This window comes from Saccharothrix sp. NRRL B-16348 (assembly GCF_001280085.1).
Lineage (GTDB): Bacteria > Actinomycetota > Actinomycetes > Mycobacteriales > Pseudonocardiaceae > Actinosynnema.
Genome location: NZ_LGED01000244.1, coordinates 56,643 through 113,329 on the forward strand (window position 1 = coordinate 56,643; position 56,687 = coordinate 113,329).

Annotated in this window: 55 protein-coding genes and 2 pseudogenes (1 of these 57 only partly in view); 23 read left to right on the forward strand and 34 right to left on the reverse strand. The window is 71.5% G+C overall.

The genetic code is table 11. From position 1 onward, the window contains the following. Positions 1–1,407, forward strand: partial view of an IucA/IucC family protein gene (locus ADK67_RS39305; RefSeq protein ID WP_063797880.1) — the 3' portion only. The gene continues 351 nt to the left of window position 1, outside the view; 1,407 of the gene's 1,758 nt are visible here — the last part of the coding sequence; the start codon falls outside the window, past its left edge; it ends in the stop codon at positions 1,405–1,407. A 50-nt stretch (positions 1,408–1,457) separates the two neighbouring features. Here the strand turns inward: ADK67_RS39305 and ADK67_RS39310 are convergent, their stop codons facing one another. From ADK67_RS39310 to ADK67_RS39335, 6 genes are all read right to left on the reverse strand, one after another. Next, positions 1,458–2,183 (reverse strand): SAM-dependent methyltransferase, encoded by a 726-nt coding sequence (locus ADK67_RS39310; protein WP_053721667.1) that lies wholly within the window; start codon positions 2,181–2,183, stop codon positions 1,458–1,460. Continuing rightward, positions 2,180–3,112, reverse strand: coding sequence for a DUF6346 domain-containing protein (locus tag ADK67_RS39315; protein ID WP_157621377.1), 933 nt, complete (start codon positions 3,110–3,112; stop codon positions 2,180–2,182). Before ADK67_RS39315 ends, ADK67_RS39310 begins: the two co-directional genes overlap by 4 nt. After that, positions 3,109–4,227: a WXG100 family type VII secretion target gene (locus tag ADK67_RS39320; protein ID WP_053721669.1), complete on the reverse strand. Its 1,119-nt coding sequence runs from the start codon at positions 4,225–4,227 to the stop codon at positions 3,109–3,111. Before ADK67_RS39320 ends, ADK67_RS39315 begins: the two co-directional genes overlap by 4 nt. After that, positions 4,224–4,526 carry a hypothetical protein gene (locus ADK67_RS39325; RefSeq protein WP_053721670.1) on the reverse strand — a complete coding sequence of 101 codons (303 nt, stop codon included), beginning with the start codon at positions 4,524–4,526 and terminating at the stop codon, positions 4,224–4,226. Before ADK67_RS39325 ends, ADK67_RS39320 begins: the two co-directional genes overlap by 4 nt. Beyond that, a complete protein-coding gene (locus ADK67_RS39330) occupies positions 4,523–5,041 on the reverse strand; it encodes a YbaB/EbfC family nucleoid-associated protein (RefSeq protein WP_053721671.1) in 519 nt (172 codons plus the stop codon). The genes ADK67_RS39325 and ADK67_RS39330 overlap by 4 nt, the downstream gene beginning before the upstream one ends. A 133-nt stretch (positions 5,042–5,174) precedes the next feature. Then, positions 5,175–6,509: a replication-associated recombination protein A gene (locus ADK67_RS39335; RefSeq protein ID WP_442974230.1), complete on the reverse strand. Its 1,335-nt coding sequence runs from the start codon at positions 6,507–6,509 to the stop codon at positions 5,175–5,177. 102 nt (positions 6,510–6,611) lie between these two features. Between ADK67_RS39335 and ADK67_RS39340 the strand changes: the two genes are divergently transcribed. Genes ADK67_RS39340 through ADK67_RS39355 form a run of 4 tightly spaced genes read left to right on the forward strand, consistent with a single transcriptional unit; the run spans position 6,612 to position 8,909 of the window. Continuing rightward, positions 6,612–7,373: a transglycosylase SLT domain-containing protein gene (locus ADK67_RS39340; protein ID WP_053721750.1), complete on the forward strand. Its 762-nt coding sequence runs from the start codon at positions 6,612–6,614 to the stop codon at positions 7,371–7,373. Then, positions 7,373–8,392, forward strand: a complete 1,020-nt coding sequence (locus tag ADK67_RS39345) for a CHAP domain-containing protein (protein WP_053721673.1) — start codon at positions 7,373–7,375, stop codon at positions 8,390–8,392. The genes ADK67_RS39340 and ADK67_RS39345 overlap by 1 nt, the downstream gene beginning before the upstream one ends. Continuing rightward, positions 8,389–8,667 (forward strand): hypothetical protein, encoded by a 279-nt coding sequence (locus tag ADK67_RS54885; protein WP_053721674.1) that lies wholly within the window; start codon positions 8,389–8,391, stop codon positions 8,665–8,667. The genes ADK67_RS39345 and ADK67_RS54885 overlap by 4 nt, the downstream gene beginning before the upstream one ends. Beyond that, entirely contained in the window at positions 8,655–8,909 is a 255-nt protein-coding gene (locus ADK67_RS39355) for a hypothetical protein (RefSeq protein WP_053721675.1), read from the forward strand. The genes ADK67_RS54885 and ADK67_RS39355 overlap by 13 nt, the downstream gene beginning before the upstream one ends. A gap of 198 nt (positions 8,910–9,107) precedes the next feature. Here the strand turns inward: ADK67_RS39355 and ADK67_RS39360 are convergent, their stop codons facing one another. Continuing rightward, positions 9,108–9,863 carry an ESX secretion-associated protein EspG gene (locus ADK67_RS39360; protein ID WP_053721676.1) on the reverse strand — a complete coding sequence of 252 codons (756 nt, stop codon included), beginning with the start codon at positions 9,861–9,863 and terminating at the stop codon, positions 9,108–9,110. A gap of 73 nt (positions 9,864–9,936) precedes the next feature. Between ADK67_RS39360 and ADK67_RS39365 the strand changes: the two genes are divergently transcribed. After that, positions 9,937–10,686 carry a helix-turn-helix transcriptional regulator gene (locus ADK67_RS39365; protein WP_231648576.1) on the forward strand — a complete coding sequence of 250 codons (750 nt, stop codon included), beginning with the start codon at positions 9,937–9,939 and terminating at the stop codon, positions 10,684–10,686. On the opposite strand, the gene ADK67_RS39370 is transcribed toward ADK67_RS39365, so the two are convergent. The 5 genes from ADK67_RS39370 to ADK67_RS39390 are packed head-to-tail and all read right to left on the reverse strand — an operon-like array spanning position 10,613 to position 13,724. Next, positions 10,613–11,149, reverse strand: coding sequence for a hypothetical protein (locus ADK67_RS39370; RefSeq protein WP_231648577.1), 537 nt, complete (start codon positions 11,147–11,149; stop codon positions 10,613–10,615). The genes ADK67_RS39365 and ADK67_RS39370 overlap by 74 nt on opposite strands. 29 nt (positions 11,150–11,178) lie before the next feature. Further along, positions 11,179–11,817: a hypothetical protein gene (locus ADK67_RS39375; protein ID WP_053721679.1), complete on the reverse strand. Its 639-nt coding sequence runs from the start codon at positions 11,815–11,817 to the stop codon at positions 11,179–11,181. Beyond that, a complete protein-coding gene (locus ADK67_RS39380; RefSeq protein WP_053721680.1) occupies positions 11,810–12,076 on the reverse strand; it encodes a WXG100 family type VII secretion target in 267 nt (88 codons plus the stop codon). The genes ADK67_RS39375 and ADK67_RS39380 overlap by 8 nt, the downstream gene beginning before the upstream one ends. Beyond that, positions 12,073–13,266, reverse strand: a complete 1,194-nt coding sequence (locus tag ADK67_RS54890; RefSeq protein WP_053721681.1) for a PPE domain-containing protein — start codon at positions 13,264–13,266, stop codon at positions 12,073–12,075. Before ADK67_RS54890 ends, ADK67_RS39380 begins: the two co-directional genes overlap by 4 nt. After that, entirely contained in the window at positions 13,263–13,724 is a 462-nt protein-coding gene (locus tag ADK67_RS39390; RefSeq protein ID WP_053721682.1) for a hypothetical protein, read from the reverse strand. The genes ADK67_RS54890 and ADK67_RS39390 overlap by 4 nt, the downstream gene beginning before the upstream one ends. A gap of 386 nt (positions 13,725–14,110) precedes the next feature. Between ADK67_RS39390 and ADK67_RS39395 the strand changes: the two genes are divergently transcribed. The 4 genes from ADK67_RS39395 (at position 14,111) to ADK67_RS39410 (ending at position 17,809) form a co-directional block, all read left to right on the forward strand. Continuing rightward, positions 14,111–14,686, forward strand: a complete 576-nt coding sequence (locus ADK67_RS39395) for a uridine kinase family protein (RefSeq protein ID WP_231648578.1) — start codon at positions 14,111–14,113, stop codon at positions 14,684–14,686. 28 nt (positions 14,687–14,714) lie between these two features. Beyond that, the gene (locus ADK67_RS39400; protein ID WP_053721684.1) at positions 14,715–15,134 is read left to right on the forward strand and encodes an SRPBCC family protein; all 420 of its coding nucleotides are present in this window, start codon (positions 14,715–14,717) and stop codon (positions 15,132–15,134) included. A 113-nt stretch (positions 15,135–15,247) separates the two neighbouring features. Continuing rightward, positions 15,248–16,540: an MFS transporter gene (locus ADK67_RS39405; RefSeq protein ID WP_063797881.1), complete on the forward strand. Its 1,293-nt coding sequence runs from the start codon at positions 15,248–15,250 to the stop codon at positions 16,538–16,540. 90 nt (positions 16,541–16,630) lie between these two features. After that, positions 16,631–17,809 (forward strand): lytic polysaccharide monooxygenase auxiliary activity family 9 protein, encoded by a 1,179-nt coding sequence (locus ADK67_RS39410; protein ID WP_082404483.1) that lies wholly within the window; start codon positions 16,631–16,633, stop codon positions 17,807–17,809. A gap of 27 nt (positions 17,810–17,836) precedes the next feature. On the opposite strand, the gene ADK67_RS53010 is transcribed toward ADK67_RS39410, so the two are convergent. The 4 genes and pseudogenes from ADK67_RS53010 to ADK67_RS39425 all read right to left on the reverse strand — a co-directional run bounded on the left by ADK67_RS53010 (position 17,837) and on the right by ADK67_RS39425 (position 20,240). Beyond that, positions 17,837–18,619, reverse strand: a complete 783-nt coding sequence (locus tag ADK67_RS53010; RefSeq protein ID WP_053721752.1) for an energy-coupling factor ABC transporter ATP-binding protein — start codon at positions 18,617–18,619, stop codon at positions 17,837–17,839. A gap of 15 nt (positions 18,620–18,634) precedes the next feature. Next, a pseudogene (gene cbiQ / locus ADK67_RS53015) lies at positions 18,635–19,273 on the reverse strand (cobalt ECF transporter T component CbiQ); the annotation flags it as partial. Beyond that, positions 19,270–19,572, reverse strand: a complete 303-nt coding sequence (locus ADK67_RS39420) for a PDGLE domain-containing protein (protein ID WP_053721685.1) — start codon at positions 19,570–19,572, stop codon at positions 19,270–19,272. The gene ADK67_RS39420 and the pseudogene cbiQ, both read right to left, overlap by 4 nt. Next, complete coding sequence (locus ADK67_RS39425) at positions 19,569–20,240, reverse strand: energy-coupling factor ABC transporter permease (protein WP_053721686.1); 672 nt, start codon at positions 20,238–20,240, stop codon at positions 19,569–19,571. The genes ADK67_RS39420 and ADK67_RS39425 overlap by 4 nt, the downstream gene beginning before the upstream one ends. Positions 20,241–20,454: 214 nt before the next feature. On the opposite strand from ADK67_RS39425, the gene ADK67_RS39430 reads away from it, so the two are divergent. The 3 genes from ADK67_RS39430 to ADK67_RS39440 all read left to right on the forward strand — a co-directional run bounded on the left by ADK67_RS39430 (position 20,455) and on the right by ADK67_RS39440 (position 26,297). Further along, a complete protein-coding gene (locus ADK67_RS39430; protein ID WP_053721687.1) occupies positions 20,455–20,724 on the forward strand; it encodes a hypothetical protein in 270 nt (89 codons plus the stop codon). 67 nt (positions 20,725–20,791) lie between these two features. Beyond that, positions 20,792–23,275 carry a DEAD/DEAH box helicase gene (locus tag ADK67_RS39435; protein WP_053721688.1) on the forward strand — a complete coding sequence of 828 codons (2,484 nt, stop codon included), beginning with the start codon at positions 20,792–20,794 and terminating at the stop codon, positions 23,273–23,275. 73 nt (positions 23,276–23,348) lie between these two features. Then, entirely contained in the window at positions 23,349–26,297 is a 2,949-nt protein-coding gene (locus ADK67_RS39440; protein WP_053721689.1) for an AfsR/SARP family transcriptional regulator, read from the forward strand. A 15-nt stretch (positions 26,298–26,312) separates the two neighbouring features. On the opposite strand, the gene ADK67_RS39445 is transcribed toward ADK67_RS39440, so the two are convergent. From ADK67_RS39445 to ADK67_RS39470, 6 genes are all read right to left on the reverse strand, one after another. Further along, complete coding sequence (locus tag ADK67_RS39445; RefSeq protein ID WP_053721753.1) at positions 26,313–26,924, reverse strand: hypothetical protein; 612 nt, start codon at positions 26,922–26,924, stop codon at positions 26,313–26,315. A 30-nt stretch (positions 26,925–26,954) separates the two neighbouring features. Continuing rightward, on the reverse strand, positions 26,955–27,521 hold the full coding sequence (locus ADK67_RS53020) for a very short patch repair endonuclease (protein WP_331459374.1): 567 nt from the start codon (positions 27,519–27,521) through the stop codon (positions 26,955–26,957). Between the two features lie 203 nt (positions 27,522–27,724). Beyond that, positions 27,725–29,005 carry a DNA cytosine methyltransferase gene (locus ADK67_RS39455; RefSeq protein ID WP_269436137.1) on the reverse strand — a complete coding sequence of 427 codons (1,281 nt, stop codon included), beginning with the start codon at positions 29,003–29,005 and terminating at the stop codon, positions 27,725–27,727. A gap of 145 nt (positions 29,006–29,150) precedes the next feature. Next, entirely contained in the window at positions 29,151–32,015 is a 2,865-nt protein-coding gene (locus ADK67_RS39460; RefSeq protein WP_053721690.1) for a Z1 domain-containing protein, read from the reverse strand. After that, positions 32,015–32,962 (reverse strand): PD-(D/E)XK motif protein, encoded by a 948-nt coding sequence (locus ADK67_RS39465; RefSeq protein WP_157621379.1) that lies wholly within the window; start codon positions 32,960–32,962, stop codon positions 32,015–32,017. The genes ADK67_RS39460 and ADK67_RS39465 overlap by 1 nt, the downstream gene beginning before the upstream one ends. A 38-nt stretch (positions 32,963–33,000) precedes the next feature. Further along, on the reverse strand, positions 33,001–34,503 hold the full coding sequence (locus ADK67_RS39470) for an ATP-binding protein (RefSeq protein ID WP_053721692.1): 1,503 nt from the start codon (positions 34,501–34,503) through the stop codon (positions 33,001–33,003). A 480-nt stretch (positions 34,504–34,983) separates the two neighbouring features. On the opposite strand from ADK67_RS39470, the gene ADK67_RS39475 reads away from it, so the two are divergent. Genes ADK67_RS39475 through ADK67_RS39495 form a run of 5 tightly spaced genes read left to right on the forward strand, consistent with a single transcriptional unit; the run spans position 34,984 to position 39,438 of the window. After that, positions 34,984–35,292, forward strand: a complete 309-nt coding sequence (locus ADK67_RS39475) for a hypothetical protein (RefSeq protein ID WP_053721693.1) — start codon at positions 34,984–34,986, stop codon at positions 35,290–35,292. Between the two features lie 36 nt (positions 35,293–35,328). After that, positions 35,329–36,168, forward strand: coding sequence for a LytR/AlgR family response regulator transcription factor (locus tag ADK67_RS39480; protein ID WP_197289826.1), 840 nt, complete (start codon positions 35,329–35,331; stop codon positions 36,166–36,168). Beyond that, positions 36,165–36,551, forward strand: a complete 387-nt coding sequence (locus tag ADK67_RS39485; protein WP_053721694.1) for a DUF485 domain-containing protein — start codon at positions 36,165–36,167, stop codon at positions 36,549–36,551. The genes ADK67_RS39480 and ADK67_RS39485 overlap by 4 nt, the downstream gene beginning before the upstream one ends. Continuing rightward, positions 36,548–38,269, forward strand: a complete 1,722-nt coding sequence (locus tag ADK67_RS39490) for a sodium/solute symporter (RefSeq protein WP_053721695.1) — start codon at positions 36,548–36,550, stop codon at positions 38,267–38,269. Before ADK67_RS39485 ends, ADK67_RS39490 begins: the two co-directional genes overlap by 4 nt. Then, positions 38,266–39,438: a GAF domain-containing sensor histidine kinase gene (locus ADK67_RS39495; protein WP_197289827.1), complete on the forward strand. Its 1,173-nt coding sequence runs from the start codon at positions 38,266–38,268 to the stop codon at positions 39,436–39,438. Before ADK67_RS39490 ends, ADK67_RS39495 begins: the two co-directional genes overlap by 4 nt. A gap of 42 nt (positions 39,439–39,480) precedes the next feature. On the opposite strand, the gene ADK67_RS39500 is transcribed toward ADK67_RS39495, so the two are convergent. Next, complete coding sequence (locus ADK67_RS39500) at positions 39,481–40,323, reverse strand: SDR family oxidoreductase (RefSeq protein WP_053721758.1); 843 nt, start codon at positions 40,321–40,323, stop codon at positions 39,481–39,483. An 87-nt stretch (positions 40,324–40,410) separates the two neighbouring features. Between ADK67_RS39500 and ADK67_RS39505 the strand changes: the two genes are divergently transcribed. Beyond that, complete coding sequence (locus ADK67_RS39505; RefSeq protein ID WP_053721696.1) at positions 40,411–40,806, forward strand: winged helix-turn-helix transcriptional regulator; 396 nt, start codon at positions 40,411–40,413, stop codon at positions 40,804–40,806. Here ADK67_RS39505 and ADK67_RS39510 read toward each other — a convergent pair. The 3 genes and pseudogenes from ADK67_RS39510 to ADK67_RS54205 form a co-directional block, all read right to left on the reverse strand. After that, a complete protein-coding gene (locus tag ADK67_RS39510) occupies positions 40,803–41,588 on the reverse strand; it encodes an alpha/beta fold hydrolase (protein ID WP_197289829.1) in 786 nt (261 codons plus the stop codon). The genes ADK67_RS39505 and ADK67_RS39510 overlap by 4 nt on opposite strands. Positions 41,589–41,651: 63 nt before the next feature. Then, on the reverse strand, positions 41,652–41,903 hold the full coding sequence (locus tag ADK67_RS39515) for a hypothetical protein (protein ID WP_053721697.1): 252 nt from the start codon (positions 41,901–41,903) through the stop codon (positions 41,652–41,654). 104 nt (positions 41,904–42,007) lie between these two features. Beyond that, positions 42,008–42,346 (reverse strand): annotated as a pseudogene (locus ADK67_RS54205) (transposase); the annotation flags it as partial. A gap of 417 nt (positions 42,347–42,763) precedes the next feature. Between ADK67_RS54205 and ADK67_RS39525 the strand changes: the two are divergent. The 3 genes from ADK67_RS39525 to ADK67_RS39535 are packed head-to-tail and all read left to right on the forward strand — an operon-like array spanning position 42,764 to position 45,766. Further along, the gene (locus ADK67_RS39525) at positions 42,764–43,609 is read left to right on the forward strand and encodes a metallophosphoesterase family protein (protein WP_053721698.1); all 846 of its coding nucleotides are present in this window, start codon (positions 42,764–42,766) and stop codon (positions 43,607–43,609) included. Continuing rightward, complete coding sequence (locus tag ADK67_RS39530; RefSeq protein WP_053721699.1) at positions 43,606–44,265, forward strand: 4'-phosphopantetheinyl transferase family protein; 660 nt, start codon at positions 43,606–43,608, stop codon at positions 44,263–44,265. The genes ADK67_RS39525 and ADK67_RS39530 overlap by 4 nt, the downstream gene beginning before the upstream one ends. Before the next feature lie 22 nt (positions 44,266–44,287). Beyond that, the gene (locus ADK67_RS39535) at positions 44,288–45,766 is read left to right on the forward strand and encodes a glutamate--cysteine ligase (RefSeq protein ID WP_053721700.1); all 1,479 of its coding nucleotides are present in this window, start codon (positions 44,288–44,290) and stop codon (positions 45,764–45,766) included. 184 nt (positions 45,767–45,950) lie between these two features. Here ADK67_RS39535 and ADK67_RS39540 read toward each other — a convergent pair whose 3' ends face one another. From ADK67_RS39540 to ADK67_RS39570, 7 genes are all read right to left on the reverse strand, one after another. Next, positions 45,951–46,295: a hypothetical protein gene (locus tag ADK67_RS39540; protein ID WP_053721701.1), complete on the reverse strand. Its 345-nt coding sequence runs from the start codon at positions 46,293–46,295 to the stop codon at positions 45,951–45,953. A gap of 141 nt (positions 46,296–46,436) precedes the next feature. After that, the gene (locus tag ADK67_RS39545) at positions 46,437–47,702 is read right to left on the reverse strand and encodes a tetratricopeptide repeat protein (protein WP_053721702.1); all 1,266 of its coding nucleotides are present in this window, start codon (positions 47,700–47,702) and stop codon (positions 46,437–46,439) included. Positions 47,703–47,796: 94 nt separating this feature from the next. After that, positions 47,797–51,099 carry a DUF4082 domain-containing protein gene (locus tag ADK67_RS39550; RefSeq protein ID WP_053721703.1) on the reverse strand — a complete coding sequence of 1,101 codons (3,303 nt, stop codon included), beginning with the start codon at positions 51,097–51,099 and terminating at the stop codon, positions 47,797–47,799. Positions 51,100–51,293: 194 nt separating this feature from the next. Next, on the reverse strand, positions 51,294–52,730 hold the full coding sequence (locus ADK67_RS55170; protein ID WP_082404489.1) for a cellulase family glycosylhydrolase: 1,437 nt from the start codon (positions 52,728–52,730) through the stop codon (positions 51,294–51,296). Positions 52,731–52,857: 127 nt separating this feature from the next. Further along, complete coding sequence (locus tag ADK67_RS39560; RefSeq protein WP_053721704.1) at positions 52,858–53,238, reverse strand: hypothetical protein; 381 nt, start codon at positions 53,236–53,238, stop codon at positions 52,858–52,860. Positions 53,239–53,276: 38 nt separating this feature from the next. After that, complete coding sequence (locus ADK67_RS39565; RefSeq protein WP_053721705.1) at positions 53,277–53,684, reverse strand: hypothetical protein; 408 nt, start codon at positions 53,682–53,684, stop codon at positions 53,277–53,279. A gap of 4 nt (positions 53,685–53,688) precedes the next feature. After that, complete coding sequence (locus ADK67_RS39570; RefSeq protein ID WP_063797882.1) at positions 53,689–54,237, reverse strand: TetR/AcrR family transcriptional regulator; 549 nt, start codon at positions 54,235–54,237, stop codon at positions 53,689–53,691. A gap of 45 nt (positions 54,238–54,282) precedes the next feature. On the opposite strand from ADK67_RS39570, the gene ADK67_RS39575 reads away from it, so the two are divergent. After that, entirely contained in the window at positions 54,283–55,890 is a 1,608-nt protein-coding gene (locus tag ADK67_RS39575; protein WP_053721707.1) for an AMP-dependent synthetase/ligase, read from the forward strand. Here ADK67_RS39575 and ADK67_RS39580 read toward each other — a convergent pair. Further along, the gene (locus tag ADK67_RS39580; protein ID WP_063797883.1) at positions 55,857–56,645 is read right to left on the reverse strand and encodes a DUF998 domain-containing protein; all 789 of its coding nucleotides are present in this window, start codon (positions 56,643–56,645) and stop codon (positions 55,857–55,859) included. The genes ADK67_RS39575 and ADK67_RS39580 overlap by 34 nt on opposite strands. Positions 56,646–56,687 lie beyond the last annotated feature (42 nt).

Here is a 56,687-nt window from a genome sequence, read left to right on the forward strand (position 1 = left end):
CTCGCGTCGACCGCGCGACCCGCGGCGGAACTGGCGCCGTTGCCGCAGGCCGAGCTGGACGGGCACCTGACCGGGCACCCGTGGCTGATCGCGAACAAGGGCCGGGTCGGGTTCTCGGCGGACGACGTGGCGCGGCACAGCCCGGAGGCGCGCACGCCCGTGCGGCTGCCGTGGCTGGCCGTGCACCGGGGGCTGGCGGAGTTCCGCGGCACGTCGTCGCTGTCCGAGGAGGCGGTGCGGGCGCGGGAGCTGGACCCGATGACGGTCGAGCGGTTCACCGAGTCGTTGCAGGAGGCGGGGGTCGACCCGGAGGCCTACGTGTGGCTGCCCGTGCACCCGTGGCAGCTCGACCACGTGGTGCGGACGTTGTGGGCGCCGGAACTGGCCACCGGCCGCATCGTGGAACTGGGCGAGTCGCCCGACTGGTACCTGCCGACCCAGGCCATCCGGACCATGTCCAACGTGGACTCGCCGGCCCGGTACCAGGTCAAGCTGCCGCTGCGGGTGCTGAACACGTCCGTGTACCGGGGCATCCCGCCGCACTGCACGCTCGCCGCGCCGGTCGTCACGCAGTGGCTGTCGGGTCTGTGGGCGGCCGACAAGCTCATCGGCGAGTGGGGCACCGAACTGCTGGGCGAGGTCGCTTCGGTGACCGTCCGGCACCCGCAGCTGTCGCGCGCGGGCGCCGTGCCGTACCAGTGGCTGGAGACGATGGGGTGCATCTGGCGTGCGCCGGTGGCGTTGCGGCTCGGTGAGCGCTCGTGGTCGTTGGCGGCCTTGCTGCACGTGGACCGCGCCGGTCGGCCGCTGGTGCTGGAGTACATCGGGGCCACCGACCCGGCGGCGTGGTTCGCCGCCCTGCTCCGCGCCCTGCTCCGGCCGCTGCTGCACGTGCTCTACACGTACGGCATCACGTTCAACCCGCACGGCGAGAACGTCGTCGTGATCACGGACGCCGACGGTGTGCCGGTCCGGGTGGCGCTGCTGGACCTGGTGGACGACGTGAACGTGTCGGTGGACCGGGTGCCGGCGCGTGGGCTGGAACCGGACGCGCACGACCCCGTGCTGCCGCGCAAGCCGTGGCCGATCCTGCGCCAGTACGTCGTGGACGCCCTGCTGGTCGGCGTCTTCCGCCCGCTGTCGGCCCTGATGCCGTTGCCGGAGGAGCGTTTCTGGGGCATGGTCCGGGGCGAGGTCGACGCCTACCGGGACCACTTCCCCACCCTCGCCGACCGGATGGACGAAGGCTCCCTGACCGCCCCGGAGTTCCTCCGCTACCCGCTCAACGGCTACCGGATCACCCTGGGCTACCAGGACCTGACCGCGCGGCCCCCGGTCCCGCAGACGGGCACCCTGCCCAATCCCCTGCACTCGGTGACACCGATCCCCCCGGCGGACGGCTGGTGAAGATCGGCCGCCTCGTCCGGTATCCCCGGCCGGGCGAGGCGGCCGGGGTCCTAGAGGCGGGCCAGGGTCAGGTAGGCCAGGCCGAACTCGCCCCGGTAGCCCTTGAGCCAGCCGTCGCGGTGGTCGTCCACGATCGCGCGGACCTCGTCGGCCTTCGGGTCGTCCGGGTTCGCCAGCAGCCAGCGTTCCCGGGCCGCGCACCAGCGGGACTCGAAGCTGTCCCACTCGTCCTGGTTGGCGGTGGTGACCGACAGCAGGCGGTAACCGCAGGCCATCGCCAGGTCGACCAGCTCGGCGAGGGTGCCGAAGTCCTCCTCGCCGAAGATCTCCAGCGACTTCGGGCCGGGCGCCCGCTCCCAGAAGCCGTCGCCCAGCAGGAGCGTGCCGCCGGGGCGGATGCGGGCGCGCATGGCGTCCAGGGTCTCCTTGGTGCCGCCCCAGGCGTGCGACGCGCCGATCGAGATCGCCACGTCCGCGGGCTTTGCCTCCCAGCTGGTGACGTCCGCCAGTTCCAGCGTGACGCGGGACGCCAGCCCCCTGGCCTCGACGTTCGCCCGGCCGCGGGTGATGGCGTAGTCGTCGCTGTCGACGCCGAGGCCGCGGGCGTTCGGCTCGTGCTCCACCGCCCTGAGCAGCAACTCCGCCCACCCGCAGCCGTAGTCGACGACACGTTCCCCGGGCCGCAGGTGCAGGCTGCCGATCAGGTCGTAGGCCTTGGCGTCCGAGAGCGGGGAGTTGAAGTCGAGCAGGGCGTGACCGTTGAGCGGGGCGTTCATCCGGCCATGATCGCGCCTCCGCCTTCACGGGCATAACTGATTTCGCCGTTGTCGCGCAGCGCGGCGTCGATGCTCTCGACCTGCTCGTCCCCGAACCGGCCGATGGTGACCACCTCGCCGACGTGCGGGTGAATCGCCAGGACGCCGCGCTTCGACAAGCCGACGTGGCGGATCTCATGCCAGGCGAGGCTCCTGCCCTTGCCGAACTTCAGCCCGTGCGGCGTCACGGTGACGTGCGGCGCGAAGATCCCCCGGCGCAACGAGTTGCCGACGATCAGCAGGATCACGGCATAGGAGGCCACCGCCGAGTTGGTCTCGAAGCTGTAACCTTGAAATGCCCACTCGGTGCTTTGGGACGCCACGACGATGGCGAGGAGCAACGCGAAGCCCCGGATCTTCCAGTTCACCCACTGCTTGCGCTTGCCCCAGATGAGCACTTCGCCGCTGTCGCTCTCGGGTGTCGGCTTCACCTTGTTCAGCGCGTTCCTGGCCAGGAAACCGGTCAGCACCAACCACAGCAGGCCGAACGGCAGCGCAAGCCAGCCCCAGTTCTTCAAGGGCTGATCGGCGCCCCGCTCGTAGGAAACCCGCCCGCGGCGCTCGTCGTTGTCCCTGATCGGGACCTGCTTGCCGATGTCCTCGGGACTCAGGAAGTCCACCGGGCGGAACGCGGGATTGCCGAAATCGCCCTGGAATCCCACGTGGATCTCCGCCATGCACCGGTACCAGTAGCCGAACCCGTTGGTGCTGACGGGCCCATGCCGGTTGCATTCCACGGCGACGGCGTACATGCTGCGAACCTGCCGGTCAGGACCGTACTGACCAGCGAATTGGTGGATGATGGTCGCGCAGAGCAGGAAACCGAGCACCGGCATGACGATCAGTGCGAAGAATCCCGGCAGCGCCTCTTTGAGAGCGGCTCTCCTCATCGGCCCTGTTCTTCCCTCCGCTGGGCGGCGGCACGCCGTTCCGCTTCGTCCCGCCGGGCGTCCACCCGCTTTTCCGCTTCGTCCGACTTCTCCTCCGCCGCCAACTTCTGCCAGGTGAGCCAGCCACCGTCGTCACCGACCTTGGCGCCTTCCTTGACGACCTCGAAGCCGAGTTTGAGCGGGAAGTCCCTGGGCAGCCCGGTCAGCCCGTCCACGATCGCCTGCTTCGCCTCGCCGAACGCGTCGCGCGCGATCGTCCCGACGGGGATACCGGTGGCGCCCCGGTTGACGAAGTCGTCAACGCGCTTCAGGTCCGCCGCCTGACTTGCCTTGAGCGCGTCGATGAAGGTGTCGCCACGGCGGGCCAGCGCCTGCTGCGCCCTTCCCAGCAGGCCTTCCAGCCAGTTGAACAGGCCGCCGGCCTTGTTGAACACCCTGGTGAGCTTCTGGCACATCTCGATCGCCTTGGTGGCGAACCTGACCGCCATCGGCACGCATTCGGCGATCGCTCCCGCGACACCGGCCCCGAACGCCGCCACGGCGGGGACCCAGCGCAGGCAGATGCTGATCAGCTTGCCGACCGCCTCCGTGATCAGGTCCCGCACGATGTCGCGCACGACCTTCAGGACGGTCTTGCAGGTCATGATCAGCACGGACATGCCGCGGGCCGACTCCGCGACCGCCCCGTAGGTGGCCGCACGGTCGGCGCTGAACGCGCGGTAGGCGTCCGAGTCGCGACCCTCCCACGCGGCGGTGTCGTTCTTCACCGCGTTGCCGAGGTCCGTGGCCGTTTCGGTGAGGTGGTCCGAGACCGACGCCCAGGTCTTGGCCATGCCGTCGAGCGTCTGCTGGTCACCGACCAGCCAGTCCAGCGGCTCGCGCAGGAAGTCGACGTGTTCGATGAGCCAGCCGAAGCCCGCGCTGAGAAGTCCGGCGATCGGGTCCATCAGGAACTGGGCCACACCACCCAGCGCACCGACGGTGTTGGCCAGTCCCTCGGCCCAGTCACCCTTGGAGAAGGTCTTGACCGCCTCGGTCGCGTCGTGGAAGAGGCCGGCGCCTTCGGTGGGCGCGGTCTCTTCGCCTTTGCGGACGAGGGGGTTCGGCGCGTTCATCCGTTGTGCATCCCGTCGAAGATCTCGGACTGGGTCTCGTCGTGGTCGCGCACGTGCTCGCGCCACCCGTCGAATCGGGTCACGTGGTCCGCGGCGGCGTCGACGGCTTCGCGCAGGGTGGTCATGGCGCTGTGCTGGGCCGCTCCGCAGATGGCCGCGAGAGGGGTGCCGAGCAGGCCGAACGCCTCCGGGTGCGAGGTGGCCTGACCCGCGTCCGCGGCGATGCCGACTCGTTTGGCCACGTCACGCAGCCTCGTGGCGTGGGACTCCATCTCCGCGAGGTCGATGTCGTAGGTCATCGCAGGAACCCGCCCTGGCTGAAGTCGTCGTCATCCGGTCGCTGGTGCCGCGGGCGCGGTTGGCGCGGTGGCAAAGGCGGAGGTGGCGGAGGTGGCGGTGGGGTGTCGTCCTCGACCGGGCCGAACCGGAGTTCGGCGCCGTAGCCACCGGCCGGCGGCGGGGGTGGCGGTTGGGCGCTGCGCAGCCGGTCCACCATGAAGTCCATCGCCTGCGAGTCGCCGCCGAGCAAGGGCGTCATCGCCTCCTGCACGGTCGCCGCCACGCGGCTCTGCGCGGCCTGCACGACGCGCAGCACCTCCTGCGCGACGGCCTGGCCGTCCTTGCGCTGCAACGCGGCGCCGAGGTGCAGGTCGACGAGGTTGCCCGCGTCGTTGACGGTCACCGTGATCTGCCCGTCGGCGCTCCGCTCGGTCACCCGCAGGCCGGCCATGGTCTCGCGGATGGCCTCGCTCTTGCGCTGCGCCTCGGCGAGCTTGCCCTCGTACTGCCTGAGCAAGTGCTCCGGATCGGTCATGTTCGCCCCCTTCATCCCTTCCCCCAGGTCATGGCGGAAGGTAGTGGGGCGACAGCGGTGCGTGCCCGGCGTTCGGCACGGTTGGCTCATTGATCACAACGGGGTATCCGGGCAAACCGGACACCCCCGAGGGTCACTCCTCGCCGCGGACGACCTTGCGCAGCTTCGGGAGGCGTTCGGCGATCACGCGTTCGACGCCCCGGCCGGTCGGCTGGTAGTAGTCGCGGCCCACCAGGTCGTCCGGCGCGTACTGCTGGGTCAGCACGCCCTCCGGCACGTCGTGCGGGTACCGGTAGCCCTGGGCGTTGCCGAGCTTCGCCGCGCCCGCGTAGTGGCCGTCGCGCAGGTGCGCGGGCACCGAGCCGATCGCGCCCTTGCGCACGTCCGCCATGGCCTCGCCGATCGCGGTCGTCACGGCGTTCGACTTGGGGGCGGTGGCGAGGTGGATGGTGGCCTGGGCCAGGTTCAGCGCGCACTCGGGCAGCCCGATCAGCTGCACGGCCTGCGCCGCCGCCACGCACGTCTGCAACGCGGTCGGGTCCGCCATGCCCACGTCCTCGCTGGCGTGGATGACGAGCCGCCGCGCGATGAACCTCGGGTCCTCGCCCGCCTCGATCATCCGGGCCAGGTAGTGCAGCGCGGCGTCCACGTCCGAACCGCGGATCGACTTGATGAACGCGCTGGTCACGTCGTAGTGCTGGTCGCCCTGCCGGTCGTAGCGCACGGCCGCCTTGTCGACCGTCGCCTCCAACGTCGGCAGGTCGAGCGAGCCACCCGGGCCGACCGCGTCGGCCGCGGCCTCGAGTGCCGTGAGCGCGCGCCGGGCGTCACCGCCGGCCAGCCGGACCAGGTGGTCCTCGGCGTCCTGCGCGACGGTGATCGTGCCGCCGAGGCCGCGTTCGTCCTCGACCGCGCGCTTGACCAGCACGCGCACCGCGTCGTCGGTCAACGGCCGCAGCTGCAGCACCAGCGACCGGGACAGCAGCGGCGACACGACGGAGAAGAACGGGTTCTCCGTGGTCGCCGCGACCAGCAGCACGATCCGGTCCTCGACCGCGCCGAGCAGCGCGTCCTGCTGGGTCTTGGAGAACCGGTGCACCTCGTCGATGAACAGCACGGTCGACTCGCCGGAGCGGACGAGGCGGCGGCGTGCCTCCTCGATGACCGCGCGCACCTCCTTCACGCCCGCCGACAGCGCGGACAGCGCGGCGAACCGCCGACCCGTCGCCTGGGAGACGAGCGTGGCCAGCGTCGTCTTGCCGGTGCCCGGCGGGCCGTAGAGCATGACCGAGGCGGGCGACGAGCCCTCCACCAGCCTGCGCAGGGGCGCGCCCGGTCCGAGCAGGTGGTCCTGCCCGACCACCTCGTCCAGGGTGCGCGGGCGCATCCGCACGGCCAGCGGCGCGTTGGCGGCGATGCGCGCCGCCTTCTCCTCCGGGTCGACGCCGAACAAGCCGTCGTCGAACAGCCCTTCGTTCACGTGTTCGACTGTAGCTCCCCTGTGCACAGCCGCTGTCCGAGCGTGCAACGGCGGTTCCGCCGCAGGTCGGGGACGGTGCAGGGTGACGGCATGAGCAAGCTGAGTCCGGAGCAGATCGCCCGGCACGCGCACGACGCGGGGTTCCGCGGGCAGGACCTGACGATCGCCGTGGCGGTCGCGCTGGCCGAGTCCGGCGGCGACCCGCGGGCGCACAACGCCACCCCGCCGGACAACTCCTACGGGCTGTGGCAGATCAACATGCTGGGGTCGATGGGGCCCGCGCGGCGGCGCGAGTTCGGGCTGGAGTCGAACCGGGAGCTGTTCGACCCGGCGGAGAACGCCCGTGCGGCGAACAAGATCTCCGGGGACGGGCAGTCGTGGACGCCGTGGACCACGTACACGAGCGGTGCGTACAAGCGTCACCTGGACGAGGCGCGGCGTGGCGTCGAGGGGATGAAGCGGGGCGGCTCGCAGGGTGGGTCCGGCGGCGGCTCACGCGGTGGCGGCTCACGCGGTGGCGGCGGGTTCTCGGTGGACCTGGGCGTGCTGCGCGACTACGCGCGGCGGACCCGGAACTCGGCCGACGACCTCACCGCGCTCGGTCGGCGGCACGTGCGCGAGGTGCGGGAGATCGCCGACGACAGCTTCGGGCGCATCGGCAAGCAGTCCGGGTTCGCCGACGCGTTGGACAACTTCGGCGCGGCCCTGCGCAAGCAGGTCAAGGCGGTCGCGCACAACACCGACGCGCTGGCCACGTCCGCCGGCCGGTCCGCGCGCGCGTACCAGGAGCAGGAGGACGACATCGCCGGCTCGCTGCGCGGCAAGGTCGTCAGCGGCGGAGGGGAAGGGTAGTGGACACCCGGGAGATGGCCCGGCACTTCGCCGAGAGCATGATCGGCCACCGGAACTCGTTGGCGGGCAAGGCCGAGGACGCGGTGAAGGTCCAGTACGCGCTGCACCAGACCGCGGCCGGCCTCACCGACCGGCACGAGGACCAGCGCAAGGCCGCCCGGACCGTGCTGGAGCACTGGAAGGGCGACAACTCCGAGGGGTTCGAGAAGCGCTCGAACCGGCTCGGCAGGCAGCTGCGGGTCACCGCCGACGCCGCCCGTGACGCGGAGAAGATCGTCGCGGGCGTCACGAGCGCGTTGACGACCGGGCACACGCGGGCGCGGCAGGCCGTGGACGAGTACCTCGACCGGGCGGCACGGCTGCTGGACGCGGGCAAGGCCGTCGGCACGCAGGCCGCGCTGCTCAAGGCCGTGGCGGAGGCGGCAGACCTGGAGCCCCGGTACACCAAGGAGACCACCGCGGCCGTCCGGCACGTGCGGGGCGAGCTGGAGGACGCCGCGCGCAAGCTGCGCGCGTTGGAGAAGGACGTCGAGCACGACGGCGTCGCGGACGGCCGGGCCGAACGCACCCGCGGCGGCACGAAGCCGTCCGGCGCCCGTGCCCGCGGCCGTTCGCGGACGATCATCTCGGCCGCACGGCGTGAGCTGGGCACCCGCGAGAACCCGCCGGGCAGCAACCGCAACCCGTACGGGCCGACGGCGGCGTGGTGCTCGTCGTTCGCCACAGCGATGTGGCGCAAGGCGGGCGTGGACATCCCGCTCCTGCCGTTCACCGGCGACGTGTTCCGGTGGGGGCAGCGAAACGGGAAGGCTTACACGTCGTTGAGCGCGGTGAAGCCGGGTGACGTGCTGCTGTTCGGGAGCGGGCCGAGCAGCCCGGCGACCAGCACGCACATCGGGATCGTGGAGAAGGTCTCCGGCGGGACCGTGACGCTGATCGAGGGCAACTCGGGCGACAGCGTGCGGCGGAACACGCACCGGCTGAGCTCTGGGACGTTCTACGGAGGGGTGCACCCGTGATCACGGGGAACGCGCACGACCCGGACACGGGGATTTCGGTGGAGGTCGGTCCCGGCGGCGGGTTGCGGGACCTGGTGCTGGACTCGCGGTCGTTGCGGCTGGGGCAGTCGGGGTTGGCCCGGGCGATCCTGGCGTTGGTCGACACGGCGACGGCGCGGGCGAACGCGCGGGCGCGGCACGTGGTCGGTGACGAGGTGTCGGCGTTGGGGCTGGACGTGCGGGCGAAGCTGGTGGAGTCGGTCGAGGACACGACTCCCGAGACGTGGCGGGTGTGATGGGGCTCGGTGAGCGGTTGGACGCCGTGCGGCGGGAGGCTTCGGCGTCGGGCGTGACGGTGGTGGTCGACCTGCACGGGAAGCTGGTGGACCTGTCGTTCACGCGGGAGGCGTTGACCCTGCGTCCCGCCGCGTTGGCCGGCCTGATCCGCGAGTTGACCGACGAAGCCGCCGCCGCGGCCGTGGCCGAGGGCATGTCGATCGTCGCCGACGTCGTGCCGCCGGACCTGCTCACGTCCTGAGCGTTGAATTCAGGGCACCTGAACGTAGGACTCTCGCGACGCGAACGTAGGACTCTCGCGTCCTGAACGTTCGACACGCGCGTCCTGAACGTAGGACACGCGCGTTCTGAACGTTCGACACGCGCGTTCTGGACGTAGGACACGCGCGAGAGTCCTACGTTCAGGGGGCGAGAGTCCTACGTTCGGGGGTGCCGAGTTCTACGTTCGGGACAGCAGGGTGGTCAGGTGGCGGGTCAGCCACGGGGTGTCGGCGGGCGAGAGGTGGACCCACTCGGTGTGGTGGGACTCCTCGGTGGTCATGGCGTAGCGGCCGGCGGCGGTTTCGGTCCAGCTCAGGACGCGGGAACGGCCGCGTGGACCGGTGGCGGCCAGTTGACCGGTCGACTTGCGCGGCGAGTCCACCAGCGTGGTGATCGACCGGGTGGCGCGGCCGGTGATGTCCGCCTGGGCCAGGGTGCGTTCCAGCGCGGCGTGGCCCGACTGGGCGTAGGCGTCCATCGCGGCGGCGAACACGGACCTGGGCATCCGCACCTGCTCGCCGGGGCCCGCCGGCGCGTCGCCGATGACGCGCGTGATCGCGGACGCCAGGTCGGTGATCGGCTCCAGCGCCACCTCGCGGTCGTTCAGCACGGCCAGCACGCCGCGCCCGCCCCGGGCCGTCGCCAGCACCCGCCACGGGTACGGCCGGAACACCAGCGCGTCCACGGAGACGTCGCCGTGCGCGAGCAGCGTGAACAGGTCCTCCAGCTCCGGCGAGACGTCCGCGCCGTCGGCCAGCCCGGCCTCCGTCAGCGTGCGCAGGACTTCGGCGCCGAGGGCGTCCCGGTCGTCCATCGTCCCGCCGTGCGACGGCACCTCCAGCGGGTAGGGCGGCTCACCCGCGCCCAAGTCCTCCCACAGCAGGTCGAACTCCAGGTGGGACAGGACGACCGCGGTCGCCGAACGTCGCGCCATGACGCCAGAAGGTAGCGGCCGGACGGTGTCTCGCGGGGCAGGTTCGGCAACACCGGTGGCTACGCTGCTCCCCGTGGACGTCGCCGGCGGGTTCCTGACTGTGCGGGCTTCCGGTGCGGCGGCGGCCAAAGCCGCGCTCAGCGGGGGTGCGTCCACCCCGGAGCACATCCAGTTGCTCGTCGGCTGCACGGTCGCCGGCGGGGTGCCCGGCAACGGCGCCGCACTTCGGTTTCCCGATTGCGCGCTGCACGTCCTGCCCGACGTGGTGATGCTGACCGTGGCCGAGGCACGGCTCACCGTCGGCTTCGGCGAGCTCAAACCGCTGATGTTCCAACCGGTCCCTGTCGACGCCGCGCTGCACGCGGTGTTCTCCGCCGCGGTGGCCCACGTGCTCGCCGCCGCGCACGCCCTCGACCCGCACGGCCTGTCCCACCACTTGCTCGGCCTGGCCGAACTCGTGCTGCGCAGCGCGCTGCGGGCCGAGCTGGAACGCGTGGACTCCCTGGTGGCACGGCGGCGCGAGGCGTTGGAGTACATGCGCGAGCACCTGGCGGACCCGGCCCTGAGCGCGGACCGGGTCGCCGAGGCGTTGTTCATCTCGCGCCGCCGCCTCTACCAGCTGTTCGACGACGGGCAGGGCGTGTCCGAGCGCATCCGCGGCCTGCGGATCGACCGGGCCAAGGCGTTGCTCGCCGACCCGGCGAAGGCGGCGCGCGGGATCGGCGAGATCGCGAAGGACTGCGGTTTCGTCAGCGCCGCGCACTTCTCCCGGACGTTCCGCCAGGTGGTCGGGCAGACGCCGAGCGAGTTCCGTAACCGCTGAACTCGACGCCCGAGACGAACCGGCCCGCGATGCCCGCCACCTCCAGCCAACCGCGCCCGGTCGGCGAGTGCAGCGTGAACACCGCGATCCGCGGGTGGTCCGGGTCGCTCACGACGACCTGCAGCTGGGCGCCCGGCCCGGTCACCGGGATGCGTTCCACGATCACCACCGGGTAGCCGGTCGCCGTCTCGCCGCGGGTGACCTCGCGGATCGACGGGCCGTCGAGGTGGAAGCCCAGCTCGCCGGCGTCGGTCGGCCGGTCGACCGGCACCACGCCGGCCATCAGCAGCGCCGGGTCCGCGTCCCGGTGCTCGACCACGGCCAGCAGGCCCGCGCCGTGCCGGTGGGCCAGTTCCGCGGCCTGCGTGGCGGACACCTCCAGCCCGGGGTCGCGGGTGCCTTTGAGTCGTCGCAGCACGGCTAACAGTTCCGCCGCGGTGCGTTCGGGAGTGCCGAGTGCCACCGGGGTCACCCCCGGCACGGGAGCGAGTCTCACCCCAGGCCCGCCCGGAACGCCGCCGCCGCGCCCCTGGTGGACGCGGGTCGAGGTGGGCCGAGCAGCACGGACGCCAGCTCGGCGGTGAGGGACGAGAAGCTCGTCAACGTGTCCGCGATGACCGTCGACGGCTCCTCCGCGCGCAGCCGGTCGGCGACCCGCCTGGCCTCCGCGCGGTGGTCGCGCTCCAGCAGCCGGGCCTCCTCCAGCACGTCGTCCAGCTGACGGCGCAGCTCGTCGTGCCGCGCCACGGCCCGGTCGTGCGCCTCGCCGTCGGCGGCGGTGAAGGACGCCATCGCGCCCGTCCGGTCGAGCTCGTCGGACGCCTCCGCGAGCGCACGCCGCAGACCGAGCGCGCGCCGGTCCAGCTCCTCGGCCCGCCGCTGGTTGCCCAGCAGCGTGGTGGCCCAGCCGTCGAGCACCTCGGCCGCCGCCCGCATCGCGCGCCGCACCGCCGTCAGCTCCGACACCACCGCCTCCAACCGCGTCCTGAACCCGTCCGCCGCCGCGCCCGTCCACGGTTCCGGCGGCGTGCCGGGGACCGTGAGGGGTGTCGAGAACCGCTCGCTCGCCGCCGCCACCGCACCCGCGTGGCCCGGCGCGGGATCGAAACCGAGACCCCGGTAGTCAGTCATGGCGCAGCTCGTCGGCCTGCCGATAGGTCTCACCCGCCGCGCGCAACGCGTCCGCGACGGCGTCCAGCTCGATGCCGCGCAGCACGCCGACCCACTCGGCCGCCAGCTGCTCGGCCGCCTCGGTGACGCCTTCCGGCCCGAGGTCGCCCGACGGCTGCTCCAGCGTGGCCGCGGCGGCGCGCACCTCGTCGGCCACCTCGTCCAACCGCCCCGCGAACGCGGCCAGCGCGTCCGGGTCGACCTGGTAGCCGCCGCTCATTCGCCGAGCACCGGCGGGAACGCGGGCGGCAGGTCGTCGAGCAGGTCGAGGCCGTTGTCGTAGCGGTTGCGGTGCTCGCCGTCCTCCTCGCGGTTGCCCGGCGCCATCGGCGGGTACATGCCGAAGCCCTGCGGGCCGCCCACGCCGACGACCGGTCCCACGCCACCGCGGGCCGCCGCACCGCCCGGCACCGCGCCGAGCACACCGGACGCGCCACCCGGGCCGAAGCCGTGACCACCGCCGCCGACCCCGCCGCCGATCCCGTGGCCGACGCCCTGACCGTGGCCGAACGAGCCGCCACCCGGACCGAACCCGGACTGCGAGCCGAACCCGCCGGGACCTCCCTGGCCACCGGGGCCGGGCGCGCCGGCGGCGGCGACGGACGTCGTGCCCTCGCCAGGCCGCACGCCGGGCTGGAGAGGTGCGGGGTCGGCCGGGCTGACGGGCCTCTCGTGGACCGGAGGCGGCGCGGTCCACGGCGCGGGCAGCGGCACGGGCCGGTAGTCCGACGTCGGCTGCGTCACCGCCGGCGCCTCGTCGAACACCGGCAGCTGCTTCCCGATCCCGTGGCTGGCCGCCTCGTACTGCTCCATCACCCGGACCGCCCGGTCCATGGCCTCCTGCTGCTCGCGCTTGTCCGGCAGGTGGTCGTCCAGCAGCTGGTCGAGCATGTACGCGCCCTGCGGCCCGTCGAGCGCGGTGACGTCGTACCCGGCGCGGAACCACTTCTCGGCGTCGGGGTGCACCGGCTCGGGTATCGCCCGGGCCGCCTCCTCCACCGCCGACGTGTAGCCGTCGAGGCCGGCGCCGACCTGGGCCGCGTGCCGCGACGACTCGACGCCCCACTTCGTCAGCTCCGACGCGGACGCGGCCGCCGCCACCGCCGACGGCCCGCGCCACGACAGCACGAGGTTCTGCACGATCTTCTGCACGTCCGCGGTCGCCTGGTCGATGTCGGCCGCCAGCCGCTGCCACTCGTAGGTGCGCGTGGCCATCTGCGCGGCGTCGGCCGACTTCACCATGTCCCAGAGCTGCCGGTGCGTGTACGCCCGCCAGTTGATCTCGCCGAAGCTGTCCGGGTCGCGGTTGGCCCGGCGCTGCTTCACCCGCTTCGCGTTGCGCCGGCGGGTGGCCGGCGAGTAGTCGTGGAAGTCGGACCAGTACCCGCCCTTGCGCTCGCGCTCGTTCACCGGAGCCGCTCCAGGTCGTGCCGCACCTGCTCGTCCTGCGCCTGCTGGGTCTTGGCCACCTGCTCCAGCGAGTCGCGCAGCAGCGTCAGCTCGCGAAGGTACGACCGCAGCGCCGTGCGCACACCGCCGCCGACGTCGCCGCCGCGCAGGCCGAACGCCCGGCGCATGTTCAGCGCGACCGGGCCCTTGCCGTCGCCGAGCGGCTGCTCCATCTCGCGGTCCGCGCGGGACAGCAGCTCGGTCACCACGCCGTGCAGCCGTTCGAGGTCGGACGCCGCCGTGGTGAAGGAGGCCAGGTCCAGCTCGATGAAGTCACCGCCCTCGGCGACCACGCCCGCCGCGCCCGCGCCGGTCGGCCCGGACACCACCGGCACCGCGACCGCGCCACCGCGCCGCTCATCGCGCAGCTCTTCGCGCATCCGCCTGGCGTCCTCGACGCCCCGCACCCTCACGACCATGGAGCACATCGTGGTGTGCCCGCGCGCGGGTGACCAGACCGGGTGCACAGCGGGAGCAGCGGCGGTGCACGATCGGACAAGCCCGGCACGTGATCCGGCCCGGCCGAGCGCGCCCGCCACACGGCCAGTCCCCCGCTGCCAGGCGCGATTCCGACCCGCCGATCACGCGCGGCCGAACCCGGCCGGCGGTGCACGGACCGACAAGCCGAGACCTCAGCCGGCCGTGCGCGATCCAGCCGACCGGCCGGGCACGGTCCGACAAGCCGAACCCCGCCGGTCGTACGAGCCGACCCGGCGTGATCGGACCTGGCCGGCGGTGCGTGAGCCGGGCAGGTGCTGTGCGAAAATCGTCCCCCGTGCCGTCACCTGCCGTTCACGCGCGCGCCGTGTTGCTCGCCGGCCCCTCCGGTTCGGGCAAGTCCACCCTCGCCGAACGCCTCGGCCTGCCCGTGCTGCGGCTCGACGACTACTACCGCGAGGGCGACGACCCGCTGCTGCCCCGTGACGAGGCCGGCCGCCCGGACTGGGACGCCGAGGGCTCCTGGAACACCGCAGACGCCCTGGCCGCGGTGGTCGAGCTGGCCACCACCGGCACCGTCGAGGCGCCCGTCTACGTGCTCGGCGAGGACCGGCGGGTCGGCTGCCGCACGGTGACCGCGCCCGGCCTGTTCATCGCCGAGGGCCTGTTCGCGGACCGGCTGGTGGCGGGCTGCCGCGAGGCGGGCGTGCTGGCCGACGCCCTGGTGCTCGCGCCGAACGCGGTGGTGACGTTCGCCCGCCGGTTCGCCCGTGACGTGGCCGAGGCGCGCAAGCCGGTGCCGCTCCTGGCCCGCCGCGGCCTGCGGCTGCTGCGCGAGCACTCCGGCGTGGTGCGCCGGTGCGTGGACGCGGGCATGCGGCCGGTCCGCCCGGACCGCGTGGAACTCGCCACGATCGGGGGCATGGCGCCCGCGGCGGTGTAACCCGGACGTGTCGGGGGTACCTGCCGGCATGGCTGAGTTCGAGCACGAGCAGACGGTGCCGGTCGACGCGCGCGTGGTGTTCGACCTGGCCCGGGACGTGACCGCGATGGAAGCGTGGCTGCCGGACGGGCTGCAGGTCGAGCCGAGCGGCCCGGAGCGGATCACCGGACGGGTGTCGATGGGCGACGAGATCGACGAGGCCGAGGGCTACCTGGCCGCGGACCCCGAGCAGCGCAGGCTGGAGTGGGGCGACCTGGAGGGCGGCGGCTACTCGGGGTGGCTCCAGGTGGACGACGAGGGTCCGGGCCGCAGCCGCGTGGTGCTGCACCTGGACGTCGCCGGCGAGCACCGGGCGGCGGTCGGCGGCGAGGCGCACGAGATCACCGACGAGCACCTCGTCCAGGCCCTGAGCCGGCTCGCATCGCTTGCGACACAAAGCGTTACGTGACCGTTTTCACTGATCATCAAGTTTGAACGCGGAAAAGCGACACCTAGTGTGAACGCCGTTCACCTGGGCACGTCTGCACGTCGAGGCCCCGGATCACTTTCAAGGGAGCTTCGATGTTCCGCGCTTTGCGGAGCCGCAACTACCGCCGCTGGGCGTTCGCCGACCTGATCTCGGTGACCGGCTCGTGGATGCAGTTGATCGGTCTCAACTGGGTCGTGCTCGACCGCACCGGCTCGGCCACCTCGGTGGGCATCTCGGTGCTGCTGGGCACCCTGCCGTCGGTGCTGCTCGGCCCGTGGGCCGGCTCGCTGGCCGACCGGCTGCCGGTGCGCCGGATCATCCTCGCCTGCCAGGCGCTGCACGCCGTGCTGGCCGCGGTGCTGGCGCTCGTGGTGTGGCAGGGCGCGTCCATCACGGTGGTGTTCGCGCTGACGTTCGCGGCGGGCCTGGTGTCGGTGTTCGACCTGCCCGCGCTGGGCCGGTTCGGCGCGCAGGTGGTGCCCCGGGAAGACCTGGGCAACGCGGTCGCGCTCGGCTCGGTGCTCAGCTCGACCGGCCGCATCCTGGGCATGAGCAGCGCCGCGGTGCTGGCCGCCGCGCTCGGCTCACCCGCCCTGTTCCTGATCAACTCGGTCAGCTTCCTGGCCGTCATGGGCGCGGTGATGACCATCCGCCGCGCCGAGCTGCACCCGTTGGCGGCCAGCCCGGCCGACCGGGTCGGCGTGACCGCGGGCCTGCGGTACGTCGCGGCCAGCGGACGGCTGCTCCTGCTGTTCGCGCTCGGGTTCACGCTGTCCAGCCTCGGCCGCAACTACCAGGTCACGATGGCCGCGATGAGCCCGGACGCGACCGTCTACGGCCTGCTGTCGACGGTGTTCGCGATCGGCACCGTGGTGGGCGGGCTGGCCGCGGCGGCGCGCCGGACGCTGACCGTGCGGCTGCTGCTGGTGGTCGCCTGCGTGACGAGCCTGCTCCAGGTGACGAGCGGGTTGGTGCCGGGCATGCTCGGCTTCGCCATCGTGCTGCTGCCGATCGCGGCGGGCGCGGTCGTCATCGACACGACCATGAGCACGCGGATCCAGCTGGACACCGCGGACGGGATGCGCGGCAGGCTGCTGGCGGTCAACTCGGCCGTCGGCGCGGCGGCGGGCGCGGTGGGCGCACCGCTGCTCGGCTGGCTGTGCGAGCGGATCGGCGCGCCGGAGACGCTGGTGCTCGCGGGCGTGCTGACGCTGCTGGCGACGGTGTTCGCGGCGTCCGTGCTGGCCGCCCCGGCGCACCGCCGGACGGCGTTGGCGCACCGCGTGCTGCGCAGGCCGCACCAGCCGGCGCCGCCCGCCGGTCACCCGCACGGCCCAGTGCGCCCCGCGAAACGTCCGAGGCGGCGTGCGCGCGTCCGGGTGTAGCCGGGCGCGTCCGTAGAGCGGCACGCGCTGCGCCGCTGAGATGCACTGCGTAGTCGCCCATTCACAGATGAGATATGCGCGGTTACAGTCATGTCCTGTTCCTGGGAGCGCTCCCAGAACCTCAACGAGGAGGTGGACGACGTGACGGCCCGACGATGGATCGCGCTGGCCTCGGCCGGTGTGGCAGCCCTGCTGATCGCGACGCTCGTGAACGTGATCAGCCCGACCGCGGCGTCCGCGCACGGCGCCATGATGACGCCCGGCAGCCGGACCTTCATGTGCTGGAAGGACGGCCTGTCGCCGCAGGGCGACATCCGCCCGCAGAACCCGGCCTGCGCCGCCGCGGTCTCGTCCGGCGGCACCAACGCGCTCTACAACTGGTTCGGCGTGCTGCGGTCCGACGGCGCGGGCCGCACCAGCGGCTTCATCCCCGACGGCAAGCTGTGCAGCGGCGGCAACCCGACGTTCTCCGGGTTCGACATCGCCCGCAACGACTACCCGGTGACCCACCTCACCGCCGGCGCCAACTTCTCCTGGACCTACAACAAGTGGGCCGCGCACCCCGGCACGTTCCACCTGTACGTCACCAAGGACAGCTGGAGCCCGACCCGGCCGCTGGCGTGGAGCGACTTGGAGAGCACGCCGTTCCACAGCGTCACGAACCCGGCGAACAGCGGCCCCGTGGGCAGCGTCGACGGCAAGTACTACTGGAACGCGAACCTGCCGTCCGGCAAGTCCGGTCGCCACATCATCTACTCGGTGTGGACCCGCTCGGACAGCGCCGAGACGTTCTACAACTGCTCGGACGTCGTGTTCGACGGCGGCAACGGCCAGGAGACCGGCGTCGGCAACGGTGGCGGCACGACCACGACCACCACGACGACGACCACCACGTCGACCAGCACCAGCACGACCACCACGACCCCGACCAGCACCACGACCACGACGCCGAACAACCCGGGCGACCCGAGCTGCATGGCGATCTACAAGATCACCAGCTCGTGGTCGGGCGGCTTCCAGGCCGAGGTCGAGCTGATGAACCACAGCAAGAGCGCGTACAACGGCTGGACCGCCACCTGGACGTGGGGCGGCAACCAGGCCATCAACAGCCTGTGGAGCGGCGTCAAGTCCGGCTCCGGCACGCAGGTGATCGTCAAGAACGCGGCGTGGAACGGCACGGTGGCCCCCGAGACATCGGTGAAGTTCGGCTTCACGGCCAACTACTCCGGCACCAACTCGTTGCCCACGGTGACCTGCACCAGCCCGTGATCCCCCTGTCGGGCTGAGTCGGGAGAGCTACTCCAGGCGGAACCCGAACGGGAGCTCCAGCCGGTGCCGGGCGAGCAGCCCGGTGTCGGCCAGGAGCTCCCGCGTCGGTCCGTCGGCCACCACGACGCCGCCGTCGATCAACACGCTGCGCGGGCACAACTGCAAGGCGTAGGGCAGGTCGTGGGTGACCATCAGCATGGTGCGGTCCAACCGCAGCAGCACCTCGGCCAGCTCTCGGCGGGCCACCGGTTCCAGGTTCGCCGAGGGCTCGTCGAGCACCAGGATCTCGGGGTCGCAGGCCAGCACGGTGGCCAGCGCGACGCGGCGGCGCTGCCCGCCGGACAGGTGCAGCGGCGACCGGTCGGCGAACGCCTCCATGCCGACGGCGGCCAGCGCGCGCTCCACCCGCTCGTCCAGCTCCGCGCCGCGCAGCCCGAAGTTCGCCGGGCCGAACGCCACGTCCTGCCGCGCGGTGGGCAGGAACAGCTGGTCGTCGGGGTCCTGGAAGACCACGCCGACGCGGCGGCGGATCTCCTTGAGGTGCGCCTTCTCCACCGGCAGCCCGGCCACCTCGACCCGGCCGGAACCACCGCCCAGCACGCCGTTGAGGTGCAGCGCGAACGTCGTCTTGCCCGCGCCGTTCGGCCCGAGGACGGCGACGCGCTCACCGCGTTCCACCCGCAGGTTCACCCCGTAGAGGGCCTGGTGGCCGTCCGGGTACGCGTACGCCAGCTTCTCCACCACCAGCGCGGGCGCGGTCCGCCGAGGCTCGACGGACACCCCTTCCCCGGCGCCGCTCCCGTCGGGCATCCGGCCCGTCCAGCCGCGCGACACCATCGCCAGGTGCACCCTCTCGCCTCGTTCGTAGGACCGGATGAACAGGCTGCCGATGCCGCGCGCGGTCGCGCCGAGCTGCCAGAGGAACCTGGGGTCGTCGCCGCGGGAGATCCGGGCCACCCGCATCCGCCTGGCCTCGCCCACGATCACCTCGGCGTACCGCAGCATCAGCGTCGCGATGGTGATCAGCACCGACGGCAGCCGCAGCCGTTGCAGGCCGAGCAGCAGGTCCTGCGGCGCGGTGGTGGCGGCGAGCGTCAACGACGTGAGCAGCCCGAGCGTGCCCTTGACCAGGATGTTCCACCCGGCCAACGCGCCCTCCACCGAGACTGTCAGGCCGAGCACGTCCACCCGCTCCCCCGCGCCGGTGAACGGCAGCAGCACGGCCAGCAGCACGAACGGCACCTCGATCACCGACCGCGCGGCGAACCAGCGCACCGGCACGCGGGCCACCGCCCACACCGCCGTGAGCGCGAGCAGGTACGCGCCGAACGCCCAGAACGCCTCGCGCGGCGTGGCCACCACGCACAGCACCGCCACCACCGCAGCGACGATCTTCACCTGCGGCGCGAGGCGGTGCACCGGCGAGTCGCCCGGCCGGTGCAGGAAGCCGTGGCCCGCACTCACCCCGCGTCGGGCTTCGCGGCGGCCCCGGGACGCTTGCGCAGCAGCCAGAACAGCCCGCCCGCGACGGCCAGCGTGAGCACCACGCCGAGGACGCCCGCGAGGCCGGTGAACCGGTCGTCGCCGCCCAGCGCGTAGTCCGCCAGCGGCCACCCGGCCAGCGGGTGGTCCTGCGCGTGCTCGGCGATGCCGTGCTGCTCGGTCACGTGGTCCAGCCCGTCCGGGTCCGAGTCGGCGAAGTAGGCCACCACGCCCGCCAGCAGCAGGCTGACCACCGCGAACCCCACGAAGAAGCGCTTCACGCCCTCAACTCCAGCTTCTGCGGCACGCCGCGCAGCAGGTGCACCAGGTCGGGTCGGGCCGCCGCGACCGCGGTCACGGTCACCGCGGTGATCACGCCCTCGCCGATGCCGATCAGCACGTGCACGCCGAGCACCGCGGCGGCGACCGTGCCGAACGCGACACCGCCCTGGCCGCCGATCGCGTACTCCAGCACGAACCCGAACGACGCCAGCACCGTGTTGACCAGGGCGGACACGAACGCGACCGCGGCCAGACCGCCCTTGCCGCGGGTGGCGAGCCTGCGCAGCGCCACCGCCGTCAGGTAGCCGACCGCGGTGCCGACCAGGGCCATGTTGGTGACGTTCGCGCCGAGCGCGGTGATGCCGCCGTCGGCGAAGAAGAGGGACTGGACGACCAGCACGATCGTCACGCACAGCGCGCCGACCCACGGCCCCACCAGGATGGCGGCGAGGGCGCCGCCGAGCAGGTGCCCGCTGACGCCGGGCAGCACCGGGAAGTTCAGCATCTGGGTGGCGAACACGAACGCCGCCACCAGCCCCGCCATCGGCGCGGTCCTGTCGTCGAGGTCGCCGCGCGCCTTGGCCAGCGCCACCCCGACGCCCGCCACGGCCACCGCGACGAACAGCAACGAGGTCGGCGCGTTCAGCAGGCCGTCGCTCATGTGCATTGCTACCGGATCGGACACGCGCACCACGCTAGTTGCAACTACTACGCAATGGCCAGCTCCGTGCAACAACGATTCTGATCACACCACCGGGTGAATCGGGTCGTCCGGACAGGCGAGGTGGGTGGGCGACGCCCGACGAGGGGAAATCCCTGTCATCGAGCCCGGCGGGCCCGTCCACTGGAGGGGTCCGAACACCGTCACGGAGGGCAGAACCATGTCCCGGATCACCCGACTCCTCCCCGCCGCCGCCTTGACGTTCGCCACCGTCGCGCTGCCCGTCGCCACCGCCGGCCCGGCGTCGGCGACGATCGCCGCCTGCGTGGACCACCTCGCGTCGCACGGGTACCAGGTCACCTACGAGCACGAAGAGGCGTGCTGGCGGGGCTCGATGGGCGAGCTCACCGGCTGCATCGAAGACCTCGAGGGCCTCGACGTGTGGCGCTACATCGCGCACGAGGCCTGTCTCCTCGCCGGCCGGGAGTAAGCGGCACTGACCAGCGGCGATCACGCGAACGTGACGCGCCGGCCGGTGGCACTATGCTCTGCCTGCGATGACTCTCACCGACCGCCTGCCGGCCACCCCCGACCCCGACGTCCTCTACGACACCTTCGCCGAGTGGGCGAGCGGGCGTGGGCTGTCGCTGTACCCGGCGCAGCAGGAGGCGTTGATCGAGATCGTCTCCGGCTCGAACGTCATCCTCAGCACGCCGACCGGCTCCGGCAAGTCGCTGGTCGCCATCGGCGCGCACTTCGCCGCGATGGCGGAGGGCAAGCGGACGTTCTACACCGCGCCCATCAAGGCCCTGGTGTCCGAGAAGTTCTTCGCCCTGATCGAGACGTTCGGCGCGGAGAACGTCGGCATGATGACCGGCGACGCGAGCGTCAACGAGACCGCGCCGATCATCTGCTGCACCGCCGAGATCCTGGCCAACATCGCCCTGCGCGACGGCACGCGGGCCGATGTCGGCCAGGTCGTCATGGACGAGTTCCACTTCTACTCCGAGCCCGACCGCGGCTGGGCGTGGCAGGTGCCGCTGATCGAGCTGCCGCAGGCGCAGTTCCTGCTCATGTCCGCCACCCTGGGCGACGTCACGTTCTTCGAGAAGGACCTGACCCGCCGCACCGGCCACCCGACGACCGTGGTCCGCTCCGCCGAACGCCCGGTGCCGCTGAACTTCCAGTACGTCACCACCCCGCTGCACGAGACGATCGAAGAGCTCCTGCACGGCCGCGAGGCCCCGGTCTACGTGGTGCACTTCACCCAGGCCTCGGCCCTGGAACGCGCGCAGTCGCTGATGAGCGTGAACGTCGCCACCCGCGCCGAGAAGGACGCCATCGCGGCCATGATCGGCCGGTTCCGGTTCACCTCCGGGTTCGGCAAGACGCTGTCCCGCCTGGTCCGGCACGGCATCGGCGTGCACCACGCGGGCATGCTGCCGAAGTACCGGCGGCTGGTGGAGCAGTTGGCGCAGGCCGGCCTGCTGAAGGTCATCTGCGGCACGGACACCCTCGGCGTCGGCATCAACGTGCCCATCCGCACGGTCGTCTTCACCGCCCTGTCGAAGTACGACGGCCAGCGCACCCGCCACCTCAAGGCGCGCGAGTTCCACCAGATCGCGGGCCGGGCGGGCCGCGCGGGCTACGACACCGTCGGCACGGTCGTGGTGCAGGCGCCCGACCACGTGGTGGAGAACGAGAAGGCGCTGGCCAAGGCGGGCGACGACCCGAAGAAGCGGCGCAAGGTGGTGCGCAAGAAGGCGCCCGAGGGCTTCGTGTCGTGGAGCGACCAGACCTTCGAACGGCTCAAGAACGCCGAGCCCGAGCCGCTGACGTCGAGCTTCCAGGTCAGCCACGCCATGCTGCTCAACGTGATCGGCAGGCCGGGCGACGCGTTCGGCGCGATGCGCCACCTGCTGGAGGACAACCACGAGGACCGGCCCGCGCAGCGCAGGCACATCCTGCGGGCCATCCAGATGTACCGGGGCCTGCTGGCGGCGGGCGTGGTGGAGCGGCAGGGCGGCGAGATCCGGCTCACCGTGGACCTGCAGGTGAACTTCGCGCTCAACCAGCCGCTGTCGCCGTTCGCGCTGGCCGCGATCGAGCTGCTGGACCGCGAGTCGCCGTCGTACGCGCTCGACGTGCTGTCGGTGGTCGAGTCCACTCTGGACGACCCGCGCCAAGTGCTGTCCGCGCAGGAGCACAAGGCGCGCGGCGAGGCCATCGGCGCGATGAAGTCCGAGGGCATCGAGTACGACCAGCGGATGGAGCTGCTCGACGAGGTGACGTACCCGAAGCCGCTCGCCGAGCTGCTGGAGGCCGCGTTCACCACGTACCGGCGCGGGCACCCGTGGGTCGCCGACCACCACCTGTCGCCGAAGTCCGTGGTGCGGGACATGTTCGAGCGGGCGATGACGTTCACCGAGTACGTCTCCCATTACCAGTTGGCGCGCTCCGAGGGCCTGGTGCTGCGGTACCTGGCCGACGCGTACAAGGCGCTGCGGCAGACCGTGCCCGAGGACGCCAAGACCGAGGAGCTCAGCGACCTGCAGGAGTGGCTGGGCGAGCTGGTCCGCCAGGTCGACTCCAGCCTGCTGGACGAGTGGGAGAAGCTGCGCAACCCGGCCGAGGAGGCCGCCGAGACGTCGTTGAGCGACGCGCCGCCGGCCGTCACCGGCAACGTGCGGGCGTTCCGGGTGCTGGTGCGCAACGCGTTGTTCCGGCGGGTGGAGCTGGCCGCGCGGCGCAACTACTACGAGCTGGGCCGGCTGGACGGCGACGCGGGCTGGGCCGCCGAGGACTGGCAGGACGCGCTGGAGCCGTACTTCGAGGAGCACGACGAGATCGGCATGGGCCCGGACGCGCGCGGACCGGCGCTGCTGGTGATCACCGAGGAGCCGGGGCTGTGGCGGGTGCGGCAGATCCTGGACGACCCGGCCAAGGACCACGACTGGGGCTTCACCGCCGAGGTCGACCTGGCCGAGTCCGACGAGATCGGCACGGCCGCGCTGCGGATCACCGAAGTCGGCAGGCTGTAGCAGGGGCCATCCGGTGGTACTCCGGTGCGGGCCGGGGTACGAGCATGTCAACGTCGGGACAGAGCGGAGGCGGTTGACCCTGTCGCAGGACGAGTTCGGCGTGCTGGGGTCCCTCGTGGTACGCCGGAACGGCCGCTCGGTCCCCGTCACCGCCGCCAAGCACCGCATCGTCCTGGCCACCCTGCTGCTGGACGCGAACCGCTCGGTGCCCGCGAGCGACCTGATCCGCCGGGTGTGGGGCGAGACGCCGCCGGACCGCGCGGCGCAGACCCTGCCGGTGTACGTGATGCGGTTGCGGCGCGCGCTCGGCGAACCGCCGCTGATCCACACCACCCCGACCGGCTACCGGATCGACGTGCCGCCGGACGCGCTGGACCTGAACCGGTTCGAGGCGTCGGCCGAGCAGGGCGCGAAGCTGGCCGCCGCCGAGGACTTCACCGGCGCCGCCGAGTCCTACGAGCGGGCGCTGGAGTGCTGGCACGGGCCGCCGCTGGCCGACGTGCCGTCGGAGTCGCTGCACGAGACGGAGGTGCCGAACCTCGCCGAGCAGCGGCTGCGGGTGATCTCCGAGCTGGTGGACGTGAAGCTGCGGCTCGGCCGGTCCGACGAGGTGATCGCGGACCTGCGCCGGCTGACCGCGCAGCACCCGTTGCGAGAGCGGTTCTGGTCGCAGCTGATGGTGGCGCTGTACCGGGTGGACCGGCAGGCCGACGCGCTGGACGCCTACCGGCAGGCGTCCACGGCGTTGGCGCGCGAGCTGGGCGTCGACCCCAGCGACTCGCTGCGCGCCGTGCACCACTCGATCCTCACCGGCGACCCGGCGCTGCACCTGCCGGCCGCGAGCACGTGGGCGCCGGTGTCTCAGCTGCCCGCGCCGGTGGGCAACTTCGTCGGCCGCGGCGCGGAGCTGACCCGGGTGACGGGGTTGCTGACCCGCGGCACGGCGACCGTGGTCGTGTGCGGGCCGCCGGGCGTCGGCAAGACGGCGTTCGCCATCTCGGTGGGGCACGCGGTGCGCGACCGGTACCCCGACGGGCAGCTGTACGTGAACCTGCGCGGGCACTCCACCTCGCCGCCACTGCCGACGTCCGCCGTGCTGGCGCGGTTCCTGCGGGCGATGGGCGTGCGGGCCGACCACATCCCGGTGGACGAGGACGACCTCGTCGCCGGCTACCGGGCCCGGCTGCGCGGCCGACGGGTGCTGATCACGCTGGACAACGCCGCGTCGGTGGACCAGGTGCGGCCGCTGCTGCCCGCCGACCCCGGCTGCTCGGTGCTGATCACCAGCCGCAACGAGCTGCGGCTGCGCGGCACGTCCGTGCGGCTGGACGTGCTGCGGGGCGACGAGGCGTGGAAGCTGCTGGCCCGGTCGCTGGGGCCGGAGGCGGCGGCGACGCAGTTCGACGCGCTCGGCGAGCTGGCCAAGCTGTGCGGGTACCTGCCGCTGGCGCTGCGGATCGCGTTGGGGAACCTGGTCGGCTCGTCGCACGCGGACGTGGCGTCGTACGTGGAGGAGTTGCGCGGCGGCGACCGGTTGGCCGCGCTGGCGGTGGACAACGACGACACGGCGGCGGTGCGGCGGGCGTTCGACCTGTCGTACGCGGCGTTGGCGCCGGGCGCGGCGCGGCTGTTCCGGCTGGCCGGTCTGCTGCCGGGGCCGGACTTCAGCGTGTTCGGCGCGGCGGCGCTGCTGGACGCGCCGGAGGACGTCGCCCGCGGGCTGCTGGAAGACCTGGCGTCGGCGCACCTCGTGCAGCGGGTCGGCGCGGACCGGTTCGCGCTGCACGACCTGCTGCACGACTACGCGGCGGACCGGGCCGAGGCGGCGGGCGAGGACCTGGCCGCAGCGCGGCAGCGGCTGTTCGACTGGTACCTGCGCACGGCGGCCGAGGTCGGGAACGTGCTGTACCCGGAGCTGGGCTCGTCCGGGCCGCCCCGGATGAGCCCGGACGACGCCAGGGCGTGGCTGGCCGCCGAACGGGCCAGCGTGCTGGCGGCGACCGAGCACTGCGCGGCGCACGGGCCGTTGCCGATGGCGTGGCAGCTGGTCAACTCGGTGAGCGGCTACCTCGGGTCGCACGGGCACCACGTGGAGTTCCTGAACGCGGTCGGCGCGGCGCTGGGCGCGGCGCGGGTGGCCGGTGACCACGACGCCGAGACGTTGATGACGGTGTGGCTGGCGACCGAGCACCGGAACCTGGGCAACCTGCGGGTCGCGCAGCGGTACCTGCGGGCCGTGCGGCCGTCCGCGCGGGCGGAGTGGCTGCACGTCGGGCTGGACGGGATCGTGCACCTGGAGCTCGGCGAGCTGCCCGCCGCGCTCGCGTCGTTCGAGCGGGTGGCGGAGCTGGGCGAGGTCGACGGCGCCCTGCCGCACGTGCGGATCTCGGCGCTGACCGGGCTCGGCGCGGTGTGGCTGATGCGCGGCGACCTGGCGACGGCCGAGTCGTTCCTGTCGGCGGGGCTGGAGCTGGCGCGGGCGGCCGACGGGGTGAACATCGAGGCGGCGTGCGCGGCGCTGCTCGGGCGGTGCAGCACGGCGTCCGGTGACTACGCGCGGGCGGCGGAGCTGCAGCGCTACGCGTTGGAGGCGTGGTACCGCAGCGGCGCGCGGCACCCGCGGGCGGAGTCGATGGCGCACCTGGCGGCGGCGCTGTGCCTGGGCGGGGAGCACGCGGAGGCGATGCGGACGGCGCAGCGGGCGTTGGCGCTGGTGCAGGAGCTGGGCGGGAGCCGGCGGATCGAGTCTGAGGTGCACAACGCGCTCGGTCTGGTCCTGCGCCACCTGGGCGAACCGGCCCGCGCCGTGGCCGCCCACCTGCGTGCGCTGGAACTGGCCACGTCGTCCGAGTACCGCTACGGCATCGCCCGCTCGCACGTCAACCTGGTCCACGCCCTGGCCGCCGACGGCCGCCTCGCCGAAGCCCTCCGCCACGCCCGCGTGGCCCACGACCTGGCCTCCCGCAGCGGCTTCGGCGAGTTCGAATCCCTGGCCGCCACCGCCCTGACCGACCTGACCTGAGCGACGTGAGGTCGGTCAGCCGCCGGCCGTCCGCGCGACAAGGTGCCTCTCTACATAGGCCAGGTCGAGGGAGCAATGGTGGGCGAGACGCTCATGCTTGCGCCGCAGCGGAGAGTCGATCTGCTGTCCCTCACGCAGGGTGACCACGATCATCGGCCTCGTTGTCATCTCCACGGCCGCGTTCACTGCCGCCCACAGCAGGTCGCGGAAGGTTCCGGGCTTACCCCAGCACACGTACCTCCGCGCGCTCCCAAGGTTCGCTTGGCAGTGCATGGGCTTCTCTCGGATCGAGTTCGGCACGATGTTCCAACCATCGCCCAAGGAGCGGCGTACGAGTTCCGCCGGGTCCGTGAGTCGCTTGGTCGTGTACTCGGCGAAGGGGCCTACGCCCTCGAGGGCACGGGCGTACTCCTTGAGCGGACCGTCCTTCAGCCAAACCCTGATGTGCTCGGCCGTGTACCAGTCCGCGAGTTCACCGCCAATGGCCGGATCCTCGATCCACCGGGCGTACTGCCGGGTCTTGTCGCGCGCTGACATCGCCTCCCAGTCGAGCGACTCGACCTGCAGGAACAACTCCCGTACCACCGCTTCGCGGACGGCCTTGGGAATCTCGAGATCCGCGGTCAACACTCCCCCTTCGCATCGACGTGCACGACGTCAACCCGCTCCGGCGGATCGAACGGCCCTGGCCACCCGCTCGACGACGGCCGCCGGGTCCTCGTGCTCCCATGCCCGGATCACTGTCCAACCGGCCTCCCCCAGCAACCGGTTGGTCGTCTCGTCGCGCTGCTTGTTGCCTTCGATCTTTTGCCGCCAGAACTCCGAGTTGGTCGAGGCCGGCCGGTAGTGCTCCGGGCAACCATGCCAGTAGCAGCCGTCGACGAACACCGCGACCTTGACGCGCGGGAACACCACGTCGGCGGTCCGGCGGACCTCGACCATGGGACGTGTGGAGACCCTGTACCTCAGACCGCGTGCGTGCAGCATCGACCGCAACCGCATTTCCGGAGCCGTGTCCCGCCCCCGGTTGCCCCGCATCGACGCGCGCACCTCGGGCGAGGAGGCCCAGGAGCCCTCAGGTCGCGCCGCGTCCCGCACGAGCCCTTCGGCCCGGGCGTGTTCCCATCCGACGGCGAGGTTCCTGATCCGGGATGGCTGGTCTACGGCGCGGAGGTGCCTGGTGCGCACCTGACCGCGGTCGGTCCACCGCAGGTAGGCGTGCACGGCACCAGAGGCACGGCGCCTCAACTCGACGGTGCCCTGTGCCTCCCCACCCTCGACGGGGACGATTCGGCGGTGACGGCCGCCGGCGGCGCGGTCCTGCTCCGCGGACGCGGTCGCACGGCTCCGTCCCCTGGGTGCCTTCCAAGCCCGTTCCGGCAGGCGGCGATCATCGACGCGGGTCACCGCGGCACGTCCCCCACCGGTCACGACGCGTTCTCCACCTCGTCGAGGCTCCGGGCGACCGCCTTGGCGAACACCTCACCCAACCGGACCGGAACGGCATTGCCGAGTTGGCGCATCTTCTCGCCTCTCGGGCCACTGAGCTTCCAGTCGTCAGGGAAGGTCATGACCCGCGCGGTCTCCCTGACGGTCATGTAGCGGTGGCGGTAGACCCGCTTTCCAGGCGGCGCTTCCTCATCGACGAGGTCGTCGGTCAACAGCACGGACTCACCGCCTGGCACGCCGTGCACACCGGCCTTCACCGTCTTGGCCGGGCGGTCCAACTCGTTCGGGGTGTGTCCGGGGTAGATCCTCGCGTCCGGCCATCCGATGTGGTCGGTGATCGGTCCGTCGGGGAAGTACTCGCGGCGATCCAACCTGTCCCAAGCGATCGGCTGAAGCGATTCGTTGCCGTCCACGCCCATGACGGCGTCCCTGAGCGTGCGCCAGGGCAGCAGGCCGTCATTCCCCAATGGAACATCGGGATACCGATTCATGACGCGCTCGCGCACATGGTCAGGCACTTTCGGGTGCCGTGCCCAGTACTCACCGCTGTGCATGGAGTGGATCAGCGCGGCCTCTGAATGGGTCGGTCGCACGGCCTTCCTGAAGGCCGTCAGGTCGACCCCGAGGTCCGCTCGGAACGCGACGATGATGACCCGATTCCTGATCTGGGGTACGCCGTAGTCCGCCGCGTTCACCTGGGTCATAACGACCTCGTAGCGCATCTGCGGGTCGACAGACTCCACGTCGGTGTCCTTCAGCACGGTGTCGTGCTCAAGCCACGTCGACGCCGGGTCGCGTTCTTTGAAAGGAAGGGACAGTTCGCGCAGGATGTAGTCGAAGTACGGTCTGAACGAGGGACGGAGCAGTCCCCGGACATTCTCGCAGATCACGGCCTTGGGCTGGATCTCACGCACGGCACGGAACACCTGCGGGAACATGTTGCGCCTGTCCTCGTCCCCTTTCGCGACACCGCCAAGGCTGAAAGGCTGGCACGGTGGTCCGCCGGCCAGGACGTCGACCTTTCCGTGCAGGTAGCCCATCTTCAACTCCTGCACGTCCCCGGGCACGACCAACCAGGGATCCTCGGGGCCGGGGATCCGCTCCTCCTCGCCCCGCAACTCCATGTTGTTGGCCAACAGGGTGTCACACGCGTGCTTGGCGAACTCGTTGAGCAGGAGGGGCCTGAACCCGGCGTTGTGCACGGCCATCGCGAGTCCGCCGCCTCCGGCGAACAACTCGACCGATGTCCGGTCCTGCACAGGCTTCCTCGGGCGTCGCGGCACGGCGGGCAGCCTAGCGCAGCCCAGGCCACCGACCTGCGAAATGGTCTCAAAGACACCAAGAGTCACGGGGCCTTCGCCCCGCTTCGCAAGGTCACGACGGTGGCCTGCCCGGCATCCGACTCTAGCTCTCGTCCAGAACGGAGTACGGCGGACGGCCGGAATCCTGCGTCCTGTAGGCGAGCGGCCTCCTGTCCGACGGCGCGGCATCACCCGGCAGTTCCAGTCGGATCGCCATCACGACCTCCCGAGGATGATGGTCGATCGTCCCGGCAACGTAGTCCTGTTCCTTGCTGACGACCGGGTACAGGAGCATCACACCGCTGGACGGGTTCTCCGCTTTCAGCGATTCCACCGCGGCGCGGTCGGCGCTCGATGAGTTGCCACGCAAACGCCTCGTTCCCCCCGTGGTGTCCAACGCGCGACCGTGCAGGCTCAATGGGCCGATACCCCGGAGGATTCCCCGACGACCACCCTTCTGCTGCGGCATGACGACCTTCCAGTCACGGATCCGGCCCTCGTCGAGGCCGACGAGCCATGCCAGGTCGGGTTTGAAGGTGTCCTCATGCGCCCATTGCAGCTTGCTGAGCACGCCGATCATCTCGTCGTGCGTGACCGTGCCCACAAAAGCCTGGATCGTGCCCTTCAGAGGGACCAGTTCGCCTTCGTCCACGGCGGCCGCCAGCAGTGGTTCGCAGGCCCGGATGTTGCTCTCGAGAACGTCCGTCCTGCTCAGTTCCGGGTAACCGGAACTGGGTTCCTTGGTAAGGGTGCGGCGCTCCACCAGGACCGCGTTGTACATCTTCGCCGCCGCCGTCGGACGCAGCATCCTGCTCGTCACCAGGGGAGGAACCTGCGAAGGCGTCACAGCAGGGCGGCCGTCGACCATTTTGGCGTACTGGCGCAGCTCGGCGCGGAACTCCTCCTCGTCGCGGCAGATCGACTCGAACGCGTCCCTGAGCCCTGGGGTGACGTAGAGGCGGACGAGGTCGCGGTACCCGGCTCGAAAGCCGAACCAACGGCCCATCTGCATCAGCGCGTCGGCGTCCTTCACGTCGCGCCGGTAGTAGGACACGGTGAGGCCCTCGACGGTGAAGCCGCGCGCGAGCTTGTTGCCGCCGACGAGGATGCGCCAGACGTCGTGCTGCCCGAAGTCGAGGTCGTCCTGTTCGATGTCCTTGTCGCTGTTGACCACGAGGACCGGGTTGCCCTTGGGGCTGATGCGCCGGACCGCTTCGCCGAGGTGGCGTGCCAAGTCCTCGAACGAGCCAGGTGTGGGCAACTCCGGCTCGAGCGCACGCGACACGGGCAGCAGGTCCCGTTCGTACAGCTCCCGCAACCGCGGGTGGCTGCTCGGGCTGTAGTAGGCGGCCTCCGCCCATGTCCGCCTGATGACCCCGGCGGTGTCGCGGTGCACGGCCGTTCTCATGGCCTCGTGGACCAGCATCGTGTGGTGCTTGTAGGAGCCGGCGCCCCGGTCCTTCCGGAACAGCTTGACCGCGGCCGCCAAGACGAAGAAGTCCATGGCCTCTTGGAGGGCGGTCGGCTTGTCACTGGCGTCAAGCGGCCGGATGTGGGCTTTCTCCTTCGAGTTGGCGTAAGTCCGTTCTTCGGGGAGGACCGCGAGGTCGAGGTCGTGGAACTCCGCCGCGCCCATGTACGCGGGCGGCCGTTCCAGAGAGATGAGGAAGTCCTTGGGGAAGATGTCCTGCGCGTCGCCCGGGTCCACGAAGACGTTCGCGAACGGCGTGGCCGTGTAGCCGACGTACTGGCCGCGCGGCAGCATCCCCAGCAACTTGGAGATGAGCCGGTTGATGCTGGTGCGCTCGGTCTTGCCGTCCGCCCAGCGCTTCGGGTTGCTCGTGTTGATCGATGCCTGGTCGGACTCGTCGTCGATAATCAGGGTGGGGATGTCCTGCAACTTCGCGGTGATGGCGCCGAGGTCCTTGGCGAGCTTCTCCAGGACACCACCGTTCTTCTTGACGATCACCAGGCGGGCGTCGGCGCGGAACAGGTTGTCCGGGTGGTTCAGCGGCTTGGCGCGGTCGAACCGCTCGAAGTCGAGCGCCTTGATCCCCTGCTTGAGGCTGCGGTAGTCGAACCGGTACGTCGTCATGCGGTGGATGTCAGGCCGGCCGATGTCGGCGGGCTGCGCGCCGTGGCTGACGAACCGACCGTCCACCCAGTCCTGGTCGGCCTGGTAGTCGACGTCCGAGAGGGCTTCGGGGTTGTTGATGTCGATACCCCGCAAGATGTTCTCGCGACCGGCGAGTTCCATGTCGATTCGGCGCTGGGTCTGCTCCCTCAGGAGGTTGGTGGTACCCGTGAGCACGATGACCAACCGGTAGCCGGCGTCGATCGCCTTGGAGATGACGCCGGTGAAGTTCGCGGTCTTGCCGCTCTGCACGTAACCGACGACCAGCCCTTTCGCCTGATACGGCTCCTTCCTGGTGGGGTCGCTCAGGCGTTCGACGACGTGGGTCGTGGCGGTGTCGAGCTTGGTCACCGCCTCGGGTGACCAGCCTCGGCGCTCGGTCAGGTAGTCCGCGTAGTGCGTCCAGTAGAAATCCCGCTTCTGCCGGACCTGAGTCGTGTACCAGGGCTCCCAGTCGTCGGCGATGACGACGGTGCCGTCCGGATCGGCGATCGGGAACAGGTCGTCGAACAGGTTCGCGGTGGCCTCGTCCACCTTCAGCCGCCGGGTGATCACCTCTCTGCGAGCGCGGGTGTGGGGTTCGGTGTTCTCGGCCCAGCGCACGTCCTCGGGACGAGCACCGTCCCAGGAAGCCACCCTGAGGTGGAGGGCCATGCGCAGCTCGTCGTCCGGACCCGCGATCGCCAGGTAGTCGCGCAAGGCCGCGTCGGACGTGTCGATGAAGCCGTCGAGCTCCTCGGCCGCGCTCCCGGCCTTGTCGTGCAGGTTGCCGGGTCCGAGTCGCCTCATGGCGTCGAGCGCGCTGATGTAGGCGTCGGCGAGTGGCTCCGTCATCACTGTCCTTCGAAGGCCAGGGCCGGGCGCAACGCGTCGACCGGCACGTCATGGGCATACCCCGTGAGGTCGACCCGGTACTTGATCTCCGGCACGTGCACGAGGCCGGCGGTGCCCGCGGCGAAACCGTCGCGAGTCAGCCGCGGGAAACCGCCGTGCACCTCGTAAGCGAGCGATGGTGTCCGCTTGGTCCATCTCGTGTCACAGGTGGGTGCGAGGCGGTCGGTCCACCCGACTGCGACGAGCCGTGCCTCGAACTCGTCACCGGCCGCTCCGGCGCCGACCGCCCGACGGACCGCGTCGATCAGTTCAGGCAGGAGGGCCCCGGACCCGAGTCCAGCCTGAGTCAGCTGATGGGAGACCAACCAGAGCGGCCGGTCACCGGTAGGCAGCAACTGCGTCCACGACTCGATCCAGTGTGCCCTCTTCTCACCACTGGTCGTCTTGACCTCGACATCGAGAGTCGCCAAGCCGAAGTCGTGCTCCTCGGAGGCGCTGCCCCGCCACGCTCGCACGGCGTCGTCCGCTCCCAGCGAACCGATCATGCCACCGAGCACGAGGAGTTCGCCGAAAAGGCCGATCTCCCTCTCCAACGAGAAGCGCTCGGTCCGTTGCAACAGCAGCGCGAGCTGTCGCAACGTGAGGCGTAAGGCGTCGGCGGGACGCATCCCGTCGAGTTGGATCCGGTCCGACATGGCACAAAGCAGCGGGTAGGCGTCGCGGTACAGCGCCGGATCGGTGACGACCACCTCCAGGCAGTGGTGGCCCCCGTTCCAGGCGCGACGTGCCACGAGGTGCCTCAGGTTGGTCTCGGGCGGCCTGTCCTCCGACGTGGTGTGCACCCGCAGCCCCAGTTCACGAGCACTTGGGTTGATGAACAGCACCGTATGCGGCTCGCCTGGGACGCGCATGGCGACGTGGACATCCTCGTCCAGGTACCTGCGCAACCCCGCCAGTGAGAGGTGGCGTTCGTCGTTCGGGGAGGTCACTGGCGCTCGGCCTTGACCGCGGTGGTGAGGAGTTCCTGCCAGAGGTCGATGTTGTCCTTGTCCCTCGCGCCGAGCCGGTCGCCTTGGAAGACGTTCTCCACCACCAGGTAGAGCAGCGTCTTGATCAGGGGCAGGTCGTTGAGCCCACCGTGCTTGCCTCCCAGGAGCACCTTGCGGTAGCGCTTGTTCAGCCACAGAGTGTTCGCCACCCGGTCGACCTCGAAGAACGACTCGTCGGTGAATTGGCGCCAGCGGATGTCGATCGCCTCGCCGCCGGCCAGCGCCGGGATCTCGTGCTCGATCGTGGCACGCACCCGAGGAGGCAGGCCGGCACCAGGCATGATCATCGCCTTGCGGTTCTTGTCCCGCTCCCGCGACTTCCGGTACACCTGCTCGGCGATGTCGAGGTAGCCGGTGAACGACATGCCGTCGTCCGACCGGGCTGCCTCGCAGATGCTCGCGAACTCTGGCCCCACCTGCACTCGCGACTTCTCCGGGTTCATCCGGAACAGGCCGACCATGTCGTCGTCGATATCGACCTCGACCCTGGCGAGTTGCAGCCTCGGGTGCGGCGCGTGGACGCTGTCCCAACCCCCGGCGTGCAACAGCCGGTCGTGGCGGTAGAAGTAGAGACCTTGCCGCTCGACGTGGCCGCCGGGGAGCTTGAAGGCCGGACTCGTGGAACGCCCGGGCCAGATGTGACAACGGAACGACACCTCGACGCCGTCGTTCGTCGCCTTGACCACCTTGGGGAAGTCGACGCGGCCGGGGCGGGTGTAACCGAAGGGGTTGAGCGGGGCGACGGGCACCCGGACGCCGCCGTACCCCAGCTCGGCGTCGCGGACCTCGAACTCGATGGTGACGCGCTCTTGCTCGAGGAACCTGTGGAAGACCAGGCCGAGGTGCTCACCGACCGCGGTGATCGTGTGCTCGATGAAGCGCTCGACGCGGGCGGGTTCGTCGCTGACGGGGAAGGCACTGACCTCGTCCCAGCGGATGACCGTGCCGCTGCCGGACGCGGGGATCCCCCAGTCGCCGTCGACCTCCTCGGCCGCGAACCGCTCGGCCACGATGTCGCAGTAGAAGCCCGTCACCGCCCCGTCCAGCCGCCACCGACGACCCACGGCAGGGTGTCCCACCGCACGCGACATGATCGAGAAAGCCCTGGCCTGGCTGAACGAGGCCGCCTTGAGCCCCAGGCCGAAGTGGCCGAGGTCGTCCGTGCCGTAGGACCGGCGTCCGCCCACGGTCATCGCCGCGTTGATCGCGTCCGGGACGATCCCGCGCCCGTTGTCGACCACGTACAGCGACCGGAGCTTGCCACCGGCTCGCACGATTCTGATCAGAACGTGCGAGGCGCCGGCGTCGATGGAATTGTCCACGAGGTCCGCGAGAGCGGTTTCAAGCCTGTGGTTACGCCCGATCGCGTCCAGGGCGCGAGGATCGGGCGGCAGTTCCACGGTGCCGTCCGTCGGAACGCCTTCAGTCCAACTACTCATGACACTGACCTCATGTTCTCGCCGCTCTCGACACGAGCGGCCTCCGCGGAGCCACGTTCACGACGCGGAGCACCGGCTTCGGCACAGGACACGCACCACCCTGCCGATGCATATAGCCAATCTCCATTGAGGTGTTACCAGGACACCAACGCCGCCCGAGGGGCGAACTCCGAGACCAGGACCATCTCTGATCCGAGCACTAAATTACACCCGAATGGACTACTGATCGCCTCCCTCTGCGGACCCAGTCGAACCGATTCGGGCATGCACGGAGAGTGACCGTCGATACCTGTATGAGGCAGCGTCGCCTGTCGGAAGAGGTTTCTCGTGGTCGCCCGACCGTGAGGAAAGGAGCCGGGTCCGGCCGAGGCAGTTCATCGGTGCACCTGTTGAGACCACACTCACGGGTCGTTGACCGCGTGGTCGGTGAACGAGAGCATCGGGTTTCGATACTTCGGCGGCGCACTCGTGGGGGATGTCATGGATTCCGATCCGCACGTCGGACTGGCGCGGATCGTGGACCCGGCGCCGCGCACTTCCGCCGAATTGGTCTGCGCCCTGACGGAGTTGGCGCGGCTGGCGAACGAGTGGTCCGACGTGGTGCGCGGTCTGCACGAGCCGACGCGGCGGCTGGTCGGCAGCGCGGCGGCGGCGTCGGTGTCGCTGGCCGCGCGCAGGGCCGAGGAGGCGTTCCTCGAGCTGGAGATGACGCTGGGTGACGCTCAGGCCGCGCGCCGGTCATTGCCCTTGGCCACCCCGAAGGGTGAGGATAGGCGTCCGGTGGTCTAATCGCCGACGCTGCCGACCACACCGCATTGGAACTCCATGACCTCAGGACTTCCCTGCCCTCTCTGCGAGGGCCCGGAGCGCCGTGGGGCGCTTGAACGAACACTGAGGGTGCTCGCCGTCGACGACGAGGCCCCCGCGCTGGAGGACCTCGTCTACCTGCTGCGTTCCGACCCGCGCGTCGCCCACGTCGAGGGCGTCACGGACGCGACCAAGGCGTTGCGGACGCTGCACCGGGCCATGGACGCGGGCCAGCCGGTCGACGCCGTGTTCCTCGACATCCGGATGCCCGGCCTGGACGGGCTGGACCTGGCCCGCGTGCTGTCCCGGTTCGCCCAACCGCCGCGCATCGTCTTCGTCACCGCGCACCAGGAACCGGCGGTCGAGGCATTCGAGCTGAAAGCGCTCGATTACCTGCTCAAGCCCGTCCGGGCGGAACGTCTGGCCGAGTCCGTGCACCGGATCGTGCACGAAGTGCTCGATTCCAAGACGCCCGAACCGGCCGCCGCCGCGCCGCCCGAGAAAACGCCCGACGTGGGCGACGAAGTCATTCCGGTCGAACTCGGCGGCATCACCAGGTTCATCCGATTGGCTGACATCCGGTACGTCGAAGCGCACGGCGATTACGCCCGCCTGCACACCGCGACCGGGAGCGGATTGGTCCGCGCCGCGCTCAACGGGCTGGAAGAGCGGTGGCGCTCGGCCGGTTTCGTGCGCATCCACCGCAGTCACCTCGTGTCACTCGGCCACATCGACGAGCTGCGGCTGGAGGACGGCCACCTGAGCGTCAACATCGGCGGCGCGGTGCTGCCGGTCAGCCGGCGGCACGCCCGGCACCTCCGGCAGCTGCTGGTGCGCCGCAACCGGCAGCCGACGTGACCTCGCCGCAGCGACCGCACACCCAGCGGGTCGTGGTGACGAGCCCGCGCACCCGCGCGCCGCGCGCACCCCGCCCGTACCCCGCGTCACGGGAGATCGACGAGCAGAGCGAGCTGGGCGCCGTCTACATGCGGTCGCTGATCCGCACCCAGCGGCGGCTCGGGCTGCTGCTGTGCGCGGTCGTGTGCGGGAGCGTCGCGGCCCTGCCCCTGGTGTTCACGTTCGCGCCCCAGGTCGGCGCGCAACGCCTGCTCGGCCTGCCGCTGCCGTGGCTGCTGCTGGGCTTCCTGGTGTTCCCGGTGTTCGTGCTGGCGGGCTGGTTCTACGTGCGCCAGGCCGAGCGCAGCGAGCGCGAGTTCGCCGAGCTGGTGGAACGTTCGTGAGCAGTGGGTACGGCATCGTCGCGGTGCTGGTCGTCGCGGTCGGCACGATGTTGGTCGGCACGTACGGGCTGCGGATCTCGCGCACCACGTCGGACTTCTTCGTCGCCTCGCGCACCGTCTCGCCGTGGTGGAACGCCTCCGCCATCGGCGGCGAGTACCTGTCCGCGGCGTCGTTCGTCGGCATCGCCGGGCTGATCTTCGCGCACGGGCCGGACATGCTGTGGTTCCCGGTCGGCTACACGGCGGGCTACCTGGTGCTGCTCGCGCTGGTCGCCGCTCCCCTGCGCCGCAGCGGCGCGTACACGCTGCCGGACTTCGCCGAGGCACGGTTCGCGTCACCGGCGGTGCGGGCGGTGGCGAGCGTGTTCGCGCTGGGCATCGGGTGGCTGTACCTGCTGCCGCAGTTGCAGGGCGCCGGGCTGACCCTGCACACGGTGACGGGCGCGCCGGACTGGGTGGGCGCGCTGGTGGTCGCGGTGGTGGTCACCACGAACGTGATCTCCGGCGGGATGCGCAGCATCACGTTCGTGCAGGCGTTCCAGTACTGGCTCAAGCTGACCGCGATCGCGGTGCCGGTGGTGTTCCTGGTGATGGCCTGGCACGCGCACGGCGCGCGTGACCTGACCGGGCCGCAGTTCCCCGAGTTCCCGAAGCAGACCACGGTCACGTTCGACTCCGACACGGCGTTCGACGCGTCCCGGACCACGCCCTTCAACGGCGCCGGCCGGGTGGACGGCGAGCGGGTCGACGGCGGCGGGCAGCTGACCGTGGGGCGGCACGAGGTCTCCGCCGGCACGCGGCTCACGTTCCCCGAGGGCGCGGCCGTGCCGCACGTGCGGTCGATCCCGTCGAACACGAACGACGTGTGGGCGCTGCCGATGCGCGGGGGCGAGCGCTTCCCGCTGTACGCGGTGTACTCGCTGATCATCGCCACGTTCCTGGGCACGATGGGCCTGCCGCACGTGATCGTGCGCTTCTACACCAACCCGAACGGCCGGGCGGCGCGGCGCACGACGTTGATCGTGCTGGGCCTGCTGGGCGTGTTCTACCTGATGCCGCCGATCTACGGCGCGCTCGGCCGGCTGTACACGCCCGAGCTGCTGATGACCGGCGACACGGACGCGGTGGTGCTGGTGCTGCCGAGCCGGATGATCGACGGGTTGGGCGGGCAGCTGCTGGGCGCGCTGGTGGCCGGTGGCGCGTTCGCCGCGTTCCTGTCCACGTCGTCCGGCCTGATGGTGTCGCTGGCGGGTGTGCTGAGCCGGGACGTGCTGCGGTTGCGCGGCGTGCGCGGGTTCCGGGTGTCGACGGTGCTGGCCGTGCTGGTGCCGTTGGGCATGACGTGGCTGGTGGGCAAGGTGCCGGTGGCGGACATGGTCGGCCTGGCGTTCGCGGTGGCGGCGTCGTCGCTGTGCCCGCTGCTCGTGCTGGGCATCTGGAGCACGCGCATCACCACGGTCGGCGCGGTCGCCGGGATGCTCGCGGGCGGCCTGCCCGCGCTGGTCGCCGGGCTGGTGACGATCAGCGCACGCGGCGGCGGCGCGTGGTACCACGTGTTCCTGGCCCGGCCCGCCGCGTGGACCGTGCCGTTGGGTTTCGTCGTGATGTACGTGGTGTCGCTGCTGACGCCGCGCAAGGTGCCTCCGGGGGTGAACCACGTCATGGTGCGCTTGCACGCGCCGGAGAACCTGGGTCTGCGCAGCCAGGACCGGTTGTGACCGCGTTGTGGACGGCGGGCGCGATACTGCTCGTCGGCGTCGCCGTGGTGATCACGCTGTGGTGGACGTCCCGCACCCGCAACGACTTCCTGACCCACGAGCAGCGGATCACGTTCGAGACGCTGCACACCGCGTGGTCCGCCGCTCCCCCGCTGCGCGCCGGGCTGGTGCCGGAGGCGGCGAAGAAGTCGGCCAAGCACCTGCGGACGCTGCTCGGCACGCCCGCGCTCGCGTTGACCGACGAGACCGAGGTCGTGGCGTGGGAGGGCGACGGCGAGCACCACGCGGCCGAGGCGATGGGCCTGGCCGCCGACGTGTTCGACACCGGCCGCACGCGGGCGTTCGACATCACGTGCTCCGCGCCCGACTGCCCCGTGCACACGGCCGTCCTCGCGCCGCTGACCGTGGAAGGACGGGTGGTCGGCGTGCTGGCGGCGTACAGCCGGGAGGCGTCGGCCGGGTTGGTGCGGGCGACGAACGAGGTGGCCCGGTGGGCGTCCGGTCAGCTGGAACTGGCCGAACTGGACCGGTCGCGGACCCGGTTGGTGGAGGCCGAGGTGCGGGCGTTGCGGGCGCAGATCTCGCCGCACTTCATCTACAACTCGTTGTCCGCCATCGCGTCGTACGTGCGCACGGACCCCGAGCGCGCTCGCACGCTGTTGCTGGACTTCGCCGACTTCACCCGCTACTCGTTCCGCCGGGCGGGTGACTTCACCACGTTGTCGGAGGAGCTGAAGTCGATCGACCAGTACCTGGCGCTGGAACGGGCCCGGTTCGGCGAGCGGCTCAAGGTGACGTTGCAGATCGCGCCGGAGGTCCTGCCGGTGACCGTGCCGTTCCTGTGCCTGCAACCGTTGGTGGAGAACGCGGTGCGGCACGGGATGGAGGGCAAGGTCGGGCCGGGGCACATCTCGATCCTGGCGGCGGACGCGGGCGCGGAGGCGCACATCACCATCGAAGACGACGGCATCGGCATGGACCCCGACGCGCTGCGCCGGACGTTGGCGGGCCAGGTCGGCGAGACGGCCGGGATAGGGCTGGGGAACATCGACGAGCGGCTCCGGCGCTGCTACGGCGACGACTACGGCCTGGTCGTGGAAACGGCGCAGGGGCTGGGCACGAAGATCAGCGTGAGGGTGCCGAAGTACCAGGCGGGCGTCCACGCGTAGCGGCACGGAAATGGGGTGGGCGGATGACCGGCTGAGCCGCGTTCACCGGAAGTCGTCCACGTGGTCGGCCACCCACTCGCGGAACGGGCGGGCGGGTGTGCCCGTCACCTCCTCGACCGTCGTCGTCGGCGGCAGCGGTCGGTGGACCAGCTCGGCTTGGCCGTCCAGCACCGAGTCCACCACGGACGCCGGCAGCCACGACAGCGACCGCTCCCGCTCCTCCTCGCGGGACAGCTCCTCCCACCGCAGCGGCCGACCGAGGGCCTCGCCGATGACGCCCACCTGCTCGACCCTGGTCAGCACCTCCGGGCCGGTCAGCTCGTAGGCCGCGCCGGCGTGGCCGGTCGTGGTCAACGCCCGCACGGCGACCGCCGCGATGTCGGCCTCGTGGATCAACGTCGACGCGGCCTGCCCGTACGCGCCGCGCACCACGTCACCGGCGCGGATCTCCGGGGCCCACGCGCGGGTGTTGGCGGCGAAGCCGTGCGGGCGCAGGAACGTCCACTCGGCGCCGGCCCGCGCGACCGCCCGTTCGACCTCGGCGTGGTACCGCCCGATCGGGTGAGGCTGCTCCTCCACCCCGTCCACCACCGCGCCGGAGGACAGCAGCACCACCCGTCGCGCGCCGATCACCTCGGCCACCGCGTCGGCCGCGTCCGCCGTGAACGCGGGCCACACCAGGAACACCCGGTCGACGCCGACCAGCGCCGCCGCCAACGTCGCCGGGTCGAAGTGGTGGCCGCGCACGACCTCGACCCCGTCCGGCAACCCCGCGTCCGCCCGCCTGCTCAACGCCCGCGGCGCGACACCCGCCGCCACCAGTTGCCGGACGACCTGCGCGCCCACGTTCCCCGTCGCGCCCGTCACCAGGACCTTGTTCCCCACCACCGGAATCCCTCCCTCTCGTCGGCGACGACCGTAGGCGCGCGGCGATCGATCCGGTAAGGACTGACCCGTGGGTAAGCTCCGGGTGTGGCGGTAGGACTCCAGGCAGGGCAGGGCCCGGACGAGGCGTCGGGTGACGGGTTTCACCCCGACTGCCCGGGGCACGTGCTGTTCCGCCACGCCACCAGCCGGTGGGGGATCGTGCTGATGACCGCGCTGCGCCCCGGACCCCAGCGCTTCCACCTGCTGCGGGACCGGGCCGTCGGGATCAGCGAGAAGGTGCTCTCGCAGAACCTGCGCGAACTCGTGCGCGACGGCTTGGTGACCCGCGAGGTGGAACCCACGACCCCGCCCCGGGTGACGTACGCGCTCACCTCGTTGGGCAGCCAGTTCACCGCCCGGCTCGGCGCGGTGCTGGAGTGGGTCGGCGACCACGTGCCCGACGTGCTGGACGCCCGCCGGCGGTACGACGAGGTCGGTTAGCGGGCGTCGGCCCGCTCCCACAGCGCGGCCAGCGCGGCGTTGACCGCGGCCTGCTGCTGGACGTGCGGGTAGAAGCCGGGCACGGTGAGCAGCTCCGCGCCGATCCGGCGGGCGATCACCTCGGCGGCGGCCCGCAGCGGAACGCCCGCGAGCCTGCGGTACTCCTCGGGCGCGCCCGACCAGTCGCCCCGGATCACGAGGGACGGCCACGGCGCGGCGGCCAGCGGCTCCAGCGGCACGTCGGCGTCCCAGCACGGGCGTTCGCCCATCGTCGTGCGCGCGGCGCGCAGCCGGGCAGGCGTCGGCTCGGGCGCGGGCATGCCGACCGCCTCGGTGGACAGCCTCAGGTAGTCCTCGGGTGTCAGGTCCGGTGGTGGGCCGGCCGTGGCGGCGCGGGCGCGGGCCAGGGCTTCGGCGACGGCCGGGTGGTCCTCCGCAGGACGCAGCGCACCCGGCTGGACCAGGCACAACGAGCGCACCAGGTCGGGCCTGGCCGCGGCGGCGAGCATCGCGGCGACCGCGCCGTAGGAGTGGCCGACCAGGTGGGCGCCACCGGACAGCAGGGCCACGACGTCCTCGGCGTCCACCTCGTAGTCGCTGCGGTGCGGCCCGTCGAGGTCGGGGCTCGCGCCGAAGCCGCGCCGGTCCACCAGGAGCAGTCGCCGGTGGGCGGCGAGGGGACGCTGGTGGCCGAAGCCGTAGTCGTCGTCCGAACCCCAGCTGAGCACACCGTGCAGGAACACCGCAGGTGGCACGTCCGCCGGGCCTTCGACAACGGTCACGTGGACTGGGGTCACCACCCCAGTCAACCGGACCTGGTCAAACCGGTCCAACGGTCACACCGGTCAGGCCGCGAGGACCGCCAGGCCCAGGGCCGCGGCGCCGGCGGCGGTGAGGCGGGCGGGCGCGTGGTCGCCCGGCGCCACCGGGGTCGTCGCCTCGATCAGCCCCGCGTGCACCAGGGCGCGTGCCGTGGTCGGGTCGCAGAACGGCAGACCGTCGACTCGCACGTCGGGCTCGGCGCTGCGGGTCAGGTCGACCCGGTTCGCGACCGTCGCCCTCAGCAGCGCGACCTCGCGTCTGGACAGCTCCTTCATGACACACACCTCCAATGGGACGAACGGCAGAGCGGACGTCCCGGTTCAACAGTTGTGGGACGTCCGCGTTGCCACCGTCGTTCCCCGTTCGGTCAACCCACGGCGCGCGCGCCGCGTCGTTCCGCCGCTTCCAGCACCAGGCGCAGCCACTCGCCGTCGGTCGCGCCGTCCATCGCCGCCCGCCGCAGCCGCAGCCACAGCCCCGCCTCGCTCCACTCCTGGAACCGGCGGTGCACGGTCGGCACGGTCACGCCGAACGTCGGCGGCAGGTGCCGCCACGCGCAACCGCTGGTCAGGACGAACACGATCGCGGTGAAGATGGCCCGGTCCGACACCCGGCCCCGGCCGCCGCCCTGGCGGCGCACCTTCGCGGGCGGCAGCAGCGGCTCGACCACGGCCCACAACGACGGCGGCACCAGGCGCACGGCCAGCTGCTCGATCACGTCGGCGTGCGGCGGTCGGGGTGGCGCCTCCGGCGCCCGGCGCACCCACGGCTCCTGCCGCTGGGCGTCGCCGCGCTGGCGGGCGCGCAGCAACATGGCCAGGGCGGCGTCGTCCGTGCGCCTGGGGGCGACCGCGGGGTGCGTGTGCTGCTGCACCTGGCGGGCGATCTCCGCGCCCACCGTTCGACCGAACGGCTGCGCTGGTCGTACGTAGTTGGTCATCAGGTCCTCCGCCCAGGACGTCGTGATGCCCATCACGCTAGGAACACCGGCGCTCCCTGGTAAGGGAACGCGCGACGAACGGGAGTGGTCCAGCGTCACGCGGACACCATCACCCCGCCGAACGGCCCCACAGGAGCGACGAGCGGATGAGCGGTCACTCCCCGATACCGGCTGCGCACGGATACGCTCGAAGGTGTGAGCACTGCGCCGCGACTCCTCGCCACCAGCGACCTGCACGTGACGTACCAGCAGAACCGGACGTTCGTCGAGGGCATCCGGCCGCACTCGCCGGACGACTGGCTGATCGTCGCGGGCGACGTGGCGGAGAAGTTCGACGACGTCGAGTGGGCGTTGGGCGTGCTGCGCGGCCGGTTCGCCAAGGTGGTGTGGTCGCCGGGCAACCACGAGCTGTGGACCACGAAGGACGACCCGGCGCAGGCCCGCGGCGAGGTGCGCTACAAGCAGCTGGTCGAGCTGTGCCGCAGCCTGGACGTGCTCACGCCCGACGACGACTACGCGGTGTTCGAGGGCGCGGGCGGGCCGGTGGCGGTGGCCCCGCTGTTCACGCTCTACGACTACACGTTCCGCCCGGCGGGCACGATGGACAAGGCGTCCGCGCTGGCCGTGGCGCAGGAGGCCGGTGTGATCTGCACCGACGAGTACTTCCTGCACCCCGACCCGTACCCGAGCCGTGAGGCGTGGTGCGCGGCGCGGATCGAGGAGAGCGAGCGCCGGTTGCGCGCCGTGGACAGTTCGTTGCGCACCGTGCTGATCAACCACTGGCCTCTCGTGCGCGACCCCACGTTCGTGCTGCGGTACCCCGAATTCGCCTTGTGGTGCGGCACCGAGCGGACCGCGGACTGGCACCTGAGGTTCCGCGCGGCGGTGATGGTCTACGGGCACCTGCACATCCCGCGGACGATCCGCAAGGACGGCGTCCGCTTCGACGAGGTGTCGCTCGGTTACCCGCGGGAGTGGCAGCCGCGTGGCTGGACCGCCGCGCCGCTCCTGGACGTGCTGCGCGAAGGGGACGCACGGTGATCACGGACCTGCTCGCGCCGCCGGTGTCGGCGTTCGAGGCGTTCGACGACCCTGACGGGGTGGTGTTGTTCCCCGAAGAGGAGGAGCACGTCGCCCGGGCGGTGGAGAAGAGGCGCAAGGAGTTCACCACGGGCCGGCACTGCGCGCGCACGGCGCTGGCCGCCCTCGGGTTCCCGCCCGTGCCGCTGCTGCCCGGCCCGAAGCGCGAGCCGACGTGGCCGGAGGGCGTGGTCGGCAGCATCACGCACTGCAAGGGCTACCGGGCGGCGGCCGTGGGCCGGACGTCGGAGGTGTGGACGATCGGGATCGACGCCGAGCCGAACGAGCCGACCCCGGACGGCGTGCTGGAGGCCATCGCGGTGCCCGGCGAGCTGGCCCGGATGGGTGAGCTGAAGGCGGCCGGCGACAAGGTGGCGTGGGACCGGCTGCTGTTCAGCGCCAAGGAGACCGTCTACAAGGCGTGGTTCCCACTGGCGCGGACGTGGCTGGGGTTCGAGGATGCGGAGGTGGCCATCAACCCGGACGACGGCACGTTCACCGCGCGGATCCTCATCGAGCCGCCCTTGGTGGACGGCGTGGTGCTGGACGGGTTCACCGGTCGCTGGCTGGCACGGGAGGGGTTTGTGGTGACCGCGATCGCGGTACCCGCGCGCTGATCAAGCTTGGGAAGGCGGCGGTATGGGCGACGAGGTCGGGCGACAGCAGTTCACCCGCGACGACCGGACGCGGTACCGCACGAAGGTGCGCCGGTGCCTGGACGTGTTCGCCCGGATGCTGGGCGAGTCCCGGTTCGAGTTCGACCGGCCCACGACCGGGCTGGAGATCGAGCTGAACCTGGTCGACGACGCCGGCGACCCGGCGATGCGCAACGCCGAGGCGTTGGAGGCCATCGCCGACCCGGACTTCGTGACCGAGCTCGGCCAGTGGAACCTGGAGATCAACGTCGCGCCCCGGCTGCTCACCGGCGGCGGGATCACGGCGTTCGAGGACGTCGTGCGGACGTCGTTGAACGAGGCCGAGCACAAGGCGCGGGGCGTGGACGCGCACATGGTGATGATCGGGATCCTGCCGACGTTGCAGCCGAAGCACCTGGCGGTGGACGCGCTGTCGGGCAACCCCCGGTACATGCTGCTCAATGAGCAGGTGCTGGCCGCACGGGGCGAGGACCTGCAGATCGCGATCAGCGGGATCGAGCGGTTGCAGCTCACGGCCGACTCGATCGTGCCGGAAGCGGCTTGCACGAGCACGCAGTTCCACCTGCAGGTGTCGCCGGAGGACTTCGCGGCCTACTGGAACGCGGCGCAGGCCATCGCGGGCGTGCAGGTCGCGATCGGGGCCAACTCGCCGTTCCTGCTGGGCAAGGAGCTGTGGCGGGAGACGCGGATCGCGTTGTTCCAGCAGGCCACGGACACGCGCAGCGACGAGCTGAAGGAGCAGGGCGTCCGGCCGCGGGTGTGGTTCGGCGAGCGGTGGATCACGTCGATCTTCGACCTGTTCGAGGAGAACGTGCGGTACTTCCCGGCGTTGCTGCCGATCTGCGACGAGGAGGACCCGTTGCAGGTGCTGGAGCGCGGGGACACGCCGTCGTTGGCCGAGCTGCGGCTGCACAACGGCACGATCTACCGCTGGAACCGGCCGGTGTACGACGTGGTGCGCGACCAGCCACACCTGCGGGTCGAGAACCGCACGCTGCCGTCCGGGCCGACCGTGGTCGACATGCTGGCGAACGGGGCGTTCTACTACGGCCTGGTGCGCGTGCTGGCCGAGGAGGAACGGCCGCTGTGGTCGCAGATGTCGTTCAGCGCGGCGGAGGAGAACTTCACGTCGGGCGCCCGGATGGGCATCGACGCGCAGGTGTACTGGCCGGGGCTGGGCACGGTGCCGGTGGTGGAACTGGTGCTGCGCCGCCTGCTGCCGATGGCGCACGAGGGCTTGGTGCGGATGAAGGTGGAGGCGGCCGAGCGCGACCGGCTGCTGGGCGTGATCGAGCAGCGGTGCCTGACCGGCGTGAACGGGGCGACGTGGCAGGCGCGCGCCTTCCACCGCCACTACGACCACACGTCCCTGGACCGGCCCGAGGCACTGCGCCGGATGCTGCGCACGTACCGGGACCTGATGCACACCAACGAGCCGGTGCACACGTGGCCGGTGTCCTGACCCCCGGAATTGTCAGACCCTGCCGGCAGGATTAAGACAAGGGCTCCCCTTGGGCGGGGTACCCCTGCGAAGCATGCGCGGCGCGCGGTAGGGCCGTGTGCGCGGTCGGCCGGGTGCGCTCAGCTCGATGCGATCAGCCGGTGCGCGGTCAGCTCGGGTGCGAGCGCGGCGAGGGCGGTGACCATCAGCTAGAGAACCTCTTCGCGACGTCCCGGAGCCGTTTCACGGCCTCGGCCACCTGGCTGGCGGTGACGTTCGTGCCGGGTATCGCGCCTGGCTGCCCCAAGCGCTCGACCTGGTCGGCGAAGCGCAGGTACTCCCGGTGAGCGTGTTCTCGGCAGGCGAGGCAGGTAACGCTTTCCGGACGGGGCGAGGTCATCGCGTAGCGCACCTGCAGTCCGCAACCGGTGGTGACGACGCTCGGCGCGTCGGTCACGCGGCCCAGTGTCGACGAGATCAGGTTGCGGACAGTGGCGTCGGCCTCCAGCACCTTCTGCTTGACGTGGATGTGCGGATCCGTCTCGCTCATCTGCGTCCGAGCCTCCGTCCGAAGTAGTACGAAACCAGCCTACAACCGAGCGTGTCGCCGACCCGGTGAACGTGCGCCGTCGGCCCGGTGTGGTCAGCCCGGTGCGCGCGCGGCCAAGTGCACGAGCGGCCCGGTGCGTGGTCAGCTCGGTGTGGCGGCCTCGTCCGACGCCGCCAACGAGGCCAGGGCCTTCATCGAGTCGGCCTGCCGGGCCGCGATGGCGCGATTCCACCACAGCTGCCCCTCCGGACCGCCCTTCCGCAACGCCGACAGGACGAACATCGCGTCCGGGTGTCCACCCTCGGCCGCACGGAGGAACCAGGCTTCCGCGCGCTCCGACGACGGCTTGACCGGTCGGCCCGGGCGGTTGGCCGACGCACGGTCGGTCGCGCTCCCCCACCGGGTCAGCAGCATCCCCAGCTCGTGCATGGCCCGGGTGTCGCCCGCGTCCGCCGCACGCCGGAAGCAGTGCTCGGCCCGGTCCACGTCGTCGCGTTGCCGGGCCAGGACGCCGAGGACGACGAGCACCCGGTGACCGGCCTCGCGCTGCCGGTGGTCGAACGCGTCCGCGTCGAGCGGGGGCAGCGCGGCCCACAGGTCGTGGTCCACCTCGACCCCGCCCGCGTTGGACGCCCTGTCCAGCCAGCGTTCGGCCTCGGCGACCTCACCCCGGTGCACGAGCAGCAGCGCGAGGTCGCCCATGGCGGACGCGCGACCGGCCCCGGCCGCTTTCCGGTACCACTCCTCGGCCTCGCCCGCGCTGCCCTTGGCCACCAGCACCGCGGCGAGGTGGCCCATCGCGTCGACGTCACCGGCCTCGGCGGCACGGCGGTGCCAGGTCTCGGCGCCGTCCAGGTCACCGCGGCCGGCCAGCAGTTCACCGAGTTCCACCATGAAGAACGGCTCGCCGGTCGCCTCCACGCCCCGGCGCGACCACCGCTCCGCCTCGTCGGTCTCGCCCCTGGCCCGCAGCCGGGCGCCGATCACCGCGAGAGCCCGCGGGTCGCCCGACTCGGCGGCACGGCGGTACCACTCGTCGTCGTCACCGGCGCGGTCCGTCGCCGAGAGCAGGTCGGCCAGCGCGGTCATGGCCTCCTGGTCACCGCGGTCGGCGGCTTCCCGGTACCAGCGCTCGGCGTCGTCCAGCCGGTCGTCCCGCCGCGCGAGACGGGCCAAGCCGTGCATGGCCACCGTGTCACCGCTGGTCGCGGCACGGCCGTACCAGCGCGACGCTTCGGCGAGCGCGCCGCGTTCCTCGCACAGCAACGCCAGCAGGTTCATCCCGTCGACGTCACCGCTGTCGGCGGCGGCGCGGTACCAGACCTCCGCCGCCGCGACGTCACCGCTGCGCGCCGCGGCCACCCCGAAACCGACCACGGCCGCCGTGTCACCGATGTCCTTGCCCACGTGTCCCCCTCGGACGTCGCCCCACGACCGATCCTCCCGCACCACGGAGGCCCGCCGCACCCACGACGTCCGAAGATCGCCCGATCGCCCGCGCCTACGCCGTGGTGAAGACGACGTCGACCCAGTAGTTGTGGTTGTCGGCGTTCCTCGGGAAGTCGGGGAAGCCCTGGATGCGGCCGAACATCCCGTTGGGCGAGCCGGGGCCACCGGGAGCGGTCAACCGCGGCGTGGTGACGCCGCCCGACGCGAAGTAGTTCCGGGTCTCGGACTGGCGTCCCTGCCACGTGGTGTACCAGGCCAGGTACGTGGTTCCCGCGGTGACCGGCACCGGCTCGGCGAAGGTCATCCGCTGCCACCCCGACGTGGTCTCGCCGGTGAACCCGCCGGTGGCCAGGGTCGTGTTGTCCGGCAGCGACAGGTGGGCGGTGTGCTCGCCGCCGTTGGCCGGCGACTTGTAGTACTTCACGCCGGTCACGAAGCCGTCGACGGTCGGGACGAACTTGACGCCGATGCCCGCGCCGCCGAAGTAGGACCCTTCGAGCACCTCCGGCACCGCGGCCTCGCTGAACAGCGAGCACGGGCACGGCGGGTTCCCCGTGGTGTACGACCACGTCACGGTCTCGGCCGCCACGTTCTCGTACACGTCGACCGCACGGACCGTCGCGGTGTAGGCGGTGCCCCGGACCAGCGGTGCGGCGGGCGTCCAGACCAGCGTGCGGTTGCCGTCGGCGCGGGTGACGGCGCCACGCATGGGCACGCCGTGCGAGTCCACCACGCGGAACGTCGTGCCCACCAGGCTGACCTGCTCGTCGTAGGTGGCGGTGAGCGAGGCGTCCAACGCGACGTCCGTGCCGTTGTCGGTCGGTGTGTGCCCGATGTGCACGGGCGGCGTCGTGTCGGTGAACGGCGTGAAGTCGACGTCGACCCAGTAGTTGTTGCCGTCCCACGACCGGTTGGGGAAGCCGCCGCCCGGCACGAACACGCCGGCCGTGCTGCCCTCCGCGGTCGTCAACGGCGCGGAGACGACCGGGTGCCGCCGGGTGAAGTACTGCTGGTCGACCGCGTAGTGCCCGTCGGGGGCGGTGTAGGAGGCGACGTAGGTCGTGTTGCTCGCGATGGGCACCGGTTCGGCGAACACGAGGGTCTGCCAGCCCGTCGCGGTCTCGTCGGCGAACGTGCCGGTGGCGATCCGCTGCCCGCCGGCGGTCCAGAGCGAGCCGGTGTGGACGCCGGTGTTGCCCTCGCCCTTGTAGAACCGGACGCCGGTGACCCAGCCGCCGCGGGTCGTGGCGAACCTGGTGCCCAGCTCGTACGCGCCGCCGTCGTTCGCCGAGGGGGTGCGCGGCACGGTCGCGGTGCTGAACAGCGAGCAGGGGCACGGCGCGGTGGCCCGGGTGGTGATCGTCCACGTGGCCGCGGACGCCATGGTGTTGCCGTTGACGTCGGCCGCCTGGACGCTCGCCGCGTACCGGGTGCCCGCCTTGAGCGCGCCGTTCGGCGTCCACGTCACGGTCTCGCGGTCCGCCGAGTAGGTCGACGTGCCGTGCAGCTCCGCGCCCGCCGGGTCGGTCAGCACGACGGTGGCCGACTCGGGGTCGACCGGTTCGCTGAACCCGAGCGTGAACGGCTGGTCGAGCGGCACGTCGGTCGCGTCCGGTCCGGGCGCGCGGGTGTCGAGGGTGGGCCGGGTGGTGTCGCCGTTGAGGCCGTTGCGGTACACGACGTCGACCCAGTAGTTGGACGCGAGGTGCCCGCCGGTCGGGAACCCGCCGCCGTAGCGGTACGTGCCGTTCGCGCCGTCGCCGGGCGCGGTGATCGGGCCGTAGGTCGTGGGCTGCGACTCGAAGTGCCTCAGGGTGGCCGCGTAGTGGCCGTGGGGCGCGTAGTAGGACACCACGTAGGTGGTGTTGGCCTGGACGGGCACCGGTGCGGCGAACGTCAGCTCCTGCCACCCGGTGGTCGTTTCGCCGGAGAACGTGCCGGTGGCCAGCAAAATCCCGGTCGACGTCCAGAACGACCCGGTGTGCGTGCCGGTGTTGCCGGGCCCCTTGTAGAAGCGGACGCCCAGCACTTCGCCCTTGCCGGCGAACCGGACCTTGACGCCGAGTTCGACCGCTTGCGCGTCGTCGGTGGCGGGCACGGGCGGGGTGGTGAAGTCGTCCCACAGCGTGCACGGGCACTCGGCCGCCCGCGGCGAGCCGGTGGTGAACTGCCAGGTGTGCGCGGCGGTCTGGTTGCCCGCCGCGTCGCGGACTCGGGCCGACGCGGTGAACGGCGTGCCCGCGGGCAGTGGCGCGTGCGGCTGGAACTGGGCGGTCATGCCGTTGCCGGACGTCGAGACGTCGCCGGCGACCGGGCCGCCGGGGCCGGTGAGCGTGAACTCGGCGGAGCCCGGTGCGACCGGCTCGTCGAAGGCGGCGGTCACGACGTCGGACAGCGGGACGCTGCCCGCGCCGGCCACCGGTGTGGTGCCGGTCAGGTCGGGCGCCCTGGTGTCCGCGCCGGGCTCCGGGGCCCACACCACGTCGACCCAGTAGTTCGTGTCGGCGGACGCGGTGCCGGGGAAGCCGGCGCCCGCGCGGAACACGCCGTTGGGGCCGTCGACACCGGTCTGCAGGCCGGTCAGCGGTTCCAGGAAGCGGGACGAGTGGGCGAAGTACCCGTGGTCGAACGAGTAGTGCCCGGCCGGCGCGAAGTAGGAGGTGACGTAGGTGGTGTCGCCGTCGACCGGGACCGGCGTGGGGAAGACCAGGGTCTGCCAGCCGCTCGCGGTCTCGTCGCGGAACGTGCCGGTCGCCAGTCGCACACCGGCGGCCGACCACAGCGAACCGGTGTGCGTGCCGGTGTTGCGGGGACCCTTGTAGAACCGGATGCCGCGCACGTGGCCGTCGTGCGTCGACCGCCACTTGACGCCCAGTTCCACGGCCGCGTCGTCGGCCGCGTCGACCGTCGACGGCACGTCGGAGCCGGACCACAGGCCGCACGGGCAGACCCGGGCGGCGACCGACGTCTCCGCGGACGCCTCACCGACCGTGCCGCCCGCCGCGTCGAGCGCCCGGACCCGCAGTTGCGCCGCGCCCGACCCCGACGGCGTGAAGGTGTGGTCCCACGTCGTCAAACCTGCCTGCCACCCGGCTGCCCGCCACGTCACGCCCGCGTCCGTCGACACCTCGACCGCGGCGACCGGGCTCTCGTCGGTCACGGTGCCGGAGAACGTGTACGGCGTGCCGACCGTGGCCGTCGTCGGCGCGTCGGTGATCGCGGTCGGCGTGGCGGCCACGGCCGTCGGCGCGTGCCACGTGGTCGGTGCGACCACCAGTGCGGCGGCGAGGGCGACGACCGCGAACAGCCTGGCCGCCGTGCCGGAACTGCGTCTTGCTGCGCCACTTGCGAACATTCGGCCCGCCCGGTGTCGCGGAGCCTCGGACGGCCCCGGTCACGCCGGTGATCGGGCCTCGGCGCGACACCGTTACCGCGGTAGGCCTCCTGCCCGTGCGTCGTGGTCCTTGTGGCGCAAGGGATTGCTCTCCCGCGTCGGCGGCACCGCATCGTGGCGGTCCGCGGTGCCGCCGACGGCCGTTCGGGAACGGGTCAGCTCGTCGGGAAGTCGTCCGGGGTCCTCATGCGGTCGCGGATCCAGACGCCGGCGGGCTTGAGCACGCCCGTGCCGGTGAACGAGGAACCCGCGCAGGTGCCCTCCTTGAACACCGCGCCCGAGCGGAAGTCGTCGGAGAAGTTCCAGTTCGTCCAGCCGATCTTGTTCGCGGCCAGGAAGTCCAGGTACTTCTGGCTGTACGCGAAGTCGTTCGCGCCGTCACCGGTGTAGGTCTGGGTGCCGAACTCGGTCACGAAGATCGGCAGCCGCGCCGCCGCCCGCTGCAACGCGGCGAAGTACTCGTCCTGGTGCGACGCCGCGTAGAAGTGGAACGTGTACATGAAGTTCGTGGCGTTGATCGGGTTGGCGATGATGTCCTGCTCGCTGCGCCCGTCGGAGATGCCGAGCGACCCCCAGCCGTGCGTGCCGACGAACACCACGCCGTCCGGGTCCTGCGCCCGGATCACCGGGATCATCTGCTCGGCGTAGGACTTGATGCCCGCCCACGACACGTTGTTCGGCTCGTTCGCGATGTCGTAGATGATGTTGGTCTTGGCCCGGTGCCGCTGCGCGACCTCGGTGAAGAACGTGCGCGCCGACGCGATGTTCGCGTTCGGGTCGCCGGGGTCGAGCTGGTGCCAGTCGACCAGCGCGTACAGGCCGCGCCGCGTGGCCTCCTCGATGTAGCCGTGCACCATGTCGGTGAACTTGCGCGGGTTCGTCTCGTACCCGCCTTCCTGCACGTACAGCGAGATCCGCAGGACGTCGGCGCCCCAGTCGGTCGCCAGCGCGTCGAGGGACGCGGGCTTGACGCACTGCGCGTACCACTGGATGCCGTGCGTGCTCATGCCGCGCAACTGGATCGGGCGGCCGTGCTGGTTGCACAGCTTCACGCCGCACACCCGGAGCTGCCCGTTGACGTCCGCGGGCCGGCCGACGCCGACCGCGCCGGTGTCGACGGTGAGCCGGTCGAGGTTCGGGCCGCCGTTGGCGGTGGTCGCGGTGACGCGGACGCGGTTCGCGCCGGCGGCCAACGACGCGGTCGCGGAGCCGGTGCCCCAGGTGGACCACGCGCCGGTGCCGGGGAACGCCACGCTCGCGCCGGCCGAGCCGTTGACGGTGACGGTCACCGGCCGGTTGGCGGTGGTGCCGTTGGCGTAGCGGAAGGACAGGGTGGCGGGGCCGGCGGTCGCGGCGGTCACGGTGAACTCGACGTACGCGCCGGACTCGTTGTCGTAGTTCACGAAGCCGCTGCCGGTGAAGCCCGCGTGGTTGGACTCGACCAGGCCGTGGGAGATCGTCGCGCTCTCCGCCTGGTGCTCGGTGACGGCGGCGGGCGCGACGTCCGCCGCGGCGGTCGGGACGGTCGGGACGGAGAAGACGGCCGCGACCAGCGGTAGCAGAAGGGGCAGTGCAAGCCATCGGGTTGCCACAGGGTGCCTCCCACAAGTAGGTGGAACTCGGCGGCGGCGGTTCAGTTAGGAAACTTTCCTATCTGTTGCGTCGGATCACAGCACCCCGGCACGTCCGCTGTCAACGGTCCGCAGGAGAGGTCAGGGGTCAGCGGTTCGAGAGGGTGCGCAGGTGGGTGCTCGCGCTCCACGCCGACACCAGGCCGGGCAGCAGCACGTGCCACGGCAGCCGCGCCAGCACGTCACGGCGCACGGTCAGCACGATCCGCCCGGACGCGCCGCCGTCCAGCCACACCACCCGCAGCGGCCCGTCACCCGGCACGTCCCCCGCGGCGGTCAGCGAGATCAGGCACGGCGTCACCGCCACCCGGTGGACGCACGACTCGGCGGTGAAGCCGTCGGCGCGCAGCACCTCGTGCCGCACGAACAGGGAGCGGACGGCGGCGACCAGGCGACGTTCACCCAGACCCGCGCGCACCTGGATGGTCATGGACTCGTACCCGGCGATCGCGACAGGCCGTGTGGACACGCAGCGCCTTCCCTCGGTTAGGTAAGGCTAAGTTAGCACTAGTAGTCGTCCCCGCCGAAGAAGGTTTCCTCCAGCCGGTCCGCCGTGCCCGCGAGCAGTGCCAGCGGCTCGGTGAACTCGTGGATGTCCAGGTCCGACAACGGCAACGAGTGCCGCAGCACCACGTGGTCGCCCATGATCGCCGCGCCGCACGCGATGGTCGAGTTGCCGACCTCGGCGAGGAACGCGTGCAGGTCGACGTTCGCCGCCAGCCCGATCGGCGAGGCGATCTGCACCCACTCGTGCAGCTTGTCGAGCACTTCGCGGACCAGGATGACCACCTGGGTCCGCTCGTCGTCCTCGTCGTACTGCTCGAAGTTGAACAGGATCCTGATCTCGTCCTCGTTCTCCGCGATCACGTCATAGGTGTCGTGCACGTATGCGGCGAGGTCGCCCCAAGTGGCCATGCGATCACCCTACGGGCGCGACCGCCGCCCACACCGCATCACCGACCAGATCCGCCGCCTCGGCCAGGTCGAGCGCGCCCATCAGGTGCCGCCGGGCGCACTCGTGCGCGGGCCCCATCACCACGGCGTCCAACGCCCACAACGGGATCTCGCGCAACTCGCCCGCCGCCATGCGTGCCGCGAACCAGCGGGCGACCGGCTCGAACACCTCCGCCTTCACCGCCGGATCGGCGGTCGACGGCGCGGCGTAGAGGAACCTCGCCCGGCCGGGGTGCTCGGCGACCCACCCCAGGTACCGCGCCACCACCGCCCGCACGGCCTTCTCCGCGTCGCCGAGGTCCAGCGCGGGCGCCATCGCCGCCACGCAGTGCGCGAAGCTCTCCCCGTACAGCACGGCGAACACGCCGGCCCGGCTGCCGAAGTGGTGGTACACGCTGCCGTTGGACACCCCGGAACGGGCGGTCAGCGCGCTGATCGTGACCGCGTCCAGCCCTCCCTCGTCGACCAGCGCGAGGGCCGCGTCGAGCACTGCCCGCTGACCAGTCGATCTCACGGGGTTAGAGTACCGCTCTAGAGCGTCGCTCCTCAGGAGGTCACCGTGGCCCGTTCCATTCCCGATCTGCTGCGTGAACGCGTGCGCGAGACCCCGGACGCCGAGGCGCTGCGCCACCGCACCGGCGACACGTGGACGTCGCTGACCTGGGCCGAGGTCGGCGAGCACGTGCGCAGGCGGGCGCTGGGCTTCCGCGCGCTCGGCGTGCGGGACGAGGCACGGGTCGCGATCATGGCGGCCACCAGCGTGGACTGGATCCTCACCGACCTGGCCGTGCTCGCGGCGGGCGGCGTGACGACGACCATCTACCCCAGCAGCACGCCGGACGTCGTGGCGCACATCGTCCGCGACTCGGAGAGCGTGCTCGTGGTGGCCGACCCTGAGGTGGCGGGCAAGGTCGACGCGAAGGTCGTCACGCCGGACTGGGAGCCCGACGAGGTCGACGGCGACTACGACGCGATGGTGGACGAGCTCACGCCGGACCGGCTGGCCACGTTGATCTACACGTCGGGCACGACCGGCACGCCCAAGGGCGTCGAGCTGACGCACGACAACTGGCTCTACACCGCCGAGGCGATCCGCGAGCTGGGCGTGCTGACGCCGCAGGACCTGCACTTCCTGTGGCTGCCGATGTCCCACGCGTTCGGCAAGGTGCTCCAGGTCGGCATGCTCGCGACCGGCGTGCCCACCGCCGTGGACGGCGACGTGGACCGGATCGCGGCCAACCTGCTCGAGCTGCGGCCCACCGTGGTGGCCGCCGCGCCGCGGATCTTCGAGAAGATCCACCAGCGGGTCGTGGCGTCCATGCGCGAGGCGGGCGGGGTGAAGGCGAAGCTGTTCGACTGGGCGTTGGCGGTGGCCGAGCACCCGGAGTGGACGGTGCGGCGCAAGATCGCCGACAAGCTCGTGTTCAGCAAGCTGCGGGAGCGGGTCGGCGGGCGGATCAAGTACTTCGTGTCCGGCTCCGCGCCGCTGTCGCGCCCGGTCGGCGAGTTCTTCGACCGCGCGGGCATCACGATCCTGGAGGGCTACGGCCTGACCGAGTCGTCGGCGGCGTCGTTCGTGAACCGGCCCGGCGCGAACAAGCTCGGCACCGTCGGCAAGCCGCTGGTCGGCACCGAGGTCCGCATCGCCGACGACGGCGAGGTGCTGATCGGCGGGCGCGGCATCATGCGCGGGTACCGCGGGCTGCCCGAGGAGACCGCCGAGACGTTGCGCGACGGCTGGCTGCACACCGGCGACATCGGCGAGCTGGACGAGGCCGGCCGGCTGCGCATCACCGACCGGAAGAAGGAGCTGATCAAGACCTCCGGCGGCAAGTACGTCGCGCCGCAGGCGGTCGAGGGCCTGGTCAAGGCGGGCAGCCCGTACATCGGCAACGTGCTCGTGCACGGCGACGGCCGCAACTACTGCGTCGCGCTGGTGACCATCGACGCCGACCTCGCGCCCGCGGGGCTGGACGCGGACGCCGAGGTGGGACGGGCGGTCGAGGCGGCGAACGCGAAGTTGGCGCGGCACGAGACGATCAAGAAGTTCGCCGTGCTGCCGAAGGACTTCTCGGTGGACGACGGCACGCTCACCGCGAGCCTGAAGATGCGGCGCAAGGAGATCGAGGGCCGCTACAAGGACGTGCTGGACGGCTTGTACTCCTGAGCTTGGAAGTCCTGGGTTTCGCGCTCTCGGCTCTCGTGCACGTCGGTTTCGTTCTCTCGGGTTTCGTTCTCGTGGACGGTCAGGGTGGGCCGGTGCGCCACCGCGATGGCCCACACGCCCGCCACCAGCACGGCCACCACCTCGGTCAGCACCAGCAGCCGCTCCACGTACCCGAGCGGGATCACCCGCCACCAGGACGTGCCCACGACCGCGTTCACGCCGATCGCGTACAGGATCGGCGTGAACGCCAGGGCCGACAGCACACCGAACCGGAACGTCCACCGGGCGTGCGCGCCCCACACCGGATCACGCCGCCACGGCCGGGCGAGCAGCATCGCGGCGATCGGCAGCGCGATGAACGCCACCAGGCTGCCGAAGCGGTGGATGCTGCCGCTCATGCTCGGCCCGATCGCCCAGTCGTTCTTGGGGAAGATCACGACCAGCGTCAACCCGACCGACCAGGCCGCGAACGCCACCGAGCCCACCGAGTTCCACTTCGCCACGCCCCGCCACACCAGCACGGACAGGATCGCGACCGACCCGAAGACCAGCAGCAGCACACCGGTGTCGAACACCCAGCGCTGCGGCCCGAGGGCGTACTCGCTGATGGTGCGGCGCAGGTGTCTGGTGGAGTCGCCCAGCCGGTAGACGTCCAGCCCGCCGACGAGGGCGACGGTGAGGACGACGGCGACAGCGCCCGCGAGGGCGACGAAGCGGGCCGGGGAACGGGTCGGGGCGAGTTCGGCGGTCAGCACACGGGCAGAACGGACGGCGGCCGCAGTGTTGTTCCGGGAGTG

Coding starts and splice junctions, on each gene's coding strand:
- ADK67_RS39310 (WP_053721667.1), bottom strand. CDS start 2,183: ATGAACGCCCCGCTCAACGGTCACGCCCTGCTCGACTTCAACTCCCCG.
- ADK67_RS39315 (WP_157621377.1), bottom strand. CDS start 3,112: ATGAGGAGAGCCGCTCTCAAAGAGGCGCTGCCGGGATTCTTCGCACTG.
- ADK67_RS39320 (WP_053721669.1), bottom strand. CDS start 4,227: ATGAACGCGCCGAACCCCCTCGTCCGCAAAGGCGAAGAGACCGCGCCC.
- ADK67_RS39325 (WP_053721670.1), bottom strand. CDS start 4,526: ATGACCTACGACATCGACCTCGCGGAGATGGAGTCCCACGCCACGAGG.
- ADK67_RS39330 (WP_053721671.1), bottom strand. CDS start 5,041: ATGACCGATCCGGAGCACTTGCTCAGGCAGTACGAGGGCAAGCTCGCC.
- ADK67_RS39340 (WP_053721750.1), top strand. CDS start 6,612: ATGAGCAAGCTGAGTCCGGAGCAGATCGCCCGGCACGCGCACGACGCG.
- ADK67_RS39360 (WP_053721676.1), bottom strand. CDS start 9,863: ATGGCGCGACGTTCGGCGACCGCGGTCGTCCTGTCCCACCTGGAGTTC.
- ADK67_RS39375 (WP_053721679.1), bottom strand. CDS start 11,817: ATGACTGACTACCGGGGTCTCGGTTTCGATCCCGCGCCGGGCCACGCG.
- ADK67_RS39380 (WP_053721680.1), bottom strand. CDS start 12,076: ATGAGCGGCGGCTACCAGGTCGACCCGGACGCGCTGGCCGCGTTCGCG.
- ADK67_RS39390 (WP_053721682.1), bottom strand. CDS start 13,724: ATGGTCGTGAGGGTGCGGGGCGTCGAGGACGCCAGGCGGATGCGCGAA.
- ADK67_RS39400 (WP_053721684.1), top strand. CDS start 14,715: ATGGCTGAGTTCGAGCACGAGCAGACGGTGCCGGTCGACGCGCGCGTG.
- ADK67_RS39405 (WP_063797881.1), top strand. CDS start 15,248: ATGTTCCGCGCTTTGCGGAGCCGCAACTACCGCCGCTGGGCGTTCGCC.
- ADK67_RS39410 (WP_082404483.1), top strand. CDS start 16,631: ATGTCCTGTTCCTGGGAGCGCTCCCAGAACCTCAACGAGGAGGTGGAC.
- ADK67_RS53010 (WP_053721752.1), bottom strand. CDS start 18,619: ATGCCCGACGGGAGCGGCGCCGGGGAAGGGGTGTCCGTCGAGCCTCGG.
- ADK67_RS39425 (WP_053721686.1), bottom strand. CDS start 20,240: ATGCACATGAGCGACGGCCTGCTGAACGCGCCGACCTCGTTGCTGTTC.
- ADK67_RS39430 (WP_053721687.1), top strand. CDS start 20,455: ATGTCCCGGATCACCCGACTCCTCCCCGCCGCCGCCTTGACGTTCGCC.
- ADK67_RS39435 (WP_053721688.1), top strand. CDS start 20,792: ATGACTCTCACCGACCGCCTGCCGGCCACCCCCGACCCCGACGTCCTC.
- ADK67_RS39460 (WP_053721690.1), bottom strand. CDS start 32,015: ATGACGGAGCCACTCGCCGACGCCTACATCAGCGCGCTCGACGCCATG.
- ADK67_RS39470 (WP_053721692.1), bottom strand. CDS start 34,503: ATGAGTAGTTGGACTGAAGGCGTTCCGACGGACGGCACCGTGGAACTG.
- ADK67_RS39475 (WP_053721693.1), top strand. CDS start 34,984: ATGGATTCCGATCCGCACGTCGGACTGGCGCGGATCGTGGACCCGGCG.
- ADK67_RS39480 (WP_197289826.1), top strand. CDS start 35,329: ATGACCTCAGGACTTCCCTGCCCTCTCTGCGAGGGCCCGGAGCGCCGT.
- ADK67_RS39515 (WP_053721697.1), bottom strand. CDS start 41,903: ATGAAGGAGCTGTCCAGACGCGAGGTCGCGCTGCTGAGGGCGACGGTC.
- ADK67_RS39535 (WP_053721700.1), top strand. CDS start 44,288: ATGGGCGACGAGGTCGGGCGACAGCAGTTCACCCGCGACGACCGGACG.
- ADK67_RS39540 (WP_053721701.1), bottom strand. CDS start 46,295: ATGAGCGAGACGGATCCGCACATCCACGTCAAGCAGAAGGTGCTGGAG.
- ADK67_RS39550 (WP_053721703.1), bottom strand. CDS start 51,099: ATGTTCGCAAGTGGCGCAGCAAGACGCAGTTCCGGCACGGCGGCCAGG.
- ADK67_RS39565 (WP_053721705.1), bottom strand. CDS start 53,684: ATGGCCACTTGGGGCGACCTCGCCGCATACGTGCACGACACCTATGAC.